The sequence below is a fragment of the Mycobacterium sp. genome (genome assembly GCF_035506235.1).
Taxonomy (GTDB): Bacteria; Actinomycetota; Actinomycetes; order Mycobacteriales; family Mycobacteriaceae; genus Mycobacterium.
Genome location: NZ_DATJPU010000140.1, coordinates 1 through 56,728 on the forward strand (window position 1 = coordinate 1; position 56,728 = coordinate 56,728).

Sequence of the window (56,728 nt, forward strand, 5' to 3'; positions counted from 1 at the left end):
GTCGGCGACCGTGGTTGCCCCTCGACCCGGGATCCGCGAGAACCAGGGAGATTACGTCGTTGACCGATGACTCCGGTTCAGGATTCACGACAGTTTGGCATGCGGTTGTCTCCGAGCTGAACGGCGACTCGGCCTCGGACGGCATGGCCATCAATCGCACCGCCCTCGCCACCCCACTGACCCCTCAGCAAAGGGCTTGGCTGAACCTGGTCCAGCCCCTCACGATCGTCGAGGGATTTGCTCTGTTGTCGGTGCCGAGCAGCTTCGTGCAGAACGAGATCGAACGCCACCTGCGCGCCCCGATCACCGACGCGCTGAGCCGCCGGCTGGGGCAGCAGATCCAACTCGGCGTGCGCATCGCTCCGCCCACCGACGAGCTCGACGACGACGCCTTCACCGCAGCGGAGCCCTTCGCGTCCGGCCCGGACGCCCAGACCCTCCCCCAGGCGGCCGACGATCCGCTCCTCGACACGTCCATCGACGGCGACGAGGACGACGAAAACGGTGAGGTCGTCGGCGCCGCCGAACACAGCTGGCCCAACTACTTCACCGAACGTCCCCACGCCGCCGACCCGGCCATCGCCGGTGGAACCAGCCTCAACCGCCGGTACACGTTCGACACGTTCGTCATCGGTGCCTCCAACCGCTTCGCGCACGCCGCGGCCCTGGCCATCGCCGAGGCCCCGGCCCGCGCTTACAACCCGCTCTTCATCTGGGGCGAGTCCGGCCTGGGCAAGACCCACCTGCTGCACGCCGCCGGCAACTACGCACAGCGGCTGTTCCCCGGCATGCGGGTCAAGTACGTCTCCACCGAGGAATTCACCAACGACTTCATCAACTCGCTCCGCGACGACCGCAAGGTCGCCTTCAAACGCAGCTACCGCGACGTCGACGTCCTGCTGGTCGACGACATCCAGTTCATCGAGGGCAAAGAAGGTATCCAGGAAGAGTTCTTCCACACCTTCAACACGCTGCACAACGCGAACAAGCAGATCGTCATCTCGTCCGACCGGCCGCCGAAGCAGCTCGCCACTCTCGAAGACCGACTCAGGACCCGGTTCGAGTGGGGACTGATCACCGACGTGCAGCCTCCAGAACTGGAGACCCGCATCGCCATTCTGCGCAAGAAGGCGCAGATGGAACGCCTGGCCGTGCCCGACGACGTCCTCGAGCTGATCGCCAGCAGCATCGAACGCAACATCCGCGAGCTCGAAGGGGCTTTGATCCGGGTGACCGCGTTCGCGTCGTTGAACAAGACTCCGATCGACAAGGCCCTGGCGGAGATCGTTCTTCGCGACCTGATCGCCGACGCCAGCACCATGCAGATCAGCGCCGCGACCATTATGGCCGCCACAGCCGAGTACTTCGACACCACTGTCGAGGAGTTGCGCGGCCCGGGCAAGACCCGCGCGCTGGCCCAGTCGCGGCAGATCGCGATGTATCTGTGCCGTGAGCTCACCGATCTGTCGCTGCCCAAGATCGGCCAGGCCTTCGGCCGCGACCACACCACTGTCATGTACGCGCAGCGAAAAATCTTGTCCGAGATGGCCGAGCGCCGTGAGGTCTTCGATCACGTCAAAGAACTCACCACCCGGATCCGGCAGCGGTCCAAGCGCTGATCCCAGCCGTTCTCACCAATTTTTTTCGAAAAACTTCTCACCCCCCTGTCACACCTGTCACACCATCGCGATGTGCGTGGCGCTGTGCACAAACGGTCCAAATACCCGTGCAGCAACGGCGTTTGCATGCACACCTCTGTGCCATCCCCAGCGCGCCGCGGTCGCGCACACAGTTGTCAACGGTGTCATCCACAACCGGATCACTCCCCTAGCTGCGTCAAGGTCCGGCTGTCCCCAGAATGCACAACGCTTACTACTAGTACTGAGATCTCTCCGTAGTTTGTTCTTTGAAGTACAGCGTTGGGGACGCGCCCCGCGCCGGCGCCGTGCGCGCCCTCGACGCCGCGGCTTGTCGGCCTCTGCGATTAGCTTTCAAGATGGCCGCAGACGATCTACGGTTGTTCAGCGACTGCTAGCGACGGGCGGCTAGCCACTGTGATTTTTTCGGACACTCGGCAGGTAAGGGACGCTATGGACGCGGCGACGACAACAGCTGGCCTCACCGACTTGAAGTTTCGCCTGGTGCGAGAGTCTTTCGCCGATGCGGTGTCATGGGTGGCGAAGAATCTGCCGACCAGGCCGGCGGTCCCCGTGCTGTCCGGGGTGTTGTTGTCCGGTTCCGACGAGGGACTGACGATTTCCGGGTTCGACTACGAGGTGTCCGCCGAAGCCCAAGTTGCGGCCGAAATCGCTTCTCCTGGAAGCGTTTTGGTTTCCGGAAGGCTACTGTCGGACATCACTCGGGCCTTGCCGAACAAGCCCGTCGACTTCTATGTGGACGGCAATCGGGTCGCGCTGACATGCGGAAGCGCCAGGTTTTCTTTGCCGACGATGCCGGTTGAGGATTACCCGACGCTGCCCGCGCTGCCGGAGGGCACCGGCACCCTGCCTGCTGATCTGTTCGCGGAGGCGATCGGGCAGGTGGCCGTCGCCGCCGGCCGGGATGACACGCTGCCCATGCTGACCGGGATCCGGGTCGAGATTTCGGGCGGCACGGTGGTTTTGGCCGCCACGGACAGGTTCCGGTTGGCGGTTCGGGAGCTGACGTGGTCGGCGTTGTCGCCCGACATCGAAGCCGCGGTTCTGGTGCCGGCCAAGACGCTGGCCGAAGCGGCCAAAGCCGGGGCCGACGGGTCTGAGGTTCGATTGTCGCTGGGCGCCGGCGCGGGGGTCGGGAAAGACGGGCTGCTGGGTATCAGCGGCAACGGCAAACGCAGTACGACGCGGCTTCTGGACGCGGAGTTCCCCAAGTTCCGGCAGCTGTTGCCGGCCGAGCACACCGCCGTCGCGACGATCAACGTGGCCGAGCTGACCGAGGCCATCAAGTTGGTGGCTCTGGTGGCCGACCGGGGTGCGCAGGTCCGGATGGAATTCTCCGAGGGAACGCTGCGGCTTTCCGCGGGGGCCGATGACGTGGGCCGGGCCGAGGAGGACCTTCAGGTGGATTTCGTCGGCGAGCCGCTGACGATCGCCTTCAACCCGACATACCTCACCGACGGGCTTGCGTCGGTGCATTCCGAACGGGTGTCGTTTGGTTTCACGACCCCGGGTAAGCCCGCGTTGCTGCGGCCGGCTTCTGACGACGACAGCTCGCCCAGCGGCAGCGGGCCGTTCGCCGCGCTGCCAACGGATTACGTGTACCTGTTGATGCCAGTCCGGTTGCCCGGCTAGGTGTACGTCCGGCATTTGGGGCTGCGTGATTTCCGGTCCTGGGCGCACGCCGACCTCGAGTTGCAGCCGGGCCGGACGGTGTTCGTCGGTCCCAATGGTTTTGGCAAGACGAATCTTATTGAGGCCCTGTGGTATTCGACGACCCTGGGTTCGCATCGGGTCGGGACCGACACGCCACTGATCAGGGCCGGCGCCGACCGCGCGGTGGTTTCGACGATCGTCGTCAACGACGGCAGGGAATGCGCCGTCGACCTCGAGATCGCGGCGGGCCGGGCCAACAAGGCGCGGCTGAATCGTTCGCCCGTGCGCAGCACGCGGGAGGTGGTCGGCGTGCTGCGCGCCGTGCTTTTCGCCCCCGAAGACTTGGCCCTGGTGCGCGGCGACCCTGCCGACCGGCGCCGTTATCTCGATGATTTGGCCACGGTGCGCAGGCCGGCGGTGGCTGGTGTGCGCGCCGACTACGACAAGGCCCTGCGGCAGCGCACGGCGCTGTTGAAGTCTTTGTCCGGCGCGCGGTATCGCGGCGACCGAAGCGCCCTGGACAGCCTCGACGTGTGGGACAGCCGGCTGGCCGAGCACGGTGCGGAATTGATGGCGGCCCGGATTGATCTGGTGAACGAGCTGGCCCCGGAGGTGGAGAAGGCTTATCAGTTGGTGGCCCCGGGGTCACGGCCCGCCTTGAGCGCCTATCGCGCCAGCCTCGGCGATCGCAACCCACGAGACTCCGACGGCGTCGAACTCAACGATCGCGAATTCCTGGAGGCCGCCTTGTTGGCCGCGCTGGCCGCACGCCGCGATGCCGAATTGGAACGCGGGATGTGCCTGGTTGGTCCACATCGCGACGACCTCGAGTTGCGGCTCGGCGATCAGCCCGCCAAAGGCTTTGCCAGCCACGGGGAATCGTGGTCGTTCGCGGTGGCGCTGCGGTTGGCCGCATACGAGTTGTTGCGGGCGGAGGGCACCGATCCCGTGCTGTTGCTCGACGACGTGTTCGCCGAGCTGGACGCCACGAGGCGTCGCGCACTGGCGTCGGTGGCCGAGTCGGCCGAGCAGGTTTTGGTGACCGCGGCGGTGCTGGAAGACATTCCCGCGGACTGGGACGCTAGGCGGGTGCACATCGAATTGCGTGACGGCGACTCGGGCCGGATGTCGGCGGTGCGGCCATGACCGGCGCGGGCGAAGGGGAAGACATTGATCGGCTGGGCGGGTTGACCGGGATTGATCTGGTGCGGCGCACCCTCGAGGAAGCACGGGCCGCCGCGCGCGCCCAAGGTAAGGACGCCGGTCGGGGCCGGGCGGCCCCTGCGGTGCCGCGGCGGGTCGCCGGGCGGCGACGCAGCTGGTCGGGTCCGGGGCCCGACGTGCGAGATCCGCAACCGCTGGGGCGGCTGGCGCGTGACTTGGCGAAGAAGCGTGGTTGGTCGGCGCACGTCGCCGAAGGCACGGTGCTGGGCCACTGGCCCGCGGTGGTGGGACAGCAGATCGCCGACCATGCGATCCCGACCGCGCTCAACGAGGGGGTGCTCAGCGTGACGGCGGAATCGACGGCCTGGGCCACGCAGCTGCGGATGATGCACGCGCAACTTCTGGCCAAGATCGCCGCGGCCGTTGGCAACGGCGTGGTGACGTCGCTGAAAATCACCGGACCCGCCGCGCCGTCGTGGCGCAAGGGCCCACGCCACATCCCCGGCCGCGGGCCCCGCGACACCTACGGCTGAGGCGTTTCAAAGCCCGAACGATCCCCAGTCACGCTTTCGTCAACAGGCGCCTGAGAGCCGCCAGAACCGAGCGGACTTACATAACGCACGTCGGGACGCGCCTGGAACGAAGAAATCGTGTGCACGGCGCGGTTAGCTGGGTAGAAACGCGCCCGGAGAATCGGTGCTGGGGGTGCTTCACGGTAGAGTGGAGGGGTGCGGCTGTAGCGGTGACCGAACCGCCCGCATGAAACCCCAAGGAGAGCATTCCGACCGTGGCTGCCCAGAAGAAGAAGCCCCAATCCGGATACGGCGCTGAACAGATTACCGTTCTCGAAGGGCTGGAGGCCGTCCGCAAACGCCCGGGCATGTATATCGGCTCCACCGGTGAGCGCGGATTACACCACCTCATCTGGGAGGTGGTCGACAACTCGGTGGACGAGGCGATGGCCGGCTACGCGACCCAAGTCGACGTGCGGCTACTCGATGACGGCAGCGTCGAGGTCGCCGACAACGGGCGCGGGATTCCCGTGGCGATGCACGCGACCGGCGCTCCCACCGTCGACGTGGTCATGACCCAACTGCACGCCGGCGGCAAGTTCGGGGGTGAGAACAGCGGCTACAACGTCAGCGGCGGTCTGCACGGCGTCGGTGTGTCGGTGGTCAACGCGCTGTCCACCCGGCTTGAGGTCGACATCAAGCGCGACGGGCACGAGTGGTCGCAGTTCTACGACCACGCCGTCCCCGGAACCCTCAAGCAGGGCGAAGCCACCAAGAAGACGGGAACCACCATCCGGTTCTGGGCGGATCCCGACATCTTCGAGACCACCCAGTACGACTTCGAGACGGTGGCGCGCCGGCTTCAGGAAATGGCGTTCCTGAACAAGGGTCTGACCATCAATCTCACCGACGAGCGGGTGGAGCAGGACGAGATCGTCGACGAGGTCGTCAGCGACACCGCCGAGGCCCCCAAGACCGCCGAGGAAAAGGCGGCCGAGTCGAGCGCGCCGCACAAGGTCAAGCACCGCACGTTCCACTACCCCGGCGGCCTGGTGGACTTCGTCAAGCACATCAACCGCACCAAGAGCCCGATCCAGCAGAGCATCATCGACTTCGACGGCAAAGGCGCCGGCCACGAAGTCGAAATCGCGATGCAGTGGAACGGCGGCTACTCGGAGTCGGTGCACACCTTCGCCAACACCATCAACACCCACGAGGGCGGCACGCACGAAGAGGGCTTCCGCAGCGCGTTGACGTCGGTGGTGAACAAGTACGCCAAAGACAAGAAGCTGCTGAAGGACAAAGACCCCAACCTGACCGGCGACGACATCCGCGAAGGCCTGGCGGCGGTCATCTCGGTGAAGGTCAGCGAACCGCAGTTCGAGGGGCAGACCAAGACCAAGCTGGGCAACACCGAGGTCAAATCGTTCGTGCAGAAGGTCTGCAACGAGCAGCTCACGCACTGGTTCGAAGCCAACCCTTCGGAGGCGAAAACCGTTGTGAACAAGGCGGTTTCGTCGGCACAAGCGCGCATCGCGGCCCGCAAGGCGCGGGAGCTGGTGCGCCGCAAGAGCGCCACGGACCTCGGCGGGCTGCCCGGCAAGCTCGCCGATTGCCGCTCCACCGACCCGCGCAAGTCCGAACTGTATGTCGTGGAGGGCGATTCGGCCGGCGGCTCGGCCAAGAGCGGCCGCGACTCGATGTTCCAGGCCATCCTGCCGCTGCGCGGCAAGATCATCAACGTGGAGAAGGCCCGCATCGACCGCGTGCTGAAGAACACCGAGGTTCAGGCGATCATCACCGCGCTCGGCACGGGGATCCACGACGAATTCGATTTGAGCAAGCTGCGTTACCACAAGATCGTGTTGATGGCCGACGCCGACGTTGACGGCCAACACATTTCGACCCTGCTGTTGACGCTGTTGTTCCGGTTCATGCGGCCGCTGATCGAAAACGGCCACGTGTTCCTGGCGCAGCCCCCGCTGTACAAGTTGAAGTGGCAGCGCAGCGATCCCGAGTTCGCCTACTCCGACCGCGAGCGCGACGGCCTGCTGGAGGCCGGGCTGAAGGCCGGCAAGAAGATCAACAAGGAAGACGGCATCCAGCGCTACAAGGGTCTGGGTGAGATGGACGCCAAGGAGCTGTGGGAAACCACGATGGACCCGTCCGTGCGGGTGCTGCGCCAAGTCACTCTGGACGACGCGGCCGCCGCTGACGAGCTGTTCTCGATCCTGATGGGCGAGGACGTCGACGCACGCCGCAGCTTTATCACCCGCAACGCCAAGGACGTTCGCTTCCTGGATGTCTGATCGGTCAGACATGCCTACCCCGAAAAAACGAGGAATAGATGACTGACACCACGCTGCCACCCGGCGACGAGGCCGGCGAGCGCATCGAACCGGTCGACATCCAGCAGGAGATGCAGCGCAGCTACATCGACTACGCGATGAGCGTGATCGTGGGCCGGGCGCTGCCCGAGGTGCGCGACGGCCTCAAGCCCGTGCACCGCCGCGTGCTGTACGCGATGTACGACTCCGGGTTCCGCCCGGACCGCAGCCACGCCAAGTCCGCGCGGTCGGTGGCCGAGACGATGGGTAACTACCACCCGCACGGCGACGCGTCGATCTACGACACGTTGGTGCGCATGGCGCAGCCGTGGTCGTTGCGGTATCCGCTCGTCGACGGGCAGGGCAACTTCGGCTCGCCGGGCAACGACCCGCCAGCGGCGATGAGGTATTGTCTCACGGGAGATGCGTTGGTGCGGTTGCCCTTTGGGCAATCGGTGCGGATCGGCGATGTTGTTCCGGGCGCTCGCCCAAATTCCGACAACGCGGTTGAGCTAAAAGTCCTCGATCGGCATGGCGACCCAGTCGTCGCCGACCGGTTGTTCCATTCGGGCGAGCACCCTACCTACACAGTGCGCACGGCAGAAGGCTATGAAGTAACCGGCACAGCGAATCACCCGCTGCTATGCCTTGTCGATGTCGCTGGCGTGCCGACGCTGTTGTGGAAGTTGATCGAAGAGGTCCGCGCCGACGACTGTGTCGTGTTGCAGCGCACACCGCCGGTGGAATTCGGACCGGCGGACTGGCACGACGTGATGGAGGCACTTCTGTTGGGAGCCTTCATTAGCGAGGGTTTCGTCTCCGAGACGCGCGCCGGATTCAACAACTGCGACCGGGACTACTTCAATATGGTCGTCGGCGCGTACGACGCGGTCGTCGGAGGCCGGCGCTACGTCTCGTCGCGGACCATCGCCTCGGGCTCGACACTGCACGAACTCGATATCCAAAACCTGACGGAGCTGAAGAAGACGCGGCTCGGGGGTCTGTGCGGAGACCGGTCGGCGGCAAAGGCGATTCCCGATTGGCTGTGGCAGTCGCCGGCCGCGGTTAAAAGGGCCTTCCTCGAAGCGCTTTTCGAGGGCGACGGATCCTGTTCCGCGCTGCCGCGCAACACGATCCAAATCTCGTACTCGACACGCAGTGCACGGCTAGCCGCCGGTGTACAGCAAATGCTGCTCGAGTTCGGCGTCGTCTCAAAGCGATACCGCTACGTGGTCGGCGAGCACAAGGTCGTCATCACCAACCGTGCGCAGGCCGAGACGTTTGCAACCCAAGTGGGCTTCGGCGGTGCGAAGCAGGCCAAGTTGCGGGCGATACTGGGTTCGATGCCCGTCTACGCCGGCATGGATACAGACCATGTCCCCGGCCTGGGGGCGTTTATCCGGACCCACGCCGGTGGTTCCCGGGCCGACCGCGACTGGCTCAAACGGCACAACGTGGACCGCATCCAACGTTGGCGGACCCGCGGCGACGAGATCTTGGCGCACATCGCCGACCCCGACGTCCGTGCCATCGCGACCGACCTGACCGATGGCCGGTTCTACTACGCGCGCGTGGCATCCGTGACCGAGGCCGGTGTGCAACCCGTCTACAGCCTTCGTGTCGACACCGACGACCACGCGTTCCTGACGAACGGGTTCGTCAGCCATAACACCGAGGCGCGGCTGACCCCGCTGGCGATGGAGATGCTGCGCGAAATCGACGAGGAGACAGTCGATTTCATCCCGAACTATGACGGCCGGGTGCAGGAACCGACGGTGCTGCCCAGCCGGTTCCCCAACCTGCTGGCCAACGGTTCGGGCGGCATCGCGGTCGGCATGGCGACCAACATCCCGCCGCACAACCTGCGCGAGCTCGCCGAGGCGGTGTTCTGGTGCCTGGAAAACCACGAGGCCGACGAGGAGGCCACGCTGGCCGCGGTGTGCGAACGGGTCAAGGGACCCGACTTCCCCACCGCCGGGTTGATCGTGGGGACGCAGGGCATCGGCGACGCCTACAAGACCGGTCGCGGCTCCATCCGGATGCGCGGCGTGGTGGAGGTCGAAGAGGCCAGGGGCCGAACGTCTTTGGTGATCACCGAGTTGCCGTATCAGGTCAACCACGACAACTTCATCACCTCGATCGCCGAGCAGGTCCGCGACGGCAGGCTCGGCGGGATCGCCAACATCGAAGACCAATCCAGCGATCGTGTGGGACTGCGCATCGTCGTCGAGCTCAAGCGCGACGCGGTGGCCAAGGTGGTGCTCAACAACCTCTACAAGCACACCCAGCTGCAGACCAGCTTCGGCGCCAACATGCTGTCCATCGTCGACGGGGTGCCGCGCACACTGCGGCTGGACCAGCTGATCCGCCACTACGTCGCCCACCAGCTCGACGTCATCGTCCGCCGCACCACCTATCGGCTGCGCAAGGCCAACGAACGGGCCCACATCCTGCGCGGTCTGGTCAAGGCGCTCGACGCGCTCGACGAGGTCATCGCCTTGATCCGGGCGTCGGAAACCGTCGACATCGCGCGCGCGGGCCTGATCGAGCTCCTCGACATCGACGAGATCCAGGCCCAGGCGATCCTGGACATGCAACTGCGGCGGCTGGCGGCCCTCGAGCGTCAGCGCATCATCGACGACCTGGCCAAGATCGAGGCGGAGATCGCCGACCTGGAGGACATCCTGGCCAAGCCGGAGCGCCAGCGCGCGATCGTGCGCGACGAACTCACCGAGATCGTCGACAAGCACGGCGACGACCGTCGCACCCGGATCGTGGCCGCCGACGGCGAGGTCAGCGACGAGGACCTCATCGCCCGCGAGGATGTCGTCGTCACGATCACCGAGACCGGCTACGCCAAGCGCACCAAGACCGACCTGTACCGCAGCCAGAAACGCGGCGGCAAGGGAGTGCAGGGCGCCGGCCTCAAGCAGGACGACATCGTCGCGCACTTCTTCGTGTGCTCGACCCACGACTGGATCCTGTTCTTCACCACGCAGGGCCGGGTGTATCGGGCCAAGGCGTACGAGTTGCCGGAGGCGTCCCGGACGGCGCGCGGTCAGCACGTGGCCAATCTGCTTGCCTTCCAGCCCGAGGAGCGCATCGCTCAGGTCATCCAGATCCGCAGCTACGAGGACGCGCCCTACCTGGTGCTGGCGACGCGCAACGGCCTGGTCAAGAAGACCAAGCTGACCGACTTCGACTCCAATCGCTCGGGCGGGATCGTGGCGATCAACCTGCGTGACAGCGACGAGCTGGTCGGCGCGGTGCTGTGCTCCTCCGAGGAGGACTTGCTGCTGGTCTCGGCCAACGGGCAGTCCATCCGGTTCTCGGCCACCGACGAGGCGCTGCGCCCGATGGGCCGGGCCACCTCCGGCGTGCAGGGCATGAGGTTCAACGCCGACGATTACCTGCTGTCGCTGAACGTGGTCCGCGCGGGCACATACCTGCTGGTCGCCACGTCCGGCGGTTACGCCAAGCGCACGGCGATCGAGGAGTACCCGGTGCAGGGCCGTGGCGGCAAGGGAGTGCTGACCGTTCAGTACGACCGTCGGCGTGGCAGGCTGGTGGGCGCGCTGATCGTCGACGACGACAGCGAGCTGTACGCGATCACCTCCGGAGGGGGCGTCATCCGCACCGCGGCGCGCCAAGTCCGCAAGGCGGGACGGCAGACCAAGGGCGTGCGGTTGATGAACCTCGGCGATGACAACACGCTGCTGGCCATCGCGCGCAACGCCGAGGAAGCCGCGGACGAGGTGGTTGGGGAGGCCGAGGGCGCTGAGGACTCCTAAGGCATAAACTGCAGCGGTCCCCCGAAAGGGCCGGACAATAGACTCGGGCCGACCACACATCATCCAACTGCCACCGCGAAGCCGGCCATCGCGAAAGATCTAAGGAGTCGGGGTGACCTCACCGAACGAGCCGGGCGCCCCCAACAAGGGCGAGAGCACCAATGGGGATGGTCCGGCCGAGCGTGCCGGTGCACACCGCGCGGCGCACGTGCAGGCGGGCGGCACTCAGGGCGCCGCACGGCCGTCTCCTCCGACGCATCGCGAACCCGACGCCAAGGCCGCCACGCGGCCGGCGGGCTCGCCCACCGGTGCGGATGCGAGGCCGAACCGCGTCGTGTTCGGCACCGCCGCACCGGGTGGCGGCGCGGCCGCGCGGCCGAAGCACCCGGCGTACGAGTTCGACGCCGCGCCGGCGCGCGGCGACGGCCCGCCCGCAGAGGTCTACGCGAGCGAGTTGCCGGATCTGTCCGGCCCGATTCCGCGGCCCCCGCAGCGGAAACCCGTGCCGGAACGCAGCGCCGAGACGTCGAGCCCCACGGCGTCGCCGGGCCGGACGGCGACCGCCGAAAGCCGGGAGAACCGCGAGGGTCGCGAGAACCGGCTCCAGGTGTCGCGGCGGCCCCGCGGCCCCGTTCGGGCCAGCATGCAGATCCGCCGGATCGATCCGTGGAGCACGTTGAAGGTGTCGCTGTTGCTCTCGGTGGCGTTGTTCTTCGTGTGGATGATCGCGGTGGCCTTCCTCTACCTCGTGCTCGGCGGCATGGGCGTGTGGGCCAAGTTGAACAGCAACGTCGGCGACCTGCTGAACAACACCAGCGGCAGCAGCGGCGAACTGGTCTCGAGCGGCACCATCTTCGGCGGCGCCGTGCTGATCGGCTTGGTGAACATCGTCCTGCTGACCGCGATGGCCACTATCGCCGCGTTCGTCTACAACCTGACCACCGATCTGATCGGCGGGATCGAAGTGACACTGGCGGACCGCGACTAGCGGGGATCGATGCGATTTTGGGGGTGGGGCGGCGATTGCGGTAATCTCGTCGCTCGGCCGTACGCGAGTAAGGGCCTGTAGCTCAGGCGGTTAGAGCGCTTCGCTGATAACGAAGAGGTCGGAGGTTCGAGTCCTCCCAGGCCCACAACCATGTGCCCGTCCAGACGTTGTGTGAGGCTCGCATTGCCACTGGCAGTGGTCGCCGCGGTAGCGGTGGCCGTAGTGCGGTCACGGCGCGGGGTCGAGGTCTGGCACGTGGCGGTGCCTGACCCGCCCGGTCAGCCACCGAGCCACGACGAGGGGCCTTAGCTCAGTTGGTAGAGCACCGCCTTTGCAAGGCGGGTGTCAGGGGTTCGATTCCCCTAGGCTCCACGAGTGAAAACTGCTCAAGTGAAAGCGGGTTCGAGCGGTATTTCGGTCTAGGAGCGTCGACGCCGAATAAGCCCCCGCCGACCTCATTTGACCACCTTGCGAATCAACAGTGCGTTGATGGCTGCCCCGACAGCCTCGACCTCCGACAGGTACAGGTGCCGTCGCTGTGCGTCAATCCTGCGGCCCGCCCAAATGCGATTATTCAGGCGTTCATAAGCGGCATTTTCCCAGCCTTCTCTATTCTTCCTATTCATGTCGCTCTGGATGCACACAGAAACGACATCCTCGATGCCAAGAAGAAGGGAAGCGCATCAAATGCCCTCACCTCGCTGGCTGGCCGGAATCACCATCCCCGTGATGGTTGGCGCCGCGCTGGTAACTGGCGCTGCGAATGCGAGCGCCGATCCCACTAACGACGCATACCTCGCACAACTGCGCGCCGCCGGGCTCAGTTGGCCGGCAGGCCACGACGAGGCCCTCATCGGGATGGCGCACCTCATCTGCGACGATCTCGGGTGGGGTTGGACGCCTCAACAGATTGCCAACCAAGTCCACGCCAACTTAGACCCGACGGGCGCCACGTTGCTAGACATCGGATCCATGGTGAATATCGCGCATTCGACCTATTGCCCCAACCAGAGATGCTGGGCCCCCCACTGCTAAGTCGTCCGGGGACCCGGCCTCACGGACTTTGAGCGGCCGTCCGGCCGATGCGGATTTTGGACGCGAACGGGGTCTTCGGGCGCCGCCGCCAGCGCGGCGCCAGTGCGGGCTATATCCGCGATCACCCAGCCCTCATATCTCGTCCGACTTGCGCTTTGCGTCCGCTCGCGAACCGAGGAAGCGCTGCACCAGGGCGCGTTCGGCCGCAGGGTCTTTGAGGGGCCAGCTCCACAGTGCCAGGAAGACGCGGATCAGCCACTGCGCGGCAAGGGGGTCATCGTCGTCCGGCCCGAGCATTTCGGCCGCCAAGCCGGTAACGGTGGGTGAGCTGATTACCCAGTCGCTGACAGGGGTCGCGTGGATGGACCGCATGAGCTGGGCCAGCGGGTCCGCGCGCAGGCGTTGTAGGGCGATGATCGTCGCCGTCACTACCCGATCCGGGCCCCTCAGGCCGTTGATGGCTGCCCGGGCGGCGTCGACGATGCGAGCCGCGTGGATAGCGACGACGGCGTCGCGGATGGCCGCCTTGCCGCCGGCATGCCGGTAGATCGTTGCGGGTGAGCAGTGCACCGTGGCCGCCAATGCTTCGATCGTGAACCCCTCGTAGCCCTTCCGTGAGATGAGATCGGCGGCCGCGCTGTAAATCCTGTCGGTGGCTTCGCTACGGCGATCACGTCCCACCAACCAGTCGTCGCGCGTCCGGGCTCCTTCGTGTCGCACCCGTAGAAATACTTCTCGCACCGCGAGAATTTTCAAAGTCTTTTCTCACGCCAACGCGCTGCTGGCGTCGGGTGGGCGCTGTCAACCGAGGGTGACGCCGGCCGCGGTCGCCCCTCAACTTTGTCCTGGCCCGTTGACGCCGCAGGTGGGCGCATCCAGCCTGAACGCATGCCGGTCTTGGACAAACCGATCCAGCTCCTCGGCACCGGGGCACTACAAGATCCGTATCCGCTGTATGACCGCATGCGTGCCGAGGCGCCGGTGCACCGCATCGGCGACTCCGTCTTCTACGCGGTGGGCGGTTGGGACGCTGTGCAAGAGGCCGTCGATCGGGTCGAAGACTTTTCGTCGAACCTCACCGCCACCATGCTCTTCCACGACGACGGCACCGTCACCCCGTTCGACATGGCGCCCGCGGGAGCCGCCGCCCACGCGTTGGCCACCGCGGACGATCCGGTACATGCGGTGCACCGCAAGATCCTGTTGCCGCACCTGTCGGCCAAGCGCGTGCGGATCATCGAGGAGTTCGCCGCGCAGACCGCCGACCGCTTATGGGAGCAGAATCTGCGCGACGGTCAGATCGAGTGGATGAGCGCTATCGCCAATCGGCTGCCCATGATGGTGGTCACCAGGCTGCTGGGCCTGCCCGATGACGACGTCGACAAACTCGTCCGGCTCGGCTACGCCACCACCACGCTGCTCGACGGGATCGTCACATCCGATCAGCTCGAAGGGGCTTTCGCGGCGGCATTGGAACTATCTGGTTATGTCCAAGAGCATTTCGAAAAGGCGAGTGACACAACCGAACACGGTCTGATCGCCGATCTGGCCGCACGCTGCGCTTCGGGTGAGCTAGAGCAACTACCGGCGCTGGGCATCATGCTCACGCTCTTCAGCGCCGCCGGTGAATCGACGGCATCACTTCTGGGCAGCGCGGCGTGGATTCTGACCGATCTCCCCGCGATCCAACGGCAATTACGTAAAAACCCGGAATTACTAAGCTCATTCATCGAAGAGACGTTGCGCTTCGAGTCGCCCTTTCGTGGCCACTACCGACACGTGCGACGCGACACCACACTGGCCGGGGTCAAGGTCCCGGCCGATTCCCATCTGCTGCTGATGTGGGGAGCCGCCAACCGCGACCCGGTGCATTTCGAGGCTCCGAACGAATTCCGCCTCGATCGCACCACCGCCAAGGCTCACCTGGCGTTCGGCAAGGGCGTGCACTTTTGCGTGGGCGCCGCGCTCGCACGGCTCGAAGCCCACATCGCGTTGCGCAATCTATTGGAGCGCACCACGTGGATCGAGGCGCTCGAGGTCGGCGAATGGCTGCCGAGCATCCTGGTCCGGCGCCGGAAATGCCTGCGGCTGGCCGTCCGATAACCGCTACGGCCGCGGCTGCACGTCGACGCTGGGCGGCAGGGGCGACGGCTCCTCGCGGCCCGCACGGACCGAGCGCCGAACGATGCTGAACGCGACGGCGCCGACGGCCAGGACCACGACGGCCGCCGCGGCGATCACCCAGGGCCTGTGACGCCGGCGCTGTGCCCGGCGCGCGTCCTGCAGCGCCTGGGGCAGCCCGGCGACCACCTCTTGCGCGGCGGCCAGCTCCTCGGCGAGCATCTCTTGGGCCGCGGCGATTTCGCGGGCGAGCCGCCCCTCGCGGTAACGGCGACGGAGCTCCGATGCGGTCGATTGCGCCCCGTCGACGCTGAGTCCGATGACGCCCCGGGTGACATCGACCGGCCCCACCGCCGTGTAGGTCAGGCCCCGGGTGAGTCGCTCGCGTGGGGTTAGCCGGGTATCCGTCTTCGCGCTCATCTGCCGCCCTTCCGTGCCGCTCGCCCGATGTCTCATCAGACTGCCATCAATCGGGCACGGACGGGCATATTGTGCGTGGCCGGTTTCGGTACCGGCTGTGGGCCCGCCCGCCCGCAATGGCAGACTCTAACCCCGTGACTAACAGCCCCATTCAGACCGCTACCGCAACGCTGCACACCAACCGTGGAGACATCAAGGTCGCCCTCTTCGGAAACCACGCGCCAAAGACCGTCGCCAACTTCGTCGGCCTGGCGCAGGGCACGAAAGAGTACTCGACGCAGAACGCATCGGGCGGCCCGTCGGGCCCGTTCTACGACGGCGCGGTTTTTCACCGGGTGATCAAGGGCTTCATGATCCAGGGCGGCGATCCGACGGGTACGGGCCGCGGGGGCCCGGGTTACAAGTTCGCCGACGAGTTCCACCCCGAGCTGCAGTTCGACAGGCCCTACCTGCTGGCGATGGCGAACGCCGGCCCGGGCACCAACGGCTCCCAGTTCTTCATCACCGTGGCCCAGACGCCGCACCTGAACCGGCGCCACACCATCTTCGGCGAAGTGGCCGACCCGGATTCCCAGAAGGTTGTCGATGCGATCGCGACGACGGCCACCGACGGGAACGACCGTCCCACCGAACCGGTCGTCATCGAGTCGATCACGATCTCCTGAACCGGCCGTCGGTCAGCGCGGGTTACGGCCCGCGTAGCCGGCGTCGGTGAGCGCGTCGAGCACCTCCAGCGGGTTCGTGCCGAGGTCCCAACGGGAGAAGATCACCAACCCGCCGTCAGCCGTTTCGACCTCGAGCAAGCGGACCGTGCGCGCATGCCGGCGGAACTCGGTGATCCGGATGATCTTGATGTCGGGGCGCCGTAATACCTGCGTCCGGAACCAGCCCTTCAACACCAGGCCGTCGGGACCAATTGCCAGCTTCGGGCGCGCGCGCCAGCTCATCCCCGCAAACAAGATCAGACCGGCCGCCGCAATCCCCGTCAAAATGCGACCGGGCGGGTCTGTGACCATGGTCACACTAGCGATAGCCATCAGAACGCCGACGGCCCCACAACCAGCAATTCCGGTCGCCGAAGGCGCCCATTCTGTTTGCTGCATGGGCTGTCTAACCCCTCCCACCACTGGCTATGCGGTTATCCACAAGCGCTATCAACAGTGGGGATAAATCACACGCGTGTGATTGGGTGGTCGCATGGTTGCTGAACCAGTTACAAGCGGACCGCAAGATGAATTCATTACCCTCGCGGTCTTGGTCAGTGCCAACGCATCGTGAGCAACAACCCGGTGATCATGAAAGCGAACGCAATGGCGTAGTTCCACGGGCCGAGTTGTGCCATCCAATGCAGGGCCGCCGGCGCCTGGCTTCCGACCGCGGCCAATTGGAACACCATCAACCACACGAGCCCGATCAACATGAGACCGACAAACAGGCACACGAACCACACACTCGACGGTCCGACCTTCACTTTCACCGGCGTGCGGCTGACCCCGCTGACGGTGAAGTCGTTCTTCTTGCGGACCTTCGATTTGGGCATTTCAGTACCTCGGCATTACCTGAACAACATGTGGAACGGGACGGGGTGCGACTATAACGATGGCAGCTGCACGTATAGCTCGGCTACGAGACTAACTCACCTGGCCCCGCGACCAGGAAATGGAGAGTCGATGATTGACAGGCGCCGTTCACCATGGCGCTTCGGCGTCCCGTTGGTGTGCCTGCTGGCCGGGTTGCTGCTCGCCGCCACACACGGCGTGTCCGGCGGCACCGAGATCCGCCGCAGCGATGCGCCGCGCCTGGTTGACCTGGTCCGCGAGGCGCAGTCGTCGGTGGCCCGCCTCAGCGCCCAACGCGACGAGCTGACCAACAAGCTCGATTCGACGCACGGCCGGTCTTCGGACGTCGCGCTCGCGGCGATGCTGCGCCGCTCCGCGGAGCTGGCGGCCGAGGCGGGCATGGACCCGGTGCACGGCCCGGGCCTGGCGGTGACCCTGCAGGACGCGCAGCGCGACGCCAACGGCCGCTTCCCCCGCGACGCGTCCCCCGACGACCTCGTGGTCCACCAGCAGGACATCCAGGCCGTCCTCAACGCGCTGTGGAGCGCCGGCGCGGAGGCGATCCAGATGCAGGACCAGCGGATCATCGCGACCTCGGTGCCCCGCTGCGTCGGCAACACGCTGTTGCTCAACGGGCGCACCTACAGCCCGCCCTACACGATCACCGCGATCGGCAATGCGGCGGCCATGCAAGCCGCCCTGGCCGCCGCTCCCCTCGTCATCCTCTACAAGCAGTACGTGGTCCGCTTCGGCCTCGGCTACCACGAAGAGGTCAAGCCGGACGTGCAGATAGCCGGCCATTCCGAACCGGTCCGCACGCACTTCGCGCAGCCGGCGGGCCCGGTGGGGTACTGAGCCGGACGGTACCCTGACACGATGCGGATCCTGGTCGTCGACAACTACGACAGCTTCGTGTTCAACCTGGTGCAGTACCTGGGCCAGCTGGGCGTCGAGGCCGACGTCTGGCGCAATGACGACACCCGGCTCTCCGACGAGAACGCCGTCGCCGCGCAGTTCGGCGGCGTCCTGCTCAGCCCGGGCCCGGGCACCCCGGAACGCGCGGGTGCCTCGATCGGCCTGGTGCGGGCCTGCGCCGAGCAGCGCACCCCGCTGCTCGGGGTGTGCCTTGGGCATCAGGCCATCGGCGTGGCGTTCGGCGCCACCGTGGACCGCGCGCCGGAGTTGCTGCACGGCAAGACCAGTAGCGTCTTTCACACGAATGTGGGTGTGCTGCAAGGACTTCCGGATCCGTTCACGGCGACCCGGTACCACTCGCTGACGATCCTGCCGGAGTCGCTGCCGGCGGTGCTGGAAGTCACGGCCCGCACCCGCAGCGGTGTCATCATGGGGGTGCGGCACACCGAGTTACCGATTCACGGCGTCCAGTTCCACCCGGAGTCGATCCTCACCGAGGGCGGGCACCGAATGCTGGCGAACTGGCTCGCCTGTTGCGGCTGGACACGAGACGACACGCTGGTGCGCCGGCTGGAGAACGAGGTGCGCGCCGCGGTCCGCCCGTATTTCCCGAAGGACGCGGCGGCTACTGGCCGAACTTCAGCGTGATGATCCCGTCCCGGTTGCAACCGGCCCCGGCCGGCGGGTTCTGATACACCACCCGGTGCGACTGGGAACCGCCCGCGTCCACGTCGGGACCCTTGTCGAGCACCCCGGTCCAGCCCAGCGCCCGCAACCGCGGTTCGGCGTCGGTCCAGAACATGCCGGTGAGGTCGGGCATCAGGAACTGATTGCCCTTGGACACCTGGATCTCGATCACGGAGTCCACCGGGACCGTCTGGCCCTTGGGCGGATTCGTGCCGATCACCTCACCGGCCGGCCGGGTGCTGTCCACCGGCGTCTGGCTGAACTTGGTGAACCCGTAGACCGTCAGGTTCTTTTGCGCGACGTCGACGGTCTGGCCCGCGACGTCCGGCACCTGCTTGGTCTCGGGCCCGGAGCCGACGATGACGGTGATCACGTTCGTGATCGCCGACGTCTGGTTGGCCGGCGGATTGGTCCCGATGACCTTGCCCAGCATCTCCGGGCTCGACGGCGAGTTCGCCTGCTTGAACTTGCTGAATCCGGCGGCTTTGAGCTTGCTGACCGCGTCGGTGTAGCCCAGCGAGGAGACGTCGGGCACCTCGCGTTGCTCCGGTCCGGTCGAAACGTTGATGGTGATCTCGTCGCCGGCACCCACCGACGCGTTGGCAGCCGGGTCGGTGCTGATGACGTGGTCCGGCGGAACCGACGAGTCCGGCTTCTGCAGGGTCCGCGTCTTGAAGCCCCGGTTCTGCAGCGCGGCAATGGCGTCGGCGGAGACCTGGCCGCGCATGTCGGGCACCTGAACGTCGCGGGTGTTGCCGCCGAACGTGTTGAAGGCGATGACGACCACGATCGTCAGCACCGCCAGCGCGGCGACCGCGACAACCCAGCGGCCGATGGAACCGCCGGAGCGATCGCGGTCGGTGTCGTCGAGCGCCTGGCGAGGCAGCGGGTCGGTGCGCGGCCCGTGGCCGGCCGCCGTGGACGACAGGAACGAGCTGCGCTCGGCGTCGGTGAGCACCTTGGGCGCCTCGGGGGTTTCCCCGTTGTGTACGCGCACCAGGTCGGCACGCATCTCCGCCGCCGTCTGGTAGCGGTTCTCCGGGTTCTTGGCCAGCGCCTTGAGAACGACCGCATCCAGGTCGGCGGAGATGCCCTCGTGCCGCTTCGACGGCGGGACCGGATCCTCGCGGACGTGCTGGTAGGCGACCGCGACGGGCGAGTCGCCGGTGAACGGCGGTTCGCCCGTGAGGATTTCGTAGAGGACACAGCCCAACGAGTAGACGTCGGATCGGGCGTCGACGGAATCACCGCGCGCCTGTTCCGGTGACAGGTATTGGGCGGTCCCGATCACGGCCGCGGTCTGGGTGACGCTGTTGCCGCTGTCGGCAATCGCCCGCGCGATGCCGAAGTCCATCACCTTCACCGCATTGGTGGAGCTGATCATGATGTTCGCCGGCTTGACGTCGCGGTGAATGATGCCGTTCTGGTGGCTGAAGTTCAGCGCCTGGCAGGCGTCGGCGATGATCTCGATCGCCCTCCGGGGCGGGAGCGGGCCCTCGGTGTGCACGATGTCGCGCAGCGTGACGCCGTCGACGTACTCCATCACGATGTAGGGCAGCGGGCCGGTGGGTGTGTCCGCCTCGCCGGTGTCGTACACCGCGACGATGGAGGGGTGGTTCAGGGCGGCGGCGTTCTGCGCCTCGCGCCGGAAGCGCAGATAAAAGCTGGGGTCGCGGGCCAGATCGGCGCGCAGCACCTTGACCGCCACGTCGCGGTGCAAACGGACATCGCGGGCCAGATGAACCTCGGACATGCCCCCGAAACCGAGGATCTCGCCGAGCTCATAGCGGTCGGACAGGTGCTGCGGGGTTGTCATCAAGGCGTTCCATGTCGGGCCGGCGATGTGCTGGGCGGGGAGGTGGCCCAGCCATGGTCATCCGGCCTAATCCGGAGTCCAGAATTACCTATGTTTCCGCGATCCGTCCAATTGAGTCGCAGGCGCGGTCCCGCTCCGCTGGGCGTCTTGCTCGCCGGGGGCGGCGCCGTCGCCGGTGGGGTCCCGGTGTCGGTGACCGTCGGTGGCTGCTGCTGATCCGCGCGGGAATTGATGACGATGATCACCGCGATGAGGATCGCCAGCGCTCCCAGCACCCCCGCAGCCCACAGCAGGGCGCGCTGGCCCGACGAGAAGGTGCGCCGGGCCGGGGGCCGGGACCGGCCGGTGGACGGCCCGGACCGGCGGACCGGGGCGCTGCGGCCGGGTGTGACGGCCGCCCTGGTGTGCGGGCTGGACGGAATGGCCGCGGGCGAGGCCCGGCCGGGCGGCGGTGACTGGCTCGGCCGCGGGGGGCGGCGGCCGGCGCGCACCGCGGCGACGGCGTCGGCGAACGGTCCCCCGCTGCGGTAGCGCATCTGGGGATTCTTGACCAGCGTGATCTCGATGAGCTCCCGCACATTGGGGGGCAGCTCGGCGGGCAGCGGCGGCGGCGGTTCCTTGATGTGTTTCATCGCCACCGTCAGGGCGCCGTCACCGCTGAACGGGCGCTTACCAGAAACCACCTCGTAACCGACGACTCCCAGCGAGTAGACGTCGCTGGCCGGCGTCGCGTCGTGACCCAACGCCTGTTCGGGGGCGATGTACTGGGCGGTGCCCATGACCATCCCCGTCTGGGTCACCGGCGCGGCGTCGACGGCCTTGGCGATGCCGAAGTCGGTGATCTTCACCTGGCCGGTCGGGGTGATCAGGATGTTGCCCGGCTTGACGTCGCGGTGTACCAGCCCCGCGGCATGCGCGACCTGAAGCGCCCGACCCGTCTGCTCGAGCATGTCGAGCGCGTGCCGCAGCGACAGCCGCCCGGTGCGCTTGAGCACCGAATTCAGCGGTTCGCCGTTGACCAGCTCCATCACCAGGTAGGCGGTGCGCCCCTCGCCGTCCAGCTGGCTTTCGCCGTAGTCGTGGACCTGTGCGATGCCGGGATGGTTGAGCATCGCGGTGGTCCGCGCCTCGGCGCGGAACCGCTCGATGAACTCGGGGTCCTGGGAGAACTCCTGCTTGAGCACCTTGACCGCGACGCGCCGACCCAGCCGGCTGTCCACGGCCTCCCACACCTGGCCCATGCCGCCGGTGGCGATCAGGCGCTGCAGGCGGTATCTGCCTGACAGCGTCACACCAACTCGCGGGCTCATGGTCCTCCCTGTAGCGCCGCCTCGATCACCGCCCGTCCGATCGGCGCGGCGAGTGCGCCCCCGGTCGCGGACAGTCGGTCGGCGCCGTTCTCCACCAGCACCGCCACGGCAACCTTCGGCGCCTGCGCGGGCGCGAACGCGATGTACCACGCGTGCGGCGGAGTGTTACGCGGGTCGGTGCCATGCTCTGCGGTACCCGTCTTTGATGCAATCTGCACGCCGGGAATCGCCCCTTTCTGCTGTGCGACCTTCTCGGCGCCGACCATCAGCTCTGCTAGCTTAGCGGCGACCTGCGGCGACACCGCGCGGCGCTGTTGGTAGGGCGCGGTGGTGCTGATGTTGGAAAGGTCCGGTCCCTTGAGGCTATCGATCAGGTAGGGCTGCATCGTCACCCCGCCGTTCGCGATGGTCGCGGCGATCTCGGCGTTCTCCAGCGGCGTCAGCGCCACGTCCTTTTGACCGATGCTCGACATGCCCAGCGCGGCGGCGTCCGGGATGATCCCGACGGTGGATTCGGCGACCTGCAGCGGAATGACGCTGGGCGTGCTGTCCAGCCCGAACGAACGCGCCATGCCGCGCAGGGCGTCGGCTCCGGTGAGGATGCCCAGCTGGACGAACGCGGTGTTACAGGACAGGGCGAACGCCTGGCTGAGGGACACCGTCGGCTCGTTGCCGCACGGCGCGCCGCCGTAGTTTTCCAGCGTGGCGGTGCTGTTCGGCAGCGGAATCGTGGCCGCCGCGGTCAACTGCTCGGTATCGGTCGCGCCGGCCTGCAGCGCCGCCGCTGTGGTGACCACCTTGAACGTAGAGCCCGGCGGGTAGGTCTCGGAGATGGCGCGGTTGGTCAGCGGGTTGTCGGGGTCGTCGCGAAGCCGCTGCCAGGCCTGCGCCTGCACCTCGGGGTCGTGCGACGCCAGCAGATTGGGGTCGTAGGACGGCGACGACACCATGGCCAGGATCTTGCCGGTGGACGGCTCCAGCGCGACGACGGCGCCCTTGCACGGCGGTCCACCGCAGCCCTGCTGCATCGCGTCCCACCCGGCCTGCTGGACCCGCGGGAGGATCGTGGTGTCGACGTTGCCGCCACGCGGATCGCGACCGGTGAAGAAGTCGGCCAACCGGCGCCCGAACAGGCGCTCGTCGGACCCGTTCAACAGCGGGTCCTCGGCCCGTTCCAGGCCCGTGCTCGAATAGCGCAGCGAGTAGAAGCCGGTAACCGGCGCGTACACCGCCGGGTTGGGGTAGACGCGCAGGAACCGGAAGCGGCTGTCGGTGGCCACGGAGTACGCCAGCAGCTGGCCGCCGGCGACGATCTGGCCGCGCTGGCGCGAATACTCGTCGAGCAGCACTCGCTGGTTGCGCGGGTCGGCGCGCAGGCCGTCGGCGGCGAAGACCTGCGTCATGGTGGCGTTGAGCAGCAGCAGCACCATCAACGCCATCACGGTCACCGAGATCCGGCGGAGAGAGGCGTTCATACCCGCTCGATCACCTCGGTGCTGGCCGCCGCGATCGGCGACGTGTTACGCGCGCGGGTGCGCAGCGGGCGCCGGGCGCTGTGCGAGATGCGCGCCAGGATCGCCAACAAGATGTAGTTGGCGAGCAGCGACGACCCACCGTACGACATCCAGGGTGTGGTCAGCCCGGTCAGCGGGATCAGGCGCGTCACGCCGCCGACGACGATGAACAGCTGAAGGGCCAGCGTCGACGCGAGGCCCGCGGCCAGCAGCTTGCCGAAGCTTTCCCGTGTCGCGATCGCCGTACGCAGGCCACGCACGATGACGATCGTGTACAGCATCAAAATGGCTGCCAATCCCACCAATCCAAGTTCCTCACCGAACGCGGCGATGATGAAATCGGTCGACGCCGCCGGCACGGTGTCGGGCTGACCGTTGCCTAGTCCGGTGCCGAAAATGCCGCCGGTGGCAAAACTGAACATCGACTGTACGAGCTGATACCCGCTGCCGTCAGGGTCGGAGAACGGGTCCCACCACATCTGCACCCGGACGCGGACGTGGTCGAAAAGGAAGTATGCCGCAACGCTTCCCGCGGCGAACAGCACCAAGCCGATGACAACCCAGCTGAAACGTTGGGTGGCGAGGTAGAGCACCACCAGAAACGACGCGTACAGCAACAGCGAAGTGCCAAGGTCCTTTTCGAAGACCATCACGCCCACCGAGATCACCCACGCCGCCAACAGCGGCGCGAGATCGCGGGGGCGCGGCAGGGTCATCCCCATGAAATGCTTGCCAACGCTGGTGAACAGCCGGCGTTTTGCGATCAGCACCGCGGCGAAGAAGATCAGCAGCAGAATCTTGGAAAATTCGGCCGGCTGAATTGAGAAGCCCGGGAAGCGAATCCATATCTTCGCGCCGTTCTGCTCGGACATGGATGCGGGTAGCACCGCGGGAATCGCGAGGAAAACCAGACCCGCAACCCCGCAGATGTAGCCGTAGCGGGCCAGTTGTCGATGGTCTTTGAGGAAGGTGACCACCAGCGCGAACGCGGCCACCCCGACCACGGTCCACAGCATCTGCTGGGTTGCGCTGGGATGATGACGGCCGCTCAACTCGTTGTTGACGAGGTCGAGGCGGTGGATCATCACCAAACCAAGCCCGTTGAGCAGAGCCACAATTGGCAGCAACAGCGGGTCGGTATAGGGGGCGAAGCGCCTGATCGCCAAGTGCGCGCTTCCGAACATGAACAGAAAGACCAGCCCGTAGCTGACCAGGTTCCAGCGCAGGTCGCGGTCCTGGTTGGCCTGGACGATGAGCAATGCGGCGACGGTGATCAGCGCTGCGAAGCACAACAACAGCAGTTCGGCGTTGCGCCGAGTAGGCAGCGGAGGAGTAACTGCGACCGGCGGCTGGACTTGTGTGGTCATGCCACCGCCCGGCAGTCGATGCCCGGCTTAGGTGGGGGTGGCGGGAGCGCAGTCACCGTCTGGGTGCTGGTGGGCGACGTGGTCGCGGGCGCTGTCGGCGCGGTGCTTGCGGGGGTGCTGGTCGGACTGGCGCTGGTGGATGGGGTGGCGTTGGAAGAAGTAGGCGGCGCACTGACATTCGGCTCCGCGGTGCCGGGCGGAGTGGGGGTACCACCCGCTTGCGGGGGAGTGGCGCGCGGCGGCGGACAGGGCGGCAGCAGGGAGCCGGCCGCCAGTTCGCGCAGCTGCCCGATGGCGTCGTCAAGGGTGCCGGCCGGGAGCCCGGCCTGAACCTGTGCGCGCTCGGGCGGGCGCAGGTCCTGCAGTTGCATCAGGCGGCAGTCGAGATGACCGCCGCTTTGGCGGGTGCTGATCAGGGACAGTTCGTTGCGGGCGTTGAGGCAACCGATCAGATACGGCTCATGCAGCGACATGCCGAAGAGCGACCCCTGGATCCCCCGCAGGATCGACACCAGGCCGTTGTATTCGGCGACGTAGTAGTTGCTGCGGATGATGGCCCGGCCGATGCCCAGACCGGCGAGCACCAGCAGCACGATCAGCGTGACCACGATCGCCATTCGCCGCCGCGACCACCGCGACCGCCGAGGCGTTTCCTCTTGCGCCGGAACGCGTTTGGCGACTTCGTCGCGGGGCCTGATGGCCGAGGCGCGGCCGGCGGAGGTGTTGGGCAGGGTCAGCTGGTCGTCCTCACCCGACACCGCACCGGCCAGGATCGGCTGCGTCTGGCCGTAGTCGTAGTCGACGACATCGGCGACCACGACGGTCACGTTGTCGGGGCCGCCGCCGCGCAGCGCCAATTCGATGAGGCGGTAAGCACTCTCGGCCACGTCGGGGATCTGCAGCGCCTCGAGGATCGTTTCGTCGCTGACGGGGTCGGACAACCCGTCGGAGCAGAGCAGGTAGCGGTCGCCGGCGCGCGCCTCGCGCATGGTCAGGGTGGGCTCGACCTCATGGCCCGTCAGCGCCCGCATGATCAGCGATCGCTGGGGGTGGCTGTGCGCCTCTTCCCGAGTGATCCGCCCCTCGTCCACCAGGGTTTGGACGAACGTATCGTCCTTGGTGATCTGGGTGAGCTCGCCGTCGCGCAACAGGTAGCCACGCGAGTCGCCGATATGAACCAGCCCAATCCTGTTGCCGTCGAACAAGATTGCGGTAAGTGTGGTGCCCATTCCCTCGAGGTCGGGCTCCATCTCGACCTGTGCGGCGATCGCCGCGTTGCCGGCGCGCACCGCCGAGTCGAGCTTGGCAAGCAGGTCGCCGCCGGGCTCGTCGTCGTCGAGATGGGCCAGCGCTGCGATCACCAACTGGGAGGCCACCTCGCCGGCGGCGTGTCCACCCATGCCGTCGGCCAAAGCCAGCAGTCGCGCGCCGGCGTAAACCGAGTCTTCGTTATTGGCGCGTACCAGGCCGCGATCGCTGCGGGCGGCATATCGCAGGACCAGGGTCACGGGCGCCACTCTCCCCCGCGAGCGGGTGGTGTCCCCGCGGAGCTGGGGAGTGCCCCCACGATCCCGGCTGCGCCGGCACCATCGTCGCCGGCGCGGGTCACGGACGCAGCTCGATTGCCGTTTTGCCGATTCGAATCGGCGTTCCGATGGGAACCCGTACCGCAGTCGTCACCTTCGCCCTGTCAAGGTAAGTGCCGTTGGTCGATCCTAGATCCTCGACGTACCATTCCGAGCCGCGCTGAGACAGCCGGGCGTGCCGTGTCGAGGCGTAGTCGTCGGTGAGCACCAGGGTCGAGTCGTCAGCGCGCCCGATCAACACCGGCTGCCCGCTGAGCGTGATGCGGGCGCCGGTCAGCGCGCCCTCGGTCACCACGAGATAGCGCGCGGCGTGGCGACGCTGGCGCGAGGGCAGCAGCGTGCCGCGCAGCGCCAGGCCGCGACGCACCATGACGGCCCCGGTGGGCGCGTAGATATCGGTCCGCAGGATCCGCAACACGGACCAGATGAATACCCACAACAACATTAGAAATCCGGCGCGCGTCAGCTGCAGTACCAGTCCCTGCATCTGGCGTCCTTTCCGTCCTGGCGCCGCACCCCTCGTGCCCGCGACATCGAGCACATCAGCAACGTCACGATACTTGGACGGTCGTCCACGCGGGGCGAAGCACGGCAGCTTTGAGCCGGCTGCGTCTAGTGGATGCGAACGATGATCTCCGAGTGGCCCAGACGGATCACGTCGCCGTCGGCCAACTGCCACTCCTGTACCGGTGCGTTGTTGACGGTGGTGCCGTTAGTGGAGTTGAGGTCGGAAAGGAGCGCGACCTGCCCGTCCCAGCGGATCTCCAGGTGACGCCGCGAGACGCCGGTGTCGGGCAACCGGAACTGGGCGTCCTGGCCGCGGCCGATGATGTTGGCGCCCTCGCGCAGCTGGTAGGTCCGGCCGCTGCCGTCGTCGAGCTGCAGGGTCACCGTGGTTCCGGCGGCGCCGTAGCCGCCCTGACCGTAATCCCCGTAGCCGCCGCCCGGCTGCTGGCCGTAGTCAGCCGCCTGACCGTAGTCGGCGGGCTGGCCGTACTCGTAGTCGCGGTGGGCCGTGTCGGCATACCCCCCGCCTTGCGGGGCATATCCGCCGCCCGGGACGCTTTCGGCGTATTGGGTGTAGTCACCCGGGCCGTAGTCCTGCTGGCCGTATCCCCCACTCTGCTGATAGCCCTGGTCGTACCCGCCGCCCTGGTCCGGGTAAGCCGGGCGTTGTTGCTCGGGCGCGCCCTGCGGGGCCGGTGGGGCATACCCGCTCTCTTCTTGGCGCGCCGGCCCGCGACCGTAGTCGCCGTACCCGTAGGCCTGCTGGGTGCCGCCGGCCTGACCGCCGCCCGGCGGCCCGTAGCCGCCACCCTGGCGGTGGCCCTGGTCGTAGCCTTGGCCGCCGTAGCCGCCGGGCGCCGGGGGACGTTGCTCGTAGGACGGTGGGTAGCCGCCCTGCCCCTGGTCGGGGTAGCCGCCCGGGGCTTGGTAGCCGCGCTGGTCGTAGCCGCCCTGCTCGGGGTAGCCGCCGCGCTGGCCCTGGTAGCCGCCCTGTTCCGGGTAGCCCCCCCGCTGCTGCTCTTGGTAGCCGCCCTGCTCGGGATAGCCGCCCTGTGGCGGGTAGCCGCCCTGCTCCGGCTGACGAGGTGGCGGATAGCCCCCAGGCGGTGGGTAGCCGCCTTGCTCGGGCGGGTAGCCGCCTCGGGGCTCCGGTCCGCCCTGCGGCTCCTGGCCGCGCGGTTCTTCTTGCGGGCGCCCGTAACGGTCGTCGTAATACTCGTCGCCGGGCCTGCCCTGCCCCTGACCCCCGTGGTAGCTCGAATTGTCAGTCATTGCTGCTACTCCTCGTTCTGCGCCGAACGCGTGATCTGATTGTGGCCGGAGGCGATGGATGGCGATCGGGCGGGGCTCGACATCGGGATTGACAGCACCGCGGGCGCGGTACTGACCGGTATGCAGGCTCGACGACTGCTCGAACCGGACGACCACATCACCATACGTTTGCCACCCCTGTTCATAGATATAGTCGGCCAAGTACCTCGCGAAAGCGTTCGACGTGAGATCCGTGTCGGCTCCCACCTTCGCAAAGTCGTGCATACCGAGGGTAATGATGTATTCGTTGGGGGCCAAAAGACGATTCCCTTGCAGCGCGCGTACCCCGTCCTCGGCTTCCCTGCGCAATAGCGCTTCAACCTCTTGCGGCACGATCGATCCGCCGAACACCCGGGCGAACGCGTTGTCGACCGTCGCCTCGAGCTTGCGCTCGATGCGCTGAACGAGCCCCCTTTGGCTACTCATCCGTCAGCGCTCGCCCGCAGCTGCCGTCGTGTGTCGCGGGCGCGAGGCAAACGGACCGCCCACGTGTTGGGTCACTCCAGCATGGTATCGGGACACCGCGACGCCGCGGCACCGCGGAACTCTGAGAATCGCATCCGTGCAGCTCAGCCCGCCGCGGCCCGGTCGCGGCAGGCGTGACCGGCGGTCCCGTCCCGCCACGGCGATTGGGGCGGACGGCTATTACAGTGGTATGGTCCATCGGTTGTTTTTCCGGGCGAGTGGCGGAATGGCAGACGCGCTGGCTTCAGGTGCCAGTGTCCTTCGGGACGTGGGGGTTCAAGTCCCCCTTCGCCCACTGTGGTGATGAGCCGGTGTGATGAGTCGGGAATCGGCGGCCGCTCGGTCGCCGTGGTTCCCGGCACGGCAGACCAGGATGGGATCGCGCGCATCACCACTCGGTCCGTGAATGCGGTATCGCATGCGCCACCGGATTTGAATGTCGCCTATCGGTGTGGACAGCGGCAAGATGCCGACTGGTTTCGAAAGGCTTGTGGTCGAACGTAGTTCAGCGAGCCAGCGGGCTGTAGAAGACCAAGCCGTTGCCCTTGTTGTCGTAGACCACGGCGCGCCGCTCATGTGCGTCGTCGTACGGGCCCTTCACGATGCCGCCGCCGGTGGCCTCGACGGCCTTCGCGGCGGCGTCGACGTCAGCGGTCTTGATACCGACGACGACCTGCCCGGGTATGGGGTGGTCCACCGCGGTCGCGAGCGCGAGAGTCACCGCCCCGCCGTCGAGGGCGGCGAAGTGGGCTCCATCGCGGAACTTCAGCGGCATTCCGAGGGTCTCGCTGTAGAAGCGGATCGACTCGTCCAGGTCGTCGGTCGACAAGACGATCATCCGCACTTCGTGCTCGCTCAATGCTGCCTCCTCTGGCTGGATCGCCTTACCCTAGCCCGGTGAGCAGCAACCGAGTCCCCGGCGGAGTGGTGCACCGACTGCCGGCAGATCTGCGTGCGGCGCTGACCGCCAACTCCACGGCGCTGGTGGCCTGGCAGGACATCACACCCCTGGCGCGCAACGAGTTCATCTGCTGGGTGGAGGACGCCAAACAGGACACGACCCGAAAGCGGCGCATTCGCCGGACCCAGGAGGAATTGGAGGAAGGCAAGCGCCGGCCCTGCTGCTGGCCCGGGTGCAAGCACCGCGAGCGCACCGGCAAGTGAGCGGGCCGGCTAGGACCGCAGCCACCGGTGCACGTCGGCGGTGACGGGGTCGGTGATGTCATCGAACTCGGGGTGCTTCTTGAGCACCGTGCCCACCATGGAGCACACCGGGACGACGCGCTTGCCATCGTCGCGTGCCGCGTCGAGCGCCTCCTTTACGAGGATGGTGGCCAGGCCGCGCCCGCCGTACGCGGGGTCGATCTCGGTGTGGTAGAAGACGCGCTGGTCGCCCCGATCGGCGAAGTCGGCGAGGCCGACGGTTTTGCCGTCGACGGCGATGGTGTAACGACCCTCCTCCGCGGTGACGGTGGTGGGGGCGCCGGTCTTGTCGGCGGTCATCGGTGCTCCTTTGGTTGAGGGATCGGTCGAGGCCGCAGCCGGGTGGTCGGCAGCGGCGGGGCGGGCAGTCGCGTGACCGGACCGCGGTAGCCCGTGACGGCACCGAAGCGGTCGTCGGCGTCCTCCCACAATCGGCGGTAGCCGACGATCTCGTCGTGACTGCGCCCGACGAAGTTCCACCACATCACCAACTGTTCGGCGAACGGTGTCCCGCCCAGCAGCACGACCCGCGCCGGCCGGTCACCGGTGTTGCGCAGGTGCAGCGTCGAATCGCCGGGTCCCTGGTAGCCGAGGTCGGCGACCGCCAGGGTAGCCTCGCCCAGCGCGACGGGCCCCGCGTCGCAGAGCACGCCGTGTTCGAATCCCGGATCGACGGCGATGTCCAGCGCGGCGTTCGGCTCCAGGTCGAGCTGGGCGCCGAGCAGCGTGGTGAAGGTGCGCACCGGCGAGCGGCTACCGGCCAGCTCCCCGAGAAACACGCGTGCCACCGCCCCCGGCAGCGAAATCGGCGCGGGCGCATAGTGAGCGAAACCGCGGCTGGTGTCGCGGTCGGAATCGGGCAGGGCCACCCACAACTGCACCCCGTGCAAAACGGCATCCGATTCGATGGACACCTCGGAGTGACAGATGCCCGCGCCCGCCGTCATCAGATTCAGCTCGCCCGGCCGGACCACGGCATGGACGCCGGCGCTGTCGCGGTGCTCCACTCCCCCGCTGAACAACCAACTCACGGTCTGCAGTCCGGTGTGCGGATGAGGCGGGACGTCCATGCGCGCGCGCACCGGGCCTTCGGGGAGGCCATAGTGGTCGATGAAGCACCAGGCGCCGATCAGCGAGAGCTGTCGTTGCGGAAGGGTGCGCTGCACCCGCATCGCCCTCGGGCCGCCCAGCGGGACCTCTCGCGGATGTAGAACCTCGATACCGGTGGCCCGTGACGTGTTGCAAGCGACTTCGACCGGCGCGGTCTCGAGGTTGCTCACCCGCCCGACGCTACGCCTCGTCGGGGGCCTCACCTGCCCGGCGGCCGCAGCACCTTCATCGCCAGCCGCATGACCGGTCCGGGGACGCGATCCTGCATCGACAGCGCAGCCTCGGCGGCGCGGGATCGCAGGGGGGTGCCGCGACCGAAAATCCGATTCAGCGGACCGCCGATCGGCTCGATGACCACATGCAGCGGCGGGCTGCCCACCGTGGCGCCCAGCGCGTTGGAGATGACCATCCGCTGAATCTCGCTGGTGCCCTCAAAGATGGTGTACAGCTTGGCATCCCGATACCACTTCTCCACCGGGTGGTCGGTGATGTAGCCCCAGCCGCCCATCGTTTGGATGGCGCGTTCGGTGGCCTTCACGGCGACCTCGCTGGCGGCGAGTTTCGACATCGAGCCCTCGCCGCGCTCGAAGGGGACGTTGTTGGCGGCCATCCAGGAGGCGCGCCAGGTCAGCAGCCGGGCGGCGTCGATCTCAGTGGCCAGCTCCGCCAGCGGGAACGCGATGCCCTGGTTGTCGATGATCGGGCCGCCGAAGGCCTCTCGCTCCGTGGCGTACCACGTCGCGTACTCCAGTGCGGCGCGGGCGATCCCGATCGCCTGGGCTGCGACCATCGGGCGGGTCTGCTCGAAGGTGCCCAGCGTCGCCGAGCCGGACCGCTTTCCACCGGCCAACACCTCGCGGGCTTTGGCGAGCTTGTGTTCGAGCTTCTCTTCTCCGCCAAGTAAATTGGCTCCCGGAACGCGCACCCCTTCGAACAGCAACTCGGCGGTGTGGGACGCCCGGCAACCCAGCCTGTCGAGTTTTCGAACCAGTTTCAGCCCCGGTGTTCCGCCGGGCACCACGAACAGCGCCTGGCCGCGGTGTCCGAGTTCCTCGTCGACGACCGCGTTCACCACATGCAGGTTGGCGATGCCGCCGTTGCCGATCCACATCTTGTGGCCATCGATGATCCAGTCGTCACCGTCGCGGCGCGCGCGAGTGCGCAGATTCCGAACGTCGCTGCCGCCCTCGGGCTCGGAGATCGCCAGGGCGGCGAGCTTGACATCGCCTGGGGTTCCGAAACATTCGGGCGCCCACTCGAGCATTTGCTCCGGCGACGCGGCCTGACCGATCGCCGACAGCGCCAGCGCGGGCATGACGATCGCCAATCCGATTCCGGCGCAGCCCCAGAAGAGCTCCTCCATAACATCGGTAGCGAAATGCCGGTCGGGTCACCGATCAGGTCACGATAGAACAGCGGGCTGTAGAAGCCGCACCGGGCCGCCTCCTCCAGCACCGGCCAGGGAAACTCCTGGCGCTGGTCGTAGTGGAGGGCCACGGGGCGGATCACTTCTTCGGCGAATTCGTGGGTGCGCCGGGCCAGGTCGTGTTGTGCTGCCGTCGGTGTCAGGTCGAACGTCATGGAAGCGCCTCGGGGTCGACGGACTCTTTCGTGCCAAGCCCGTCTACCCCGTCGGCAGGGTCAGCAAACTGCCGTCGCGACGATGACCGAAGGTCAGGCGGCCGAACGGGGCCCGAGTTGTGCGGTCGGCAGGTGCAACACCACTGCGGCGACGGGAATCGCATCAAGCTCGTGACGTTCCAACAGGGCCGCGTTCTCGGGCAGCTGCCGTGAGTTGATCTCGCCGCCGGCGATCCGGCGCAGGACGTCGTGGGCGCGGGCGAGCTGCTCGCGCTTGCGGTACTGGCCGCCGGGCAGCTTGACGCCGGCCCAGACGCCGTACTCCTCGCGGTGCGTGATGGCGTGCTGGGCGCACCGGCGCTGCTGTGCCAGCGGGCAGCGGCGCAGGCACTGGATCCGCGCCTCGGTGGCGGACCGCTCGTAGGCGCGCGCCTTCGCGGCGCCGTCACCACCGTCGTCGTCGGGATAGCCGAACCACAGTTCCGGGTTGGCTGCGCAGGGGTGCCCCATGTCGGTCTCCTTGTCCGGCGGTGAAACGTAGGCGAAATCGTATACACGTATGGCGGCCGAGCGCAAGCGAAACGAGATTAAAACGTATATCGGCTGGGTAAGCCCGCGTCTTGTGTAATATCCGGCCTATGGCCGGAGCGTGCGGTGAGCCGTGAATCGGCCGGCGCGGCCATCCGCGCGTTGCGTGAGTCACGCGACTGGTCGCTTGCGGAGCTGGCCGCCGCGACGGGCGTCAGCATCATGGGGCTGAGCTTCCTCGAACGCGGTGCTCGCAAGCCCCACAAAAGCACAGTTCAGAAGGTTGAGAACGGGCTGGGCCTGCCGCCGGGCACTTACTCCCGGCTGCTGGTGGCCGCCGACCCGGATGCCGAATTGGCCCGGCTGATGGCCGCGCAGCCGGTCGACACCAGGCCCGCCCGGTCCGCCGGCGCGGTGGTGGTCGACCGTCACAGCGATACGGAAGTGCTGGAAGGCTACGCCGAAGCGCAACTGGATGCCCTCAAATCCGTCATCGATCGGCTGCCGGCGACGACATCAAACGAATATGAGACGTATATTCTGTCTGTGATCGCTCAATGCGTGAAGGCGGAGATGCTGGCCGCCAGCTCCTGGCGGGTGGCCGTCAACGCCGGCGCCGACTCGACGGGCCGGCTCATGGAGCACCTGCAGGCGCTCGAGGCGACGCGCACGGCCCTGCTGAAACGGATGCCCGCCAGCTTGAGCGCGCGCTTCGATCGCGCGTGCGTGCGGTCGCCGTTGCCGGAGACGGTCATCGCGGCCCTCGTCGGGGTCGGCACCGACGAAATGTGGGACATCCGCAACCGGGGCGTCATCCCTGCGGGGGCGCTCCCCCGCGTTCGCGCCTTCACCGAGGCGGTCGAGGCGCCGAGGGACCAGCCAGATCGCGACGGCGGCGAGGAGGCGCGGTGACCGAAAGCGAAATCGAGGTGCTGAGCCGCGCTCATCGACTCTTTGCCGGTACCACGAGGCCGCCGACGCTGGAGGCGGCCACCGCGCATTACCGCGGATTGCTGCAACGAGGCAGCGGCCTGAATAGCGGTGTCGCACATGCCGTTTACCGGCTCGCGACGGACCGCGGCGAACACCGCCTGCAATCGGCGGCGCGCACGGATGCCGACGCTGCCCGCGTCATCGCCGTCGCCCACGAGGATCGCGCCGACGCCCGCGAGCTGACCAAATCGGTGGTCGACCACGCCCGCGCCGATACCGCGGGGACTTCCGCGATTGCCATGACGCCGCTGGCCCAGCGCGAGGCGATGCGCCGTCGCGTGGCCCGGCTGCGCGCCCAGCGGGCGCACGTCCTGGCGGCCCGCCTGAAGGCGCGACGGCACTCCACGGCCCTGCGGGCGCTGCGGTACCGGCTGATACACCACCGCGTTCCCGGCCTGCCCGCGCTGAGCGGCCGCGCCGCGATCGCCGTGCGCGCGGCGTTGTCGCGACTGGGGCGCCCATACGTATGGGGTGCGACCGGGCCCGACCAGTTCGACTGTTCCGGGTTGGTCCAGTGGTCCTATGCGCAGGCGGGCGTTCACCTGGGCCGCACCACCTATCAGCAGATCAACGACGGTCTGCCGGTCGCCCGTTCGCTCGTCCGGCCGGGCGACCTCGTCTTCCCCCACGCCGGACACGTGCAGATGGCGATCGGCAACAACCTGGTTGTCGAAGCGCCCTACCCGGGCGCTTCGGTGCGAATCAGTCGACTGGGCAGCAACATTGCGATTCGGCGGCCGCAATGACGAGCAACGAATCCACGCCGGAACAAGCCGGGCCCTCGCTGGGCGCCATGCAGGCGCGGCAGTCAGCGCTGGCCGGACGGCACAGCGCCGCCTCCGATGCCGACCGCGTGCTGGCGGGGGTGCTCGCCAGCGCCCATGCCGCGACCCGTGAGAGTGTCAGGCGACTCGACGCGATCGCCGAGGAGATCGACCGCGCCGCCACGGACCGCGCGGACCTTGCCATCGACACCCCCATGGGGGCGCGCGAACTGCACAGGTTTCTGATGGACAAGCAACGCGAAATCGCGAGGGTGGTGGCCGATGCCCGCGAACTCGATCGCGCGAAAAAGGCTGTCCTGGAAGGGCTGCGCGCACAGTACGCCGTCCCCGCGGGCTAGCCACCAACCACGCCGGATCGATGGTTCACAGGCGCGACGGGGTGAATTGTCGGTGCGAACGTGCCTGGGTACTGTCGCCCGGCATGGAGGGGTCGCGACACCGATGTCGACGTACGACGAGCTGATCAACACGATCAGATACGTCCGGGAGCGCACCGGCGATCCGAACGCGTGGCAGGCGGGTTTGGCACCGGATGAGGTGGCTGCGGTGATCACGCCCACCACCGGGCCGCAACAACTCGATGCGATCGTGCGCAAGATCCGCCAGGAGCATTCGAACCTCTTCGGCGCCGCGGCGGCGGCAGGTCCGCCGGCCGGAGCGCCGGGTGCACCCGGGTCAGACCGAGACCAGGGCGAGGCCGCCGAAGCCATGATGGATGCCGAAGCTGCTCTGGCGCAACAGAATTCGGTCAGCTCTCAGCTCGACATGCAAGTGATCACCGCGATCCTGAACGCCCACCTCAAGGCCGTCGAGGGCCGAGAAGCGCTGACCAAGTTGCAGCGCGAGACCGAAGCCGCGGTCCTGACGCGATCGGACCTCGACACCCCGGCCGGGGCGCGTGATTTCCAACGGTTCCTCATCTGCAAGCTCAAGGACATCCGCGCGGTCGTCCTGAACGCCAGCCTGGACGACACGTCGAAATCGGCCCTGATGGCCGCGTGGACGTCGCTGTACGACGCCTCCAAGAACGGCCCCGACGGGCGCCCGCCCGCGGCCGCCGCATCCGCTGGCGCGACCCAGGAACCGGCCGGCGATCCCGAAATCGACCCGCTGGATTCGATGTGGGCCGACGACCCCGGCCAGCCCACCGGGGATCTGCCCGGACCCTCCCCCGTGGCCAGCACCCCGGCTCCGGCGGCGCCTGCGATACCCACAGCGCCGGCGACGCCATCCATTCCCGGCTTCGGCGGGGCGCCGATACCGGGTCTCGGCGGGCTCGGCGGCCTGCCGTTGCCCGGCCTGCAGGACATCGGCCGGGAGGCGCCGCTCGGATCCCATGACCCGGACCCCGGAGACGGCCCCGACGAACGCTCCGGCGACGACGACAAGCCCCACGCAGATGACGTCGCAACGAACCAATCCGAATCGCCGCCGGTGGGCCCAATGGTGGTGACCCTGCCCGACGGCGATACGGTGACGGCCGCCAGCCCACAGCTGGCCGCGGCGATCCAGGCCGCCGTCGGCGGCGCATCGATCCCAGATGCCTTCCAGCAGCAGGGAATTACCATCCCCCAACCGGGAACGGCGGTGACCAACCCCGTCGACCCACTGGAAACGGCGCCCGGTGACATCGGCATCCTCACCGACCGTCACGCGCTTGCCCTCGGCCATGAAAAGGCCCTTCTCGACGGCCAGATTCAGCGCATCGGCACCGTGAGCGGACCGAACTTTCTAGGCTGGGAGCACCCACCGGCGAAGGCCGCGCCCGCGAACCCGCCGGCCGAGCCGCACACACCGACACCCACCGGGCCGGCGGCGACGTCGACCACCTGACAATAGTGATGACGCCGGCCTTCCCCGGCGGCGCAGCGAGTAGGAGAGAGCAGATGGCAGATCCAATCCGTGTGGTGCCCGCGCACTTACGTCAAGCCGCTGCGCATCATCAGGAGACCTCCGATTACTTGCGCACGGTTCCGTCATCGCACGCGGCGATCCAGGAAAGCCTGGACTCGCTCGGGCCCATCTTCGGCGAACTGCGCGATGCCGGGCGCGAACTGCTTGAGCTGCGACGTCAGTGCTACGAGCAGCAAGCCGACGACCACGCCGATATGGCGGAAAAACTGATTGCGTCGGCGGCGATGTGGGAAGAGCACGAGCAAGAAGCGGCACGACATCTCGGCGGCATCGTTGACGGGGGTGGGTGACGGACGCCAATCCCGCCTTCGACACCGTCCACCCGAGCGGTCACATCCTCGTCCGCTCCTGCCGCGGCGGGTACATGCACAGCGTCGCGCTGAGTGAAGAGGCGATGGAAACCGACGCCGAAACCCTGGCGCAGGGAATCTTGTTGACCGCCGACGTGTCGTGCCTCAAAGCGTTACTGGAAGTTCGCAACGAGATCGTGGCGGCGGGCCATACCCCGTCGACGGAGGTTCCGACACCCCACGATCTCGACGCGGCTATCGAAAAGCTGCTGGCGCACAAGTTGCGGCGCCGCGCCTAAATCAGCCACGTCTTGGCGCTGTCGGGATCGGGTGCGATGTCGGTGGGCGGTTCCACGGGATTGAGGCCGAACAACTCTCGCGCGCGAGCCAGCAGGGCGCGCACCTCGTCGAGTTGCTGCTGCAGCGCAGAGTCAGCCATGTCCCCACGCTACCCAGGCCGTCGCAGCTGCACAATTCACCGACTGAATGGACGGGCCGACGGATGCCGGTAGGCTTGGCCAGTGGCGATCTTCGGTCGGATAACGGCGCGCCAGCGCCTCCGGAGAGCTACCCGGGAATCGCTGACGATTCCAGCCTTCAGCTCTCCCGTGGACTGCACCCCGTGGGTGACGGGCGGCCTCTGGCCTGCCGAATTGTCCGCACCCACCGCCGAAACTGCCACTGTCGCAGAGTATCTGAAGGACGACCTGCAGCGGATCGCCAGAAGCGCCAACGACGAGCTCAGAAAGATCCGGCTGGCGGAAATGCCCGACTTCGTCCGACGGGGAGAAGAAGCCAGGGTCATCGAGGAGGCCCGGGCGCGCGCGGTGCGGCGGGTCGAGTCGGCGGTTCGTCATGTGCACGCAGCGAAGGCTGAGCCGCGCGCCGAAAGCCTCGACGGCGCCGATCTCGAGAAGACGCAAATCATCCCCGCGGTCACGGACGCCGGCCCCGAGCTTCGGGAAGCCATCGCGGGCGAGCGCGAGGATCCGGTGCTGGGCGAAAGCGCCGCCGAGGAGGACGAGCCCGAAGCGTGGAAGGGCAGGCATCGAGCGTCCGGTGAGGCCACTACGGCGCCACCACCCGAGCCCGTTGAGGAAACCCCGGCCGCCGCGGACACCAGCGAATCGGACGACGAACGGTTGCAGCGCCTCCTCGCGTTCGTGGTTCACCAAGAGCCGCGCCTGAATTGGGCGATCGGCGACCGCGGCGGCACCACGATATTGGTCACCGACTTCGCCCACGGCTGGATACCGCCCGGCATCGCGCTTCCGGAGGGCGTGCGGTTGTTGGAACCCGAGCGACGCAGCGGCAAAGTGACCGCCCTCATCGGCGAGACCCGGCGCAGCCGCAGCTACGCTCCCGGGGACTCCCTGGGCTGGCTGGATGACTTCGCCGAGACGAAGTCCTCAACGCAGCCCCGCGAGCTGCCCGAGGTGGACGACCTCGGATGGGAGTTGAGCCAGGCCACGCACTGGCGGGACGGGTTGCCGCGGATGGTGCACACGTTGGCCAGGGCCGCTGCCGCCGAAACCGGCGTCGCCGCAGAAGAGGTCGACTTGCTCAGAGTGCATCTTGATACCGCGCGCTATCAGCTCTTGATCCAGTACCCGAACATCGATCCGGCGCTCTTGCTCAACTGCCTGCTGCTGGCGGCCGCCGAAGGCGCCGCGACCGGAGATTTGGTGTCGGCGAACTACCACCTCGCCTGGTTTCACAAGCTCAACCCGCAGGCGGGCGGCCTGTAGGCCCGCTTACGCGCTCATCGAGCGGGGCGTGGTGGGATCGCCCCGGCTCTCTTCGCGCTCACGCGCTCATCGACCGGGGCGTGGTGGGATGGCCCCGGCTCTCTTCGCGCTCGCGCGCTCATCGACCGGGGCCGGGCGGGCCGGCGAAGGCTTGCGCGATCTCCAGCCACCGCTGGGCATCGGGTCCGTGCGCTGTGATGTCGAGGACGCCCAGCGGACGCCGCTGGGTCACCAGGAAGCAGAAGTCCTCGGCGGAGCCCGTGACCCGCTGCGCGGCGTCCGTCGGGCCCCAGGACCAGGTGTCGCCGCCGGGTCCGCGCAGCCCGACGAGGAACGGGTCGGTCGGCGGAGTCAGGTTGTTGATGACGAACGCGTAATCGCGCGTGCGCACCCCGATGTGCGCGATCGACCGCAGCCGCTCGGTGGCGGGTCGCTTGACGCCGAGGGCGTCGGCGACGTCAAGTCCATGCGCCCACGTCTCCATCAGCCGGGCCGTCGCCATCGACGCCGCGCTCATCGGCGGCCCGAACCACGGCAGCTTGCGGCCGTCGGGCACGCTCAGCAGGGCCTCGTGCAGCCGCGCGCGGGTTGCGCGCCAGTCGGCGAGCAGTTCGACCGGCGCCACGGCCGCCAGTTCCTCGGCACCCGCGTCGACGAATCCGGCCGGATCTTCCTGGGCCGCCTTCAGCGCTTCGGCGAATTCCGCCTCGTCGGTGACGGCGGTCAGCGCAACCCGGTCGGTCCACAACAGGTGTCCGATCTGGTGGGCGATGGTCCAGCCCGGCGCGGGCGTCGGATCCGCCCAGCGGCCGGCCGGCAGTGGCGCCACCAGCGCGTCGAGGTCGTCGCTTTCGGCGCGCAGGTCGGCCACCATCGGCTCGGCAGCGGTCACGTATGTACCTTAGCGATCGTTGGCCGGCTGGCCGCGGCGGCCGATGACGCTGTGCATCGCGAGCCCGACCAGGTACAGCACCGACCCGAAGAGCACAAACGCCGGCGCGCGCCCGTCGTCGGGAATCAAGGCCGCGGACACGGTGATCGCGACGATGAATGCCACCCAGAACAGCGCATCCTGCACCGCGAACACGTGTCCGCGCAGCGCGTCGTCGACGTCCATCTGCATCGCGGAGTCGGCGCACAGCTTGACCACCTGACCGGCCACGCCGAGGCAGAAGCCGCACACCACCATCACCGGAAGGTGCAGCAGGGCGCCGGGGAGCTGGATGATCGCGGCCGCGACCAGCGCGCCGTTCGCCGTGGCGTAACGCCCCCAGCGGCGCACCGCCGACGGCGTCAACACGTTGGCCAGGAAGGCCCCGAGGCCGGCGGCGGCGAAGAACACCAACGCGATGCCCAGGCCGCCCGCCGCCGGACCGGGCAGGTGGCGGACCAGCAACAGCATCACCAGCGAGTTGATCCCGACCACCATCCGATGAGAGGCCAGGCCCGACAGGGTGGCCGCGACCGTCGGGCTCTGCACCACCGTGCGCGCGCCGTGCATCCAGCCGGTGATCACCGCATAGACAACCGATCCGTGGATCGCCCGCTTCGTGTCGTCGGGGCCCAGCACGTGGGAGCCGAACCGCAGCGACAACAGCAACGCGACCGAGACGGGAATCGCGGTAATGAAGATGATCACCGAGGCGCCCTCATCGCCGGCGCCCACGAAGAAGCGGGGCACGAGCATGAAGTTGGCCCCGAGGAAGGCCGCGACGGCACCGGACGCAGTGGCCACCGAGTTCATCGTCACCACCTGCTCACGCGGCACCACGTGGGGCAGGGACGCCGACAGTCCGGACGCGACGAACCGGGCCAAGCCGTTGGCGAACAGGGCCGCAATCAACAGCGGCATGTCGCCGGCGCGCACGGCCAGGATGGTGCCGATGCCCGCGATGAGAATCAGACGGCCCGCCGTGGCGCCGACGAGCACCAGCCGTCGATCCCAGCGGTCCATCAGAGCGCCGGCGAACGGTCCCAGCAGCGAGTAGGGCAAGAACAGCACCGTGAACGCGCGCGCGATGGCCATGGGGTCCGCGGCGCGATCCGGGTTGAACAACAGCGCCCCGGCCAGCCCCGCCTGGAACAGACCGTCGCCGAACTGACTTGCCATGCGCACCTGCAGCAGTCGCCAGAAATCCGGCATGTTGCGCACCGACCGCCACAGGTCGGTGGATGCGCGCGAGTGCGTCCGGGGTTGAATCACAGGACCGACTTCCACGATCGGGGGCTGGCGGGATGGCCGCGGTCCCCAGAGTACAAAGCCGCCGCAACACTACAAATATTGTTGGCCGGCCACGCTCGATTGCCCCGGGCGGCGATGCGAAGGTGCGATGATGGTGTGATGCCGCCCGAAGATCCCGAGGACTACGTCGCACCCGCCGCGCAGCGGGTTCGCGCGGGCACTCTCCTGCTTGCCAACACCGATCTCCTCGAGCCGACGTTTCGGCGCAGCGTGATCTACATCGTCGAGCACAACGACGGCGGCACACTGGGTGTCGTGCTCAACCGGTCCAGCGAGACCGCGGTGTACAACGTGTTGCCCCAGTGGGCCAAACTGTCGGCCAAACCGAAGACCATGTTCATCGGTGGTCCGGTCAAGCGTGACGCGGCCCTGTGTCTCGCGGCGTTGCGGATCGGCGCCGACCCGCAAGGCGTGCCGGGCCTGCGGCATGTGGACGGCCGGATAGTGATGGTCGACCTGGACGCCGAGCCCGACCTGATCGCCCCGCTGGTGGAGGGGGTGCGGATCTTCGCCGGATACTCCGGCTGGACCATCGGCCAGCTCGAGGGCGAGATCGAACGCGACGACTGGATTGTGTTGTCCGCGTTGCCATCCGACGTTCTGTTCGGCCCGAGGGCCGATCTGTGGGGGCAGGTGCTGCGTCGCCAGCCGCTGCCGCTGTCGTTGCTGGCGACCCACCCGATTGATGTGAGCCGAAACTAGGGTCCCTCCCCCGCATCCGGGACGCCGACTGCGCGCGCCGAAGGCCCTTAGCCGGTTCGGTCGGCATCCCGTCCGACCCTGCCGGCGATCACCGCACAGACCACCAACTGGATTTGGTGAAAGATCATCAGCGGCAACATGGTCAAACCGACCATGGCCGCCGGGAACAGCACGAGCGCCATCGGAAGTCCCGACGCCAGGCTCTTTTTCGACCCGCAGAACAGCAGGACGATAGCTAGCTGCAGGACTGCGTGCACACGGCGCAGCCGCCGGCGCAACCGGCGGCCGCCGCCGCTTCCCGGCGCAGCGCGAAGCGCGCACTCTGCCACGACCCGGTGGCCAGCGTGCCGAGCGCGCCGGCAACACAGACGATCAGCAAGACCAGAGCGGTGGGGGCTGCGGCGGCCAGGGCGACCGCCGCGCCGGCGGCCAACATCACCGCGGCCGCCAACTGCGTGGGCGCCATGGCGCGGAGCGCGAGCTGGGTGGTGGCGCCGTCAGCGGCCTGATTGTGGGAAAGCGACCAGGCCCCGAACCCGGCGGAGGCCACCGCCGCACACATGCACACCAACCCCGCGATCACCATTGCCTCACAATACGAGCCCGGCCATGCGCCCGCGCGGCGGGCTCGACGGGGCTTGTTAGTGCTGCAGGAACGAGAAGTTCGGCAGCGGCGGCAGCCCGGGCACCATCGTCAGCAGGTTGGGCGCCGGCCGGGAGCCGGCCGCCGGGTAGGGCGGGGCCGGCTGAGCGGGAAGTCCGACCGGCGCCGCTGCCGCCGTCTGGGCGGGAGTGCCCACCGGCGCCGCCGCTGCCGTCTGCGGGGGAAGCCCGACCGGGGCCGCCGCCTGAGCGGGGATGCCGACCGGTGACGCACCGGGCCCTTGGGCGGGGGAGACGGTTCCCGGCGCGGTCACGCGGAAGCCGTTGATGATCGCGTCGGTGGCCGGCGCATCCGCGACCGCCACCGCACGGTCGGTGGTCACCGACAGCGACACCAGGTACTTGTCGTGTCCGGATGTCGCAATGACGTGGCGCCGCGAGGTGTTGAGCAGCATGTCGCCGTCGCGGTAGGTGCCCTCGATCACCGACGACGGGAAGCCGCCGAAGTCAGCCATCGAGGCGTTCGTGGTCTGCCACGCGAGCAGTTGCTGGCTGTCGACGAAGCCGTGGGTGATGGCTTCTTTCGGATCGAGGTTCCCGACCAGCTTGTACACCACCACCTGCGCGTTTGACGAGTAAACGCTGGCCCCGCGCCGGTCGGCGATCACAGCGAACGCGTCGGGCACATTGGGGTCGGGCACCTGGGTCCATCGCGGGGGAACCGGCAGGGTGATGTCGAGCGCCTTGAATCCCTGGGGCTTTTGCGCCTCGAGCTTGACGCCCTTCGACTGCAGGTAGTCACGGATCGTGCCCGACACGGCCGGGGCCTGCGTGGGAGCCGCGGGCGTGGCCGCCGCGGGCGCGGGCGCTACCGGCACGGCCGGCGCGGCCGCGGCATTCGGCGGCGTGTATGGATTCGCCGCCGGGGGAGCGGCGAGCAACCTGTTGCCGGGCGCCTGCCCGGGGGCGGCGACGATGTTCGCCGGCGCCGGCGCAGCGACGGCTGGTGCCGGCGGCGGCGCGGGAACCACGGGATCAGCCGATGCGGTGGCGGCCGCGAATGTCGTGACACCGATCGCGCCGGCGGCCAGACCCCCGGCGAGTACCCGCAACGTACGGGCGATCTGAATCATCTGCGTGATCCTTCCCAATGGCTCGGCCCCACGTGGTTAGAGGCCGACTGTAACCAGAGGTCAAACACGCTGAACAGGGCCGAAACCGAGCTGGGATGAAGCTCTGATCGGTGCGCAACTGAACCGAGACCAACCTGTGGCCCGCCGGGCCCGCCGGGGTTCCCTTATACCCTGTTCAGGTGACCGAATCCCCGACCACTGCGCCCGGCGGCGTTCCCGGTGCCGCCGCGCCGGACTCCGATGCGCCACCGTATCGCTACACTGCGGCGCTGGCGGGCCGGATCGAAAGCGCGTGGCAGGAGAACTGGGCGAAGCTCGGGACGTTCAACGTGGCCAACCCGGTCGGCGATCTGGCGCCGGCCGACGGGACCCCGGTGCCCGACGACAAGCTGTTCGTGCAGGACATGTTCCCCTACCCGTCAGGTGATGGACTGCACGTCGGCCACCCGCTGGGATACATCGCCACCGACGTCTACGCCCGGTACTTCCGGATGACCGGCCATAACGTGCTGCACGCGTTGGGCTTTGACTCCTTCGGGCTGCCGGCCGAGCAATACGCGGCGCAAACCGGCACGCACCCGCGCACCAGGACCGAGGCCAACATCGTCAACTTCAAGCGCCAGCTGGGCCGGCTGGGCCTGGCCCACGACAGCCGGCGCAGCTTCTCCACCACCGACGTCGAGTTCTACAAATGGACTCAGTGGATCTTCCTGCAGATCTACAACGCCTGGTTCGACACCGCGGCCAACAAGGCGCGCCCGATCGCCCAGTTGATCGCCGAGTTCGATTCGGGCGCACGTCGTCTCGGCGACGGACGGGACTGGGCCGGGCTGTCGGCGGGGGAGCGGGCCGACGTGATCGACGGCCACCGACTGGTCTACCGGGCCGACTCGATGGTGAACTGGTGCCCAGGGCTGGGCACGGTGCTGGCCAACGAAGAGGTCACCGCCGACGGTCGCAGCGACCGCGGCAATTTCCCGGTATTCCGCAAACGGCTGCGGCAGTGGATGATGCGCATCACCGCCTACGCCGACCGGCTGCTCGATGACCTCGATGTACTGGATTGGCCCGAGCAGGTAAAGACCATGCAGCGCAACTGGATCGGTCGCTCGACCGGCGCGCAGGCGCTGTTCTCGGCGAGCAAGAACGACGGCGATGCTGTCGATATCGAGGTGTTCACCACCCGGCCCGACACGCTGTTCGGCGCGACGTATCTGGTGCTGGCCCCCGAGCACGACCTGGTCGACGAACTGGCCGGCACCGCCTGGCCCGACGGCACCGACCCGCGCTGGACGTACGGTGCCGCAACGCCGGCTGAGGCCGTCGCCGCCTACCGCCGCGCGATCGGTGCGAAGTCAGACCTCGAACGCCAGGAGAGCAAGGAGAAGACGGGCGTCTTCCTGGGCAGTTACGCCACCAACCCGGCCAACGGAGAACCGGTGCCCATCTTCATCGCCGACTACGTGCTGGCCGGCTACGGCACCGGAGCGATCATGGCAGTCCCGGGCCACGATCAGCGCGACTGGGACTTCGCCCACGAGTTGGGTCTACCGATCGTGGAAGTCATTGCCGGCGGCGATATTACGCAGTCGGCGCACGCGGGTGACGGTGTTCTGGTCAACTCGGGCGACCTCGACGGAATGGACGTGACGACCGCCAAGCAAGCGATCACCGACCGCCTGCACGCCGAGGGAAGGGGCTGCGCGCGCATCGAATTCAAGTTGCGCGACTGGCTTTTCGCGAGGCAGAGGTATTGGGGGGAGCCGTTCCCGATCGTCTACGACGGCGACGGACGCCCGCACGCGCTGGACGAGGCAGCGCTGCCCGTCGAACTGCCCGACGTCCGCGACTACTCGCCGGTGCTGTTCGATCCCGACGACGCCGACAGCGAGCCGTCGCCACCCTTGGCCAAGGCGACCGAGTGGGTGCATGTCGAGCTGGATCTGGGAGATGGTTTGAAGCCCTACACCCGCGACACCAACGTGATGCCGCAGTGGGCCGGCAGCTCCTGGTACGAACTTCGCTACACCGATCCGCACAACTCAGAGCGGTTCTGCGCCAAGGAAAACGAGGCCTATTGGATGGGCCCGCGACCGGCCGAGCACGGCCCGCAGGATCCTGGCGGGGTCGACCTGTACGTCGGGGGCGCCGAACACGCGGTCCTGCACCTGCTGTACGCGAGGTTTTGGCACAAGGTGCTCTACGACCTGGGTCACGTCAGTTCGCGCGAGCCATACCGCCGGCTCATCAACCAGGGCTACATCCAGGCGTTCGCCTACGCCGATTCGCGCGGGTCGTACGTGCCGGCGGACGAGGTGAGCGAACGCGACGGCAGGTTCTTCTACGCCGGCCCCGGCGGCGAAATCGAGGTATTCCAGGAGTTCGGGAAAATCGGTAAGAGCCTGAAGAACTCGATATCTCCCGACGAGATCTGCGACGAATACGGCGCGGACACGCTGCGGGTATACGAGATGTCGATGGGGCCCTTGGAGGCGTCCCGCCCGTGGGCCACCAAGGACGTCGTCGGCGCGCACCGCTTCCTGCAGCGGGTGTGGCGGTTGGTGATCGACGAGCAGACCGGCGAAACCCGGGTGGGGGATGGCGCGGACCGGCAATCGCTGGACACCGGCACACTGCGCTCGCTACACCGCACCATCGCCGGAGTCTCCGAAGACTATGCGGCGCTGCGCAATAACACCGCCGCGGCGAAGCTGATCGAATACACCAACCACCTCACCAAAGAGCACCGCGACTCCGCGCCCCGCGCGGCGGTTGAGCCGCTGGTGCTCATGCTCGCGCCGCTGGCCCCGCACATGGCCGAAGAGCTGTGGTCACGGCTGGGCCACACCACTCCGCTGGCGCACGGGCCATTTCCGGAGGCCGACCCCGCCTACCTCGTCGAAGACACCGTGGAATATCCGGTGCAGGTGAACGGCAAGGTGCGCGGCCGAGTGACGGTGGCCGCCAACGCCGATGAGGACACGCTGAAAGCCGCGGCCATGGCCGACGACAAGGTTCAGGCGTTCCTGGCCGGCGCCACTCCGCGCAAGGTGATCGTGGTTCCCGGTCGGTTGATCAACCTGGTCGTCTAGTGGCGATCGTAAGCGCGCGTTGGGGGCACCTCCCGCTTGCGGGGGACCGGGCGCTGCGGGTCGCCACCATCGGTCTAGTGGCGATCGTAAGCGCGGCGCAGTCGGGCGCTGCGGGTCGCCACCATCGGTCTAGTGGCGATCGCGGATCATCGCCGGCCGGGCCGAAGCAGCACTTCGTAGACGTGACCGTCGCGCGGCGTGGCGATCGCATCGGCGACCGCAGCGGCGACGGTCTCCGGCCTGAGGAATTCGGCCGCGTCGTAATCGCCGCCTTCGAACGCGACGAGTTCCCGTTGCATGTCGGTGTCGGTGCGGCCGGGGTAGATGGTGGTCACGCGCAGGCCCGGCTCGTCTGCGCGCAACGAGTCCGCGAAGGCCCGCACCGCGAACTTGCTCGCAGAATAGGAGGCCATGCCCGGCGAAACATTGCGCCCCGCACCGGAGTTGATGAACACCACCTGGCCGCGGGCCCGCCGCAGCGCCGGCAACAACGCCAGCGTAAGCTCCACGGCGCCAAAAACATTGACTGCGAAGGTGGCGAGCCACTCGTCGAGGTTGGACTCGGCGACGTGCCCGGGGATGGATATCCCCGCGCTGTGCACCAACACGTCGAGTTCGTCCACGATCTCGCAGCTGGCCTCGATCTCGTCGGTACTGGTCAGGTCCAGCGGAAAAGTGGTGGCGCCGAGGCGTTCTGCGACGGCATCGAGCCGATCGGAGGGCCTGCCCGCCAATAGCAGGGTGTGTGTTTGCGAGAGCGCTGTGGCGATGGCGGAGCCGATACCGCCGCTCGCGCCGGTGATGAGTGCAGTGGGCATGACCTCAGTCTACGGATGCTACGAAATACGTTGCGGGCCAGTGGCTCTCATGCCTGCTTGCGTGCCGGTGGCTCTCCTGCCGGGCCCGGTTCGCCAGCGGCCAGGCGTTGCAGCGGGGCCAGCGCCTTCATCAGGGTGTTCAGGTCGGACTCGGGAAGCTGACCGAGCATGGCGGCCAGCGCTGCATGCCGGTTGGCCAGGGACTCGGCGTGAACGGCCCGTCCTCGCGGCGTGATGTCGACCAGTACAGCGCGCAGGTCGGACGGGTCGCGCGAGCGTTTCACCAGCCCTATCTTCTCCAGCCGGCGGATCGCCACGGTCGTGGTCGGGGTCCGCACCCGTTCGTGCGCGGCCAGGTCGGTCATCCGGATGGGGCCCTGACCGAGCAGGGTGACCAGGATCGACAGCTGCGCCAAGGTGAGGTCGCCGGCCACGACGCCGCTGGGGTCCCCCCGGCGCAGGATCGAAAACAATTTGGACAGCGCACGGTGCAAACCTTCCGCAAGCTCCTTCACCTCGGGCGCGGTGGATTCGCTGTCCGCCATAAGTCGGCAGTCTAACCCGATATGGGTGGCGTACACGGCAGCTATACCGGCCTAACCCCGACTAATCGGGACCGTCATAGCACTTGGGATAAGAACCGCTGGAGCCGCTCGGTTTTTGCGGTTTCGAATATCTGCTCGGGGGGCCCGGATTCCACGACTTTGCCCCGATCCATAAAAACGACCGTGTCGGATGCTGACCGCGCGAAACCCATTTCGTGCGTCACGACCACCATGGTCATGCCGTCGGCGCCGAGGTCTTCGATCAGTTGCAGGATTCCCTTGACCATTTCGGGATCCAGCGCCGAGGTTGCCTCGTCGAAGAACATCACCTGCGGGGCCATCGCGAGCGCGCGGGCGATCGCGACCCGCTGTTGCTGGCCGCCTGACAGCATGCCGGGGCGGGCACTGGCCTTGTGCTTCAGGCCAACTCGGTCCAGCTGGGTCAGTGCCAGCTCGCGGGCCTCGTCTGGGGACAGGTGCCGCAACTTGGACGGCGCCAACGCGACGTTTTTCAACACACTCAGATGCGGAAAGAGGTTGAAATGCTGGAACACCATGCCGATGCGCTGGCGGAGCCGATCGGGATCGTCGCGCATCACCGACCGTCCGTCCAGCAGAATGTCGCCGCTATCCGGCTCATGCAACCGGTTCAGCGTGCGCAGCAGCGTCGATTTGCCCGATCCCGACGGTCCGATGATGGCGACCGTGCTGCCTGCGGGGGCCTCGATATTGACGCCGCGCAGCACTGCATTCCCGCCAAGAGTTTGGTGAATGTCCTTGGCAACCAGCGAAACTGACGCACGCCTCAAGGTGTCGGCGGTCACGTGATCTCCTGGCCGAACTTCGTCGTGAACATGCCGGCGTGGTCGTCCGGCTCGGCAGCGACATGGCCGCGGCGAAGCCAGGTGTCGATGTAGTTCACCAGATGTGTCAACGGAATTGTCAGAATCAGGTAGAAGAGACCGGCGGCCACCAACGGCGACAAGCTGCCGGTCTGCGCGTTGAGGTCCCGGCCCACCTGGAAAAGCTCCCGCTGTTGAGCGACCAGGCCCAAGAAGTACACCAGCGCGGAGGCCTTCAACAGCCCGATAGCCTGGTTGACCAGTGCGGGCAGCACCCGCCGTATTCCCTGCGGCACCACCACCAGACGCATCGCGGCCGGATAGCTGAACCCGAGCGCGCGGGAGGCTTCGAGTTGGCCGGCGTCGACGCTCTGGATGCCCGAGCGCAGGATCTCGCCAATGTAGGCGGCGGCCATCAATCCCAACGCGGCAATGCCCAACGGGTAGGGATTCTTGTTGGTCAGCCCGCCCACCAACGGGCCGATGCCCATCCCGATGATGAGGATGATCACTACTTCCGGGAGACCGCGGAAGATGTCGGTGTACACGCGCGCCGGCCAGCGCAGCAAGCGTGAGCGTGACATTCCCGCGATGGCCAGCACCATCCCCAGCGCCAGGCCGATGACGAGGGCGCTGTTCGTCAGGATCAGCGTGTTGGGCAATCCGACGGTCAACAGCGTGGGGATCGCCTGCCGATACAGGTCCCAGTCGAAGAAGGACTCCCGCAACTGGTCCAGCGTCGACATCGGCGCGCCCGGGCCAACCGACTCGCGATGATGGCTCGCGGCGATCGCGGCGAAGTCCGGCAGGTGCGGAGTCGGGGCCGCCTTGGACCCGGGTTTCCAGCCGGGCGGCAGGGTCCGCGGCACCCACTGGCAGTACAGGTCCGCCCAGGTGCCGTCGGCGATGACGGCGTCCAGCCCGGAATTCAGCGCATTGATCAGCTGCTGGTTGTCCTTGGCGACCGCGTAGGCGACGAAACTGCCGCGGCTGAAAGTGTTTGCGACAACCGCCGCCGGATCGCCGGGCCGTATCACGGTCGACGCCAGCGTGCCGGGCGCCACCCAGGCGTCGAGTTGGCGGGTCTTGAGCGCGGCATACAAGGTGGCGAAGCCGGGATACTTCACCGGTTGCAGGTTCAAGGTGTTGACGACGAAGGACTCCTCAACGGTGCCCTGAACCACGCCGATGCGCTGACCCCCGGCCAGGTCACCGAATGCGTGGATCGGCGAGCCGGGGGGCACCACGAGCGAGTAGAAACCGAAGTCGTAACCGTTGGTAAACGAAACCGTGCGACGGCGCGCGTCGGTGGCCTTCACCGCTGCCGAGCCGACGTCGAAGCGCCGGGATGCCACCTGGGCGAGCAGCGCGGAGAAATCCGTGCTGACAAAACGAACCTGCAGACCGAGCTTGCCGGCGATGGCGCGCAACAACTGGTTGTCGAAGCCGCTGAATTCGCCGGTGGAATTGATGCAGATGTTGGGCGGAGCGTCCGACAGCGTGCCGACCGTCAGGACCCCCGGTGTGCCGAGGCCCAATCCGGCGACGTTCACCGAGCTCAGCGGTTCGACGGAGGTCGTGGTGTCCTGGTCCTCCCGGTGCGGGCTCGGCAGCTCGGTCAGGTCTTTCGGCAGGACGCGTGCGGTGTCCACGCCGCCTGGCGCGCATTGGTTCCAGTCGGCGGCCGCAGGGGCAGCCAGTGTCAGGCCGCAGACCATCAACATCGTCGTGACCAGTGCGAAGAGCTTTCGGCGCTTGGTACGCCGGTCCAGGCGCGAACTCATCACCGCTACCGTATCGGCAGACCGGCGACCTGGCGCGTCGGAGAGCTTTAAAGCGCGATCGACGGCTCGGCGCGGGGCGCGGCGGTCCCGGTGAATACCTGGGGGACGACCTGGCCGATGTCATCGGGCGCTGAGAACACCCTGCGCCGGAACAGTTCCGCCAGCATGGTCTGAGCCATCAGGTTGGATCGCCCGACGCACGCGGCCCGCCCGGCCTCGGGGTCACGCCGGTGTATTGCCGCGGTCTCGTCTTCGTAGAACGGCAACATCTCGTGGCGGCTGCACTGGTATGTCGTCCAGAACACCCGGGGGATGAGGTTTTGCGAGGCGCGGATCGTGGCGTGCAGCCGGGGCCCCGCGTACTCCTCGTTGATCGTGCGCCGATATTCGCCGGCGATCTCCGAAAAGGCCCGGGATTCCTTCGCGGAGCGCAACGATCGCATGAGCGCATCGAGCTGGCCCAGGATGCGCGGCGTGGGGCTGGTGGCCGCGCGCGCCGAGGCGATGCCGTTGAGCAGTCCATCGAGTTCGTGATGTTCGAGGACGGTGGCCTCGTCGAACCGCTCGACGAACGCGCCCCGGTGATAGCGGGTGGACACGATTCCGTCGTGTTCGAGTTGGACCAGCGCCTCTTGAATCGGGACGCGGCTCACCCCGAGCCCGACTGCGATCTCGTTGCGGTCAACGCGGTCGCCGCTGCGCAGTTTCCCCGTCAGCACCAGGTTGAGGATGTGCGAAACAACCTGGTCCTTTTCTTTGACCCCGTATTTCTTTGGCATCCGTTTCTTGAGTGCCTTTCAAACCGTGAAACCCGCTTCGGCCATCTAGCGCAGAGAGTTTCTCATGTCTTGGCGCGCATGTTCAGATGTTTGGCGGATGAATCGGAGGCAAACGTGCGATCACATCGCGTGGGCGCCCCTCAATGTCCGTCGCGCCACTTGCACAACGCCTCGGCCGCGGTCAGGTCGTAGTCCGGACCATCGCAACCGACGGTCAACAGCGTGGCGCCGAGGTTGACGAGCCTTTCGGCGTTGGTCATCAGCTCACCCCCGTCGCTCACCGCGACTGAGCGCTCGATGCCGGCCGGGTCGCGCCCGACGTCCGCGCAGTGTCGCTCCAGAACCGCCGACTTCGCCGGGAACTCCTCGGCGGAGGCGAAGCTGTGCCAGATGTCGGCGTATTCGGCCACCAGCCTCAGCGTCTTACGTTCGCCCCCGCCGCCGATGAGGACCGGGATGTCGCGGGTCGGCGCCGGGTTCAGCTTGGCCAGCCGCGCCTTGATCCGCGGCATAGCGGCCGCCAGGTCATCGAGACGGCTGCCGGCGGTGCCGAATTCGTAGCCGTACTCGTCGTAATCCTTTTGTTTCCAGCCGGAGCCGATCCCCAGCACGAGCCGGCCATCGGATATGTGGTCGACGGTGCGGGCCATGTCGGCCAGCAGTTCCGGATTGCGGTAGGAGTTGCACGTCACCAGCGCACCGATCTGGATGCGCGAGGTCTGTTCGGCCCAGGCGCCGAGCATGGTCCAGCATTCGAAATGCGGGCCGTCGGGATCGCCGTAGAGCGGAAAGAAGTGGTCCCAGTTGAAGGCGATGTCGACGCCGACGTCTTCACAGCGGCGAACGGCGTCGCGGATCTGGCCGTAGTCCGGGGCCTGCTGCGGCTGCAACTGCACGCCGATACGAGGGGGGCGGTCTGAAGTCATACGACCACCGTAGGCTCAGCGCGAGTCGAGCACCCCGCGCAGGAGTTCGATCAGCGCGCGCGGTTGGTCGCTTTGCACGGAGTGGCCCGAATTCTCGACGACGTGCGCGGTGCGGAAATTGGTTGCGCGCCTGCCGAGTTCGGCCGCGTCGTCGTCGGTGACGAATCCCGAGGAGCCGCCCCGGATGAGGGTGATGGGCGCGGACAGCCGGTCGACGTCGTCCCACAGGCCATCGAAGTCCGGGAAGGTGCGGATGGCGTCGTAGCGCCAGGTCCAGTTGCCGTTGTCGAGCCGGCGCGAATTGTGGAAGACGCCGCGCCGCAGCGCCGCCACCTCGCGGTGTGGTGCCGCGGCGATGGTCAGGTCGAGCATCGCCTGGAAGGTGGGAAACTCCCGCTCGCCGTGCATCAACGCCACCGTGCCCTGCTGCTCCTTGGTCATCTCGGAGTGTCGTTGCAGCGCCGACGGGGTGACGTCGATGAGGACGAGCCCGTTGACCAATTCCGGGGCGATCGCGCCCAGCCGGATCGCGGTCAGCCCGCCCAGCGACATGCCGACGACGAGGTCGGCACTCGACGCGTGCTCGCGCAGCGCCGGCAGCAGTGCGTCGGCATTGAGCTGCGGCGAGTAATCGCCGTCGTCGCGCCATGCCGAATGTCCGTGCCCGGGAAGATCCACGGCCAGGGCCGGCTCACCGAGGCCGACGATCACGGTGTCCCAGGTGTGCGCGTTTTGCCCACCGCCGTGCAGGAACACGATGCGCGGGGGAGTGACGCCCCAGCGCAGCGCGCTGATCCTGCCGTCCGCCGGGCCCGACTCCACCCGCTCGACGTCGGGCGGCGGGCCCGCAACACCGGCCTGTTCGGCGTTCTCGGGCAGCAGCGAGAACTCGGACAACCCCGTCAGTTCGTCCTCAGACATCTCGGTCACGGTCTAAAGACACTACGGCCTGACCGATCGCGGGCCGCGAGCCGGAACTACCCCTCGATGAACTCTTCGAGCTGCGCGCGCGCGACGTCGTCGGGCAGCTGCTTCGGCGGGCTCTTCATCAGATAGGCCGACGCGGGGACCACCGGTCCGCCGATCCCGCGGTCCTTGGCGATCTTGGCCGCCCGCACCGCGTCGATGATGACGCCGGCCGAGTTCGGCGAGTCCCACACCTCGAGCTTGTACTCCAGGTTCAGCGGCACGTCGCCGAACGCGCGGCCTTCCAGCCGCACGTAGGCCCACTTGCGGTCGTCGAGCCAGCCCACGTGGTCGGACGGTCCGATGTGCACGTCCTTGGTCTTGAACTCGCGCTGCAGGTTGCTGGTCACCGCCTGGGTCTTGGAGATCTTCTTGGACTCCAGCCGCTCGCGCTCGAGCATGTTGAGGAAGTCCATGTTGCCGCCCACGTTGAGCTGCATGGTGCGGTCCAGCTGCACGCCACGGTCCTCGAACAGCTTGGCCATCACGCGGTGGGTGATGGTGGCGCCGACCTGGCTCTTGATGTCGTCACCGACGATCGGGACGCCGGCGTCCGCGAACTTCTTGGCCCACACCGGGTCCGACGCGATGAACACCGGCAGCGCGTTGACGAACGCCACGCCCGCGTCGATCGCGCACTGCGCGTAGAACTTGTCGGCCTCCTCCGAGCCCACCGGCAGGTAGGACACCAGGACGTCGACGTCGTTCTCCTTCAGGACCTTGACCACGTCAACCGGCTCGGCGTCGGAAACCTCGATGGTGTCGGCGTAGTACTTGCCGATGCCGTCCAGCGTCGGGCCGCGCTGCACCGTCACGTTGGTGGGCGGCACGTCGGCGATCTTGATGGTGTTGTTCTCCGACGCGAAGATGGCCTCCGACAGGTCGAACCCGACCTTCTTGGCGTCCACGTCGAACGCGGCGACGAACTTGACGTCGCGGACGTGGTACCGGCCGAATTTCACGTGCATCAGGCCGGGCACGGTGCTGTTCTCGTCGGCGTCGAGGTAGTACTGCACCCCCTGAACCAGCGACGACGCGCAGTTGCCGACGCCGACGATGGCGACTCGTACGTCCGTCTGCGCCTCCGGCGCCCCCAACGGCTTGTGGTCACTCATAGGGCGTTCTCCTCACTCCATTGCTTCTTGTCTCAGATGTTCTCGTGCGTTTTTCGTGCAGGGGTTTCACGTTTGTTCGGAAAGCCCGGGCATCGCCCGCTCCGCGGCGATGAGCTCGTTGAGCCACTTGACCTCGCGCTCACTGGACTCCAGCCCGAGCTGATGCAGCTGCCGGGTGTAGCGGTCGAACGAGCTGCTCGCCCGCGCCACCGCCTCGCGAAGCCCTTCGCGGCGCTCCTCGACCTGACGTCGGCGGCCCTCCAGGATGCGCATCCTGGCCTCCGCCGGCGTGCGGTTGAAGAATGCCAGGTGAACGCCGAAGCCGTCGTCGGTGTAGTTGTGCGGCCCGGTGTCGGCCACCAGCTCGCCGAACCGCCGGCGGCCCGCGTCGGTCAGCTGGTAGACGCGGCGCGCGCGCCGCACCGGGGTGCCGGCCGGCGCGGCGTTCTCGGCGATCAGGCCCTCGGCCTGCATGCGCCTCAGGGCCGGGTACAGCGACCCGTACGAGAACGCCCGGAACGCGCCGAGCAGGCCGGTCAACCGCTTGCGCAGTTCGTAGCCGTGCATGGGCGATTCGATCAGAAGACCCAGGATGGCAAGCTCCAGCATCGATTCACCCCCTTTGCACGGACAGTTACGACGGTTCGACGCCTCGCGTCATCGTATCGTTTCGATATATTCGTCACAACACTACCTGGTGTTCGTGCGCTATTGGTCACAGCGCAGCCCGGCGGTAAGCCGCCCTTTGCCGCTACGACCGCAGATCGAGGGGTTCTACGGTCCGGCGCGGCGACGAGCCGCGCCGGCGATCGTCAAAGGACCACCCTGGTTCGGCACGCAATGCGACGGCAGATCGCCTCGGCTCGGGCCGGCACCCGGCTCGGTTGCGTGTCGGTGGTGCGGGCGGCCACGTACTCTGGTCACCGTGCGACTGCAGCGACAAGTGGTGGACTACGCGCTTCGGCGGCGCTCCCTGCTCGCCGAGGTGTACTCGGGCCGCACCGGCGTGTCCGAGGTCTGTGACGCGAACCCATACTTGCTCCGCGCCGCGAAGTTTCACGGCAAACAGAGCCAGGTCATGTGCCCGATCTGCCGAAAGGAACAGCTGACCCTGGTCTCGTGGGTGTTCGGCGACCATCTGGGTGCGGTGTCGGGCTCGGCGCGCACCGCCGAAGAGTTGGTGATGTTGGCGACCCGCTTCCAGGAGTTCTCCGTGCACGTCGTGGAGGTGTGCCGAACCTGCAGCTGGAACCACCTGGTGAAGTCGTATGTGATGGGTGCGGCCCGCCCGGCACCTCCTCCCAGGGGCACGCGGACGGCGCGCAACGGCGCCCGAACGGCCATTGAATAACGAAGGGCGCCACGACCAGTCGCCCCGTGACCTGAACGAATCAGCGACTGAGCGCGTGGGCAAGCACGCGAGCACCGACCGACCGGACGATTCAGGCCGCCCGGGGCGCGACGCGCCGCCAGGGCCGGGCCGCCGCCGCCCGGTTCCCCCCGACGACCGGTTGACCACGGTCCTGCCGGCCGTCGTCGATGACCGCGCGCCCCGACGGCCCGACCCCATCCAGGAGGTCAAGGCGGCATTAGACAGCCCCGTGTCGGCGCCGCTGCAGCGGGACCCGCTCGACGAGGTCAAGGCCGCGCTGGACGGGCGGTCCGCGAGGTCGCCGCGGCGGGAGGGGCCGATGCACGGACGCCGCCCGCCCGACGGGCCTCCGCCCCGGCCCCCGGGCGGGCCCGGGGGGCCCGGGGGGCCCGGAGGGCCGCGACCCGGAATCGATTGGAGCTGGGTCGACCAGATCAACTGGCTCTGGGTGCGACGCGCGGCCTACCTCACGCTGGCGGCGCTGGTGCTGTTGCCGATCGTCACCTTCGCCATGGCGTACTTCATCGTCGACGTCCCCAAGCCCGGCAACATTCGCACCAACCAGGTGTCGACGATCCTGGCCAGCGACGGCTCGGAGATCGCAAAGATCGTTCCGCCCGAAGGCAATCGGGTCGACGTCAACATCAGCCAGGTGCCCGTGCATGTGCGCCAGGCGGTGATCGCCGCCGAGGACCGCAACTTCTATACGAACCCGGGCATTTCGTTCAGCGGCTTCGCCCGGGCGGTGAACAACGACCTGTTCGGCGGCGGCGACCTGCAAGGCGGCTCCACGATCACCCAGCAGTATGTGAAGAACGCGCTCGTCGGTTCGGCGCAACACGGGTTCAGCGGTCTGATGCGCAAGGCCAAGGAATTGGTGATCGCCACCAAGATGTCGGGGGAGTGGTCCAAAGACGATGTCTTGCAGGCCTACCTGAACATCATCTACTT

53 protein-coding genes, 3 tRNA genes and 2 pseudogenes (1 of these 58 cut by a window edge) are annotated in these 56,728 nt (G+C 67.5%); 27 read left to right on the top strand and 31 right to left on the bottom strand.

The genetic code is table 11. The annotated features are described in order from the left end of the window. Positions 1-59: 59 nt before the first annotated feature. The 10 genes from dnaA (at position 60) to VMD50_RS12880 (ending at position 13,128) form a co-directional block, all read left to right on the top strand. A complete protein-coding gene (dnaA, locus tag VMD50_RS12835) occupies positions 60-1,619 on the top strand; it encodes a chromosomal replication initiator protein DnaA (RefSeq protein ID WP_325428254.1) in 1,560 nt (519 codons plus the stop codon). Between the two features lie 471 nt (positions 1,620-2,090). Further along, the gene (gene dnaN, locus VMD50_RS12840) at positions 2,091-3,290 is read left to right on the top strand and encodes a DNA polymerase III subunit beta (protein WP_325428131.1); all 1,200 of its coding nucleotides are present in this window, start codon (positions 2,091-2,093) and stop codon (positions 3,288-3,290) included. Then, positions 3,291-4,457, top strand: coding sequence for a DNA replication/repair protein RecF (gene recF / locus VMD50_RS12845; protein ID WP_325428132.1), 1,167 nt, complete (start codon positions 3,291-3,293; stop codon positions 4,455-4,457). It begins immediately after the preceding gene. Further along, positions 4,454-5,008 (top strand): DUF721 family protein, encoded by a 555-nt coding sequence (locus VMD50_RS12850; protein ID WP_325428133.1) that lies wholly within the window; start codon positions 4,454-4,456, stop codon positions 5,006-5,008. Before recF ends, VMD50_RS12850 begins: the two co-directional genes overlap by 4 nt. Positions 5,009-5,262: 254 nt before the next feature. Beyond that, positions 5,263-7,296 carry a DNA topoisomerase (ATP-hydrolyzing) subunit B gene (gene gyrB / locus VMD50_RS12855; RefSeq protein ID WP_325428134.1) on the top strand — a complete coding sequence of 678 codons (2,034 nt, stop codon included), beginning with the start codon at positions 5,263-5,265 and terminating at the stop codon, positions 7,294-7,296. 38 nt (positions 7,297-7,334) lie between these two features. Then, positions 7,335-11,105 (top strand): intein-containing DNA gyrase subunit A, encoded by a 3,771-nt coding sequence (gene gyrA / locus VMD50_RS12860; protein WP_325428135.1) that lies wholly within the window; start codon positions 7,335-7,337, stop codon positions 11,103-11,105. A 112-nt stretch (positions 11,106-11,217) separates the two neighbouring features. Continuing rightward, on the top strand, positions 11,218-12,093 hold the full coding sequence (locus tag VMD50_RS12865; protein ID WP_325428136.1) for a DUF3566 domain-containing protein: 876 nt from the start codon (positions 11,218-11,220) through the stop codon (positions 12,091-12,093). 71 nt (positions 12,094-12,164) lie between these two features. Then, positions 12,165-12,238, top strand: a tRNA-Ile gene (locus tag VMD50_RS12870). 154 nt (positions 12,239-12,392) lie between these two features. After that, positions 12,393-12,465, top strand: a tRNA-Ala gene (locus VMD50_RS12875). A 252-nt stretch (positions 12,466-12,717) separates the two neighbouring features. Continuing rightward, a complete protein-coding gene (locus tag VMD50_RS12880; RefSeq protein WP_414686056.1) occupies positions 12,718-13,128 on the top strand; it encodes a DUF732 domain-containing protein in 411 nt (136 codons plus the stop codon). Positions 13,129-13,260: 132 nt separating this feature from the next. Here VMD50_RS12880 and VMD50_RS12885 read toward each other — a convergent pair whose 3' ends face one another. Further along, complete coding sequence (locus VMD50_RS12885) at positions 13,261-13,848, bottom strand: TetR/AcrR family transcriptional regulator (RefSeq protein ID WP_325428137.1); 588 nt, start codon at positions 13,846-13,848, stop codon at positions 13,261-13,263. 168 nt (positions 13,849-14,016) lie between these two features. Here VMD50_RS12885 and VMD50_RS12890 point away from each other — a divergent pair, with 168 nt between their 5' ends. Next, positions 14,017-15,231: a cytochrome P450 gene (locus VMD50_RS12890; protein WP_325428138.1), complete on the top strand. Its 1,215-nt coding sequence runs from the start codon at positions 14,017-14,019 to the stop codon at positions 15,229-15,231. Positions 15,232-15,234: 3 nt separating this feature from the next. Here VMD50_RS12890 and cwsA read toward each other — a convergent pair whose 3' ends face one another. Continuing rightward, positions 15,235-15,669 (bottom strand): cell wall synthesis protein CwsA, encoded by a 435-nt coding sequence (gene cwsA, locus VMD50_RS12895; RefSeq protein ID WP_325428139.1) that lies wholly within the window; start codon positions 15,667-15,669, stop codon positions 15,235-15,237. A 116-nt stretch (positions 15,670-15,785) separates the two neighbouring features. Here cwsA and VMD50_RS12900 point away from each other — a divergent pair, with 116 nt between their 5' ends. Then, entirely contained in the window at positions 15,786-16,334 is a 549-nt protein-coding gene (locus VMD50_RS12900; protein ID WP_325428140.1) for a peptidylprolyl isomerase, read from the top strand. A 12-nt stretch (positions 16,335-16,346) separates the two neighbouring features. Here the strand turns inward: VMD50_RS12900 and VMD50_RS12905 are convergent, their stop codons facing one another. Then, complete coding sequence (locus tag VMD50_RS12905; RefSeq protein ID WP_325428141.1) at positions 16,347-16,772, bottom strand: PH domain-containing protein; 426 nt, start codon at positions 16,770-16,772, stop codon at positions 16,347-16,349. A 155-nt stretch (positions 16,773-16,927) separates the two neighbouring features. Next, positions 16,928-17,209, bottom strand: coding sequence for a cell division protein CrgA (crgA, locus tag VMD50_RS12910; protein WP_325428142.1), 282 nt, complete (start codon positions 17,207-17,209; stop codon positions 16,928-16,930). Between the two features lie 130 nt (positions 17,210-17,339). Between crgA and VMD50_RS12915 the strand changes: the two genes are divergently transcribed. Both VMD50_RS12915 and VMD50_RS12920 read left to right on the top strand, forming a co-directional pair. Beyond that, positions 17,340-18,083: a DUF881 domain-containing protein gene (locus tag VMD50_RS12915; RefSeq protein ID WP_325428143.1), complete on the top strand. Its 744-nt coding sequence runs from the start codon at positions 17,340-17,342 to the stop codon at positions 18,081-18,083. A 21-nt stretch (positions 18,084-18,104) separates the two neighbouring features. Next, entirely contained in the window at positions 18,105-18,791 is a 687-nt protein-coding gene (locus VMD50_RS12920; RefSeq protein WP_325428144.1) for an aminodeoxychorismate/anthranilate synthase component II, read from the top strand. On the opposite strand, the gene pknB is transcribed toward VMD50_RS12920, so the two are convergent. From pknB to VMD50_RS12955, 7 genes are all read right to left on the bottom strand, one after another. Further along, on the bottom strand, positions 18,769-20,646 hold the full coding sequence (pknB, locus tag VMD50_RS12925) for a Stk1 family PASTA domain-containing Ser/Thr kinase (RefSeq protein ID WP_325428145.1): 1,878 nt from the start codon (positions 20,644-20,646) through the stop codon (positions 18,769-18,771). The genes VMD50_RS12920 and pknB overlap by 23 nt on opposite strands. Beyond that, positions 20,646-21,956: a serine/threonine-protein kinase gene (locus tag VMD50_RS12930; RefSeq protein ID WP_325428146.1), complete on the bottom strand. Its 1,311-nt coding sequence runs from the start codon at positions 21,954-21,956 to the stop codon at positions 20,646-20,648. Before VMD50_RS12930 ends, pknB begins: the two co-directional genes overlap by 1 nt. Continuing rightward, positions 21,953-23,431, bottom strand: coding sequence for a D,D-transpeptidase PbpA (gene pbpA, locus VMD50_RS12935; RefSeq protein WP_325428147.1), 1,479 nt, complete (start codon positions 23,429-23,431; stop codon positions 21,953-21,955). Before pbpA ends, VMD50_RS12930 begins: the two co-directional genes overlap by 4 nt. Beyond that, positions 23,428-24,837: an FtsW/RodA/SpoVE family cell cycle protein gene (locus tag VMD50_RS12940; protein WP_325428148.1), complete on the bottom strand. Its 1,410-nt coding sequence runs from the start codon at positions 24,835-24,837 to the stop codon at positions 23,428-23,430. The genes pbpA and VMD50_RS12940 overlap by 4 nt, the downstream gene beginning before the upstream one ends. Further along, positions 24,834-26,345 (bottom strand): PP2C family protein-serine/threonine phosphatase, encoded by a 1,512-nt coding sequence (locus VMD50_RS12945; protein ID WP_325428149.1) that lies wholly within the window; start codon positions 26,343-26,345, stop codon positions 24,834-24,836. Before VMD50_RS12945 ends, VMD50_RS12940 begins: the two co-directional genes overlap by 4 nt. Before the next feature lie 97 nt (positions 26,346-26,442). Next, positions 26,443-26,910 (bottom strand): FHA domain-containing protein FhaB/FipA, encoded by a 468-nt coding sequence (locus tag VMD50_RS12950; RefSeq protein WP_066917067.1) that lies wholly within the window; start codon positions 26,908-26,910, stop codon positions 26,443-26,445. A gap of 125 nt (positions 26,911-27,035) precedes the next feature. After that, positions 27,036-28,667 carry an FhaA domain-containing protein gene (locus tag VMD50_RS12955; protein WP_325428150.1) on the bottom strand — a complete coding sequence of 544 codons (1,632 nt, stop codon included), beginning with the start codon at positions 28,665-28,667 and terminating at the stop codon, positions 27,036-27,038. 251 nt (positions 28,668-28,918) lie between these two features. Here VMD50_RS12955 and VMD50_RS12960 point away from each other — a divergent pair. After that, a tRNA-Leu gene (locus VMD50_RS12960) sits at positions 28,919-29,001 on the top strand. A 210-nt stretch (positions 29,002-29,211) separates the two neighbouring features. Here the strand turns inward: VMD50_RS12960 and VMD50_RS12965 are convergent. Beyond that, the gene (locus VMD50_RS12965; RefSeq protein WP_325428151.1) at positions 29,212-29,565 is read right to left on the bottom strand and encodes a VOC family protein; all 354 of its coding nucleotides are present in this window, start codon (positions 29,563-29,565) and stop codon (positions 29,212-29,214) included. A 38-nt stretch (positions 29,566-29,603) separates the two neighbouring features. Here VMD50_RS12965 and VMD50_RS12970 point away from each other — a divergent pair, with 38 nt between their 5' ends. Next, positions 29,604-29,870 (top strand): YdeI/OmpD-associated family protein, encoded by a 267-nt coding sequence (locus VMD50_RS12970; protein WP_325428152.1) that lies wholly within the window; start codon positions 29,604-29,606, stop codon positions 29,868-29,870. Between the two features lie 9 nt (positions 29,871-29,879). On the opposite strand, the gene VMD50_RS12975 is transcribed toward VMD50_RS12970, so the two are convergent. The 4 genes and pseudogenes from VMD50_RS12975 to VMD50_RS12990 all read right to left on the bottom strand — a co-directional run bounded on the left by VMD50_RS12975 (position 29,880) and on the right by VMD50_RS12990 (position 33,110). Beyond that, positions 29,880-30,209 (bottom strand): GNAT family N-acetyltransferase, encoded by a 330-nt coding sequence (locus tag VMD50_RS12975; RefSeq protein ID WP_325428153.1) that lies wholly within the window; start codon positions 30,207-30,209, stop codon positions 29,880-29,882. Next, positions 30,206-31,189 (bottom strand): pirin family protein, encoded by a 984-nt coding sequence (locus VMD50_RS12980; RefSeq protein ID WP_325428154.1) that lies wholly within the window; start codon positions 31,187-31,189, stop codon positions 30,206-30,208. The genes VMD50_RS12975 and VMD50_RS12980 overlap by 4 nt, the downstream gene beginning before the upstream one ends. A gap of 29 nt (positions 31,190-31,218) precedes the next feature. Further along, positions 31,219-32,600 (bottom strand): annotated as a pseudogene (locus tag VMD50_RS12985) (acyl-CoA dehydrogenase family protein). Positions 32,601-32,693: 93 nt separating this feature from the next. Then, positions 32,694-33,110 carry a WhiB family transcriptional regulator gene (locus VMD50_RS12990; RefSeq protein WP_325428155.1) on the bottom strand — a complete coding sequence of 139 codons (417 nt, stop codon included), beginning with the start codon at positions 33,108-33,110 and terminating at the stop codon, positions 32,694-32,696. 144 nt (positions 33,111-33,254) lie between these two features. Here VMD50_RS12990 and VMD50_RS12995 point away from each other — a divergent pair, with 144 nt between their 5' ends. The 6 genes from VMD50_RS12995 to VMD50_RS13020 all read left to right on the top strand — a co-directional run bounded on the left by VMD50_RS12995 (position 33,255) and on the right by VMD50_RS13020 (position 37,409). Next, a complete protein-coding gene (locus tag VMD50_RS12995) occupies positions 33,255-34,040 on the top strand; it encodes a helix-turn-helix domain-containing protein (protein ID WP_325428156.1) in 786 nt (261 codons plus the stop codon). Further along, positions 34,037-34,867 (top strand): C40 family peptidase, encoded by an 831-nt coding sequence (locus tag VMD50_RS13000; RefSeq protein ID WP_325428157.1) that lies wholly within the window; start codon positions 34,037-34,039, stop codon positions 34,865-34,867. The genes VMD50_RS12995 and VMD50_RS13000 overlap by 4 nt, the downstream gene beginning before the upstream one ends. Beyond that, on the top strand, positions 34,864-35,244 hold the full coding sequence (locus tag VMD50_RS13005) for a DUF4226 domain-containing protein (protein WP_325428158.1): 381 nt from the start codon (positions 34,864-34,866) through the stop codon (positions 35,242-35,244). The genes VMD50_RS13000 and VMD50_RS13005 overlap by 4 nt, the downstream gene beginning before the upstream one ends. A 103-nt stretch (positions 35,245-35,347) precedes the next feature. Then, positions 35,348-36,739 (top strand): DUF4226 domain-containing protein, encoded by a 1,392-nt coding sequence (locus VMD50_RS13010; protein ID WP_325428159.1) that lies wholly within the window; start codon positions 35,348-35,350, stop codon positions 36,737-36,739. 53 nt (positions 36,740-36,792) lie between these two features. Next, positions 36,793-37,110 carry an ESX-1 secretion-associated protein gene (locus tag VMD50_RS13015; RefSeq protein ID WP_325428160.1) on the top strand — a complete coding sequence of 106 codons (318 nt, stop codon included), beginning with the start codon at positions 36,793-36,795 and terminating at the stop codon, positions 37,108-37,110. Next, positions 37,107-37,409: a DUF2694 family protein gene (locus VMD50_RS13020; protein WP_325428161.1), complete on the top strand. Its 303-nt coding sequence runs from the start codon at positions 37,107-37,109 to the stop codon at positions 37,407-37,409. The genes VMD50_RS13015 and VMD50_RS13020 overlap by 4 nt, the downstream gene beginning before the upstream one ends. Here VMD50_RS13020 and VMD50_RS13025 read toward each other — a convergent pair. After that, positions 37,406-37,549, bottom strand: coding sequence for a hypothetical protein (locus VMD50_RS13025; RefSeq protein WP_325428162.1), 144 nt, complete (start codon positions 37,547-37,549; stop codon positions 37,406-37,408). The genes VMD50_RS13020 and VMD50_RS13025 overlap by 4 nt on opposite strands. An 82-nt stretch (positions 37,550-37,631) precedes the next feature. Between VMD50_RS13025 and VMD50_RS13030 the strand changes: the two genes are divergently transcribed. Next, complete coding sequence (locus tag VMD50_RS13030; protein ID WP_325428163.1) at positions 37,632-38,858, top strand: DUF5631 domain-containing protein; 1,227 nt, start codon at positions 37,632-37,634, stop codon at positions 38,856-38,858. Positions 38,859-38,976: 118 nt separating this feature from the next. Here VMD50_RS13030 and VMD50_RS13035 read toward each other — a convergent pair whose 3' ends face one another. Both VMD50_RS13035 and VMD50_RS13040 read right to left on the bottom strand, forming a co-directional pair. Continuing rightward, the gene (locus VMD50_RS13035; RefSeq protein WP_325428256.1) at positions 38,977-39,732 is read right to left on the bottom strand and encodes a TIGR03084 family metal-binding protein; all 756 of its coding nucleotides are present in this window, start codon (positions 39,730-39,732) and stop codon (positions 38,977-38,979) included. 27 nt (positions 39,733-39,759) lie between these two features. Beyond that, the gene (locus VMD50_RS13040; RefSeq protein WP_325428257.1) at positions 39,760-41,001 is read right to left on the bottom strand and encodes an MFS transporter; all 1,242 of its coding nucleotides are present in this window, start codon (positions 40,999-41,001) and stop codon (positions 39,760-39,762) included. A gap of 174 nt (positions 41,002-41,175) precedes the next feature. Here VMD50_RS13040 and VMD50_RS13045 point away from each other — a divergent pair, with 174 nt between their 5' ends. Beyond that, positions 41,176-41,802, top strand: coding sequence for a YqgE/AlgH family protein (locus tag VMD50_RS13045; RefSeq protein ID WP_414686057.1), 627 nt, complete (start codon positions 41,176-41,178; stop codon positions 41,800-41,802). 47 nt (positions 41,803-41,849) lie between these two features. Here VMD50_RS13045 and VMD50_RS13050 read toward each other — a convergent pair. The 3 genes and pseudogenes from VMD50_RS13050 to VMD50_RS13060 form a co-directional block, all read right to left on the bottom strand. Then, positions 41,850-42,035: pseudogene (locus VMD50_RS13050) on the bottom strand (bile acid:sodium symporter); the annotation flags it as partial. A 2-nt stretch (positions 42,036-42,037) separates the two neighbouring features. Then, positions 42,038-42,388: a hypothetical protein gene (locus VMD50_RS13055; RefSeq protein ID WP_325428165.1), complete on the bottom strand. Its 351-nt coding sequence runs from the start codon at positions 42,386-42,388 to the stop codon at positions 42,038-42,040. 55 nt (positions 42,389-42,443) lie between these two features. Next, complete coding sequence (locus VMD50_RS13060; RefSeq protein WP_325428166.1) at positions 42,444-43,538, bottom strand: LpqN/LpqT family lipoprotein; 1,095 nt, start codon at positions 43,536-43,538, stop codon at positions 42,444-42,446. A gap of 179 nt (positions 43,539-43,717) precedes the next feature. Here VMD50_RS13060 and leuS point away from each other — a divergent pair, with 179 nt between their 5' ends. After that, positions 43,718-46,630 (top strand): leucine--tRNA ligase, encoded by a 2,913-nt coding sequence (gene leuS, locus VMD50_RS13065; protein ID WP_325428167.1) that lies wholly within the window; start codon positions 43,718-43,720, stop codon positions 46,628-46,630. Between the two features lie 146 nt (positions 46,631-46,776). Here the strand turns inward: leuS and VMD50_RS13070 are convergent, their stop codons facing one another. The 9 genes from VMD50_RS13070 to VMD50_RS13110 all read right to left on the bottom strand — a co-directional run bounded on the left by VMD50_RS13070 (position 46,777) and on the right by VMD50_RS13110 (position 55,014). Continuing rightward, on the bottom strand, positions 46,777-47,448 hold the full coding sequence (locus VMD50_RS13070; protein WP_325428168.1) for an SDR family oxidoreductase: 672 nt from the start codon (positions 47,446-47,448) through the stop codon (positions 46,777-46,779). A gap of 47 nt (positions 47,449-47,495) precedes the next feature. Beyond that, the gene (locus VMD50_RS13075) at positions 47,496-47,993 is read right to left on the bottom strand and encodes a MarR family winged helix-turn-helix transcriptional regulator (RefSeq protein ID WP_325428169.1); all 498 of its coding nucleotides are present in this window, start codon (positions 47,991-47,993) and stop codon (positions 47,496-47,498) included. Positions 47,994-48,067: 74 nt separating this feature from the next. After that, a complete protein-coding gene (locus VMD50_RS13080; RefSeq protein WP_325428170.1) occupies positions 48,068-48,817 on the bottom strand; it encodes an amino acid ABC transporter ATP-binding protein in 750 nt (249 codons plus the stop codon). Further along, on the bottom strand, positions 48,814-50,619 hold the full coding sequence (locus tag VMD50_RS13085; RefSeq protein WP_325428171.1) for an ABC transporter substrate-binding protein/permease: 1,806 nt from the start codon (positions 50,617-50,619) through the stop codon (positions 48,814-48,816). Before VMD50_RS13085 ends, VMD50_RS13080 begins: the two co-directional genes overlap by 4 nt. Positions 50,620-50,666: 47 nt before the next feature. Then, positions 50,667-51,398, bottom strand: coding sequence for a GntR family transcriptional regulator (locus VMD50_RS13090; RefSeq protein WP_325428172.1), 732 nt, complete (start codon positions 51,396-51,398; stop codon positions 50,667-50,669). A 140-nt stretch (positions 51,399-51,538) separates the two neighbouring features. Beyond that, on the bottom strand, positions 51,539-52,324 hold the full coding sequence (locus VMD50_RS13095) for an LLM class F420-dependent oxidoreductase (RefSeq protein ID WP_325428173.1): 786 nt from the start codon (positions 52,322-52,324) through the stop codon (positions 51,539-51,541). A gap of 15 nt (positions 52,325-52,339) precedes the next feature. Continuing rightward, positions 52,340-53,245 carry an alpha/beta fold hydrolase gene (locus VMD50_RS13100; RefSeq protein ID WP_325428174.1) on the bottom strand — a complete coding sequence of 302 codons (906 nt, stop codon included), beginning with the start codon at positions 53,243-53,245 and terminating at the stop codon, positions 52,340-52,342. 56 nt (positions 53,246-53,301) lie between these two features. Then, positions 53,302-54,405, bottom strand: coding sequence for an inositol-3-phosphate synthase (locus VMD50_RS13105; protein WP_325428175.1), 1,104 nt, complete (start codon positions 54,403-54,405; stop codon positions 53,302-53,304). A 66-nt stretch (positions 54,406-54,471) separates the two neighbouring features. After that, the gene (locus tag VMD50_RS13110) at positions 54,472-55,014 is read right to left on the bottom strand and encodes a PadR family transcriptional regulator (protein ID WP_067878114.1); all 543 of its coding nucleotides are present in this window, start codon (positions 55,012-55,014) and stop codon (positions 54,472-54,474) included. A gap of 316 nt (positions 55,015-55,330) precedes the next feature. Here VMD50_RS13110 and VMD50_RS13115 point away from each other — a divergent pair, with 316 nt between their 5' ends. Further along, complete coding sequence (locus VMD50_RS13115; protein WP_067878111.1) at positions 55,331-55,756, top strand: DUF5318 family protein; 426 nt, start codon at positions 55,331-55,333, stop codon at positions 55,754-55,756. A gap of 55 nt (positions 55,757-55,811) precedes the next feature. After that, positions 55,812-56,728, top strand: the start of a protein-coding gene (locus tag VMD50_RS13120; protein ID WP_414686058.1) for a transglycosylase domain-containing protein. Its footprint extends 1,660 nt past the window's final position; only the first 917 of its 2,577 coding nucleotides appear in the window; it begins with the start codon at positions 55,812-55,814; its stop codon lies off the right edge, out of view.

Bases quoted from the DNA above. Each gene is read 5' to 3' on its own strand.
- dnaN (WP_325428131.1), top strand. From the start codon at position 2,091: ATGGACGCGGCGACGACAACAGCTGGCCTCACCGACTTGAAGTTTCGC.
- VMD50_RS12850 (WP_325428133.1), top strand. From the start codon at position 4,454: ATGACCGGCGCGGGCGAAGGGGAAGACATTGATCGGCTGGGCGGGTTG.
- gyrA (WP_325428135.1), top strand. From the start codon at position 7,335: ATGACTGACACCACGCTGCCACCCGGCGACGAGGCCGGCGAGCGCATC.
- VMD50_RS12880 (WP_414686056.1), top strand. From the start codon at position 12,718: ATGTCGCTCTGGATGCACACAGAAACGACATCCTCGATGCCAAGAAGA.
- VMD50_RS12890 (WP_325428138.1), top strand. From the start codon at position 14,017: ATGCCGGTCTTGGACAAACCGATCCAGCTCCTCGGCACCGGGGCACTA.
- cwsA (WP_325428139.1), bottom strand. From the start codon at position 15,669: ATGAGCGCGAAGACGGATACCCGGCTAACCCCACGCGAGCGACTCACC.
- VMD50_RS12900 (WP_325428140.1), top strand. From the start codon at position 15,786: ATGGCAGACTCTAACCCCGTGACTAACAGCCCCATTCAGACCGCTACC.
- VMD50_RS12905 (WP_325428141.1), bottom strand. From the start codon at position 16,772: ATGCAGCAAACAGAATGGGCGCCTTCGGCGACCGGAATTGCTGGTTGT.
- crgA (WP_325428142.1), bottom strand. From the start codon at position 17,209: ATGCCCAAATCGAAGGTCCGCAAGAAGAACGACTTCACCGTCAGCGGG.
- VMD50_RS12915 (WP_325428143.1), top strand. From the start codon at position 17,340: ATGATTGACAGGCGCCGTTCACCATGGCGCTTCGGCGTCCCGTTGGTG.
- VMD50_RS12920 (WP_325428144.1), top strand. From the start codon at position 18,105: ATGCGGATCCTGGTCGTCGACAACTACGACAGCTTCGTGTTCAACCTG.
- pknB (WP_325428145.1), bottom strand. From the start codon at position 20,646: ATGACAACCCCGCAGCACCTGTCCGACCGCTATGAGCTCGGCGAGATC.
- VMD50_RS12930 (WP_325428146.1), bottom strand. From the start codon at position 21,956: ATGAGCCCGCGAGTTGGTGTGACGCTGTCAGGCAGATACCGCCTGCAG.
- pbpA (WP_325428147.1), bottom strand. From the start codon at position 23,431: ATGAACGCCTCTCTCCGCCGGATCTCGGTGACCGTGATGGCGTTGATG.
- VMD50_RS12940 (WP_325428148.1), bottom strand. From the start codon at position 24,837: ATGACCACACAAGTCCAGCCGCCGGTCGCAGTTACTCCTCCGCTGCCT.
- VMD50_RS12950 (WP_066917067.1), bottom strand. From the start codon at position 26,910: ATGCAGGGACTGGTACTGCAGCTGACGCGCGCCGGATTTCTAATGTTG.
- VMD50_RS12955 (WP_325428150.1), bottom strand. From the start codon at position 28,667: ATGAGTAGCCAAAGGGGGCTCGTTCAGCGCATCGAGCGCAAGCTCGAG.
- VMD50_RS12975 (WP_325428153.1), bottom strand. From the start codon at position 30,209: ATGACCGCCGACAAGACCGGCGCCCCCACCACCGTCACCGCGGAGGAG.
- VMD50_RS12990 (WP_325428155.1), bottom strand. From the start codon at position 33,110: ATGGGGCACCCCTGCGCAGCCAACCCGGAACTGTGGTTCGGCTATCCC.
- VMD50_RS13005 (WP_325428158.1), top strand. From the start codon at position 34,864: ATGACGAGCAACGAATCCACGCCGGAACAAGCCGGGCCCTCGCTGGGC.
- VMD50_RS13010 (WP_325428159.1), top strand. From the start codon at position 35,348: ATGTCGACGTACGACGAGCTGATCAACACGATCAGATACGTCCGGGAG.
- VMD50_RS13015 (WP_325428160.1), top strand. From the start codon at position 36,793: ATGGCAGATCCAATCCGTGTGGTGCCCGCGCACTTACGTCAAGCCGCT.
- VMD50_RS13025 (WP_325428162.1), bottom strand. From the start codon at position 37,549: ATGGCTGACTCTGCGCTGCAGCAGCAACTCGACGAGGTGCGCGCCCTG.
- VMD50_RS13035 (WP_325428256.1), bottom strand. From the start codon at position 39,732: ATGGTGGCCGACCTGCGCGCCGAAAGCGACGACCTCGACGCGCTGGTG.
- VMD50_RS13040 (WP_325428257.1), bottom strand. From the start codon at position 41,001: ATGCCGGATTTCTGGCGACTGCTGCAGGTGCGCATGGCAAGTCAGTTC.
- VMD50_RS13045 (WP_414686057.1), top strand. From the start codon at position 41,176: ATGCGAAGGTGCGATGATGGTGTGATGCCGCCCGAAGATCCCGAGGAC.
- VMD50_RS13055 (WP_325428165.1), bottom strand. From the start codon at position 42,388: ATGGTGATCGCGGGGTTGGTGTGCATGTGTGCGGCGGTGGCCTCCGCC.
- VMD50_RS13060 (WP_325428166.1), bottom strand. From the start codon at position 43,538: ATGATTCAGATCGCCCGTACGTTGCGGGTACTCGCCGGGGGTCTGGCC.
- VMD50_RS13070 (WP_325428168.1), bottom strand. From the start codon at position 47,448: ATGCCCACTGCACTCATCACCGGCGCGAGCGGCGGTATCGGCTCCGCC.
- VMD50_RS13075 (WP_325428169.1), bottom strand. From the start codon at position 47,993: ATGGCGGACAGCGAATCCACCGCGCCCGAGGTGAAGGAGCTTGCGGAA.
- VMD50_RS13085 (WP_325428171.1), bottom strand. From the start codon at position 50,619: ATGAGTTCGCGCCTGGACCGGCGTACCAAGCGCCGAAAGCTCTTCGCA.
- VMD50_RS13090 (WP_325428172.1), bottom strand. From the start codon at position 51,398: ATGCCAAAGAAATACGGGGTCAAAGAAAAGGACCAGGTTGTTTCGCAC.
- VMD50_RS13095 (WP_325428173.1), bottom strand. From the start codon at position 52,324: ATGACTTCAGACCGCCCCCCTCGTATCGGCGTGCAGTTGCAGCCGCAG.
- VMD50_RS13100 (WP_325428174.1), bottom strand. From the start codon at position 53,245: ATGTCTGAGGACGAACTGACGGGGTTGTCCGAGTTCTCGCTGCTGCCC.
- VMD50_RS13105 (WP_325428175.1), bottom strand. From the start codon at position 54,405: ATGAGTGACCACAAGCCGTTGGGGGCGCCGGAGGCGCAGACGGACGTA.
- VMD50_RS13110 (WP_067878114.1), bottom strand. From the start codon at position 55,014: ATGCTGGAGCTTGCCATCCTGGGTCTTCTGATCGAATCGCCCATGCAC.